Annotated in this window: 49 protein-coding genes and 2 pseudogenes (1 of these 51 running past the window's edge); 43 read left to right on the top strand and 8 right to left on the bottom strand. The window is 41.5% G+C overall.

The window, feature by feature from the left end; translation table 11 throughout:
- Window positions 1-781 carry the 3' portion of a beta-propeller domain-containing protein gene (locus DXB73_RS00250; RefSeq protein ID WP_118689772.1) on the top strand. The gene continues 206 nt to the left of window position 1, outside the view, so 781 of the gene's 987 nt are visible here — the last part of the coding sequence; its start codon lies off the left edge, out of view; its stop codon occupies window positions 779-781.
- Window positions 782-833: 52 nt separating this feature from the next.
- Here the strand turns inward: DXB73_RS00250 and DXB73_RS00245 are convergent.
- Window positions 834-1865: pseudogene (locus DXB73_RS00245) on the bottom strand (3-deoxy-7-phosphoheptulonate synthase); the annotation flags it as partial.
- 411 nt (window positions 1866-2276) lie between these two features.
- Here DXB73_RS00245 and nifJ point away from each other — a divergent pair.
- Window positions 2277-5840: a pyruvate:ferredoxin (flavodoxin) oxidoreductase gene (nifJ, locus tag DXB73_RS00240; RefSeq protein ID WP_118689770.1), complete on the top strand. Its 3564-nt coding sequence runs from the start codon at window positions 2277-2279 to the stop codon at window positions 5838-5840.
- A 179-nt stretch (window positions 5841-6019) separates the two neighbouring features.
- The gene (locus DXB73_RS00235; RefSeq protein ID WP_207665542.1) at window positions 6020-8128 is read left to right on the top strand and encodes an Ig-like domain-containing protein; all 2109 of its coding nucleotides are present in this window, start codon (window positions 6020-6022) and stop codon (window positions 8126-8128) included.
- Here the strand turns inward: DXB73_RS00235 and DXB73_RS00230 are convergent.
- Window positions 8103-9392 carry a nucleotidyltransferase family protein gene (locus DXB73_RS00230; RefSeq protein ID WP_118689769.1) on the bottom strand — a complete coding sequence of 430 codons (1290 nt, stop codon included), beginning with the start codon at window positions 9390-9392 and terminating at the stop codon, window positions 8103-8105. The two genes, DXB73_RS00235 and DXB73_RS00230, sit on opposite strands and share 26 nt — an antisense overlap.
- A gap of 181 nt (window positions 9393-9573) precedes the next feature.
- On the opposite strand from DXB73_RS00230, the gene DXB73_RS00225 reads away from it, so the two are divergent.
- Together DXB73_RS00225 and rpmF are read left to right on the top strand one after the other, a co-directional pair.
- Complete coding sequence (locus DXB73_RS00225; RefSeq protein ID WP_022024244.1) at window positions 9574-10764, top strand: acetate kinase; 1191 nt, start codon at window positions 9574-9576, stop codon at window positions 10762-10764.
- Window positions 10765-10860: 96 nt separating this feature from the next.
- On the top strand, window positions 10861-11043 hold the full coding sequence (gene rpmF / locus DXB73_RS00220) for a 50S ribosomal protein L32 (protein ID WP_022024243.1): 183 nt from the start codon (window positions 10861-10863) through the stop codon (window positions 11041-11043).
- Between the two features lie 199 nt (window positions 11044-11242).
- Here the strand turns inward: rpmF and DXB73_RS00215 are convergent, their stop codons facing one another.
- Window positions 11243-12436: a ribonuclease H-like domain-containing protein gene (locus DXB73_RS00215; RefSeq protein ID WP_182448154.1), complete on the bottom strand. Its 1194-nt coding sequence runs from the start codon at window positions 12434-12436 to the stop codon at window positions 11243-11245.
- Window positions 12437-12639: 203 nt separating this feature from the next.
- Here DXB73_RS00215 and cls point away from each other — a divergent pair, with 203 nt between their 5' ends.
- The 22 genes from cls (at window position 12640) to DXB73_RS00105 (ending at window position 36901) form a co-directional block, all read left to right on the top strand.
- Window positions 12640-14292 (top strand): cardiolipin synthase, encoded by a 1653-nt coding sequence (gene cls, locus DXB73_RS00210; RefSeq protein ID WP_118689767.1) that lies wholly within the window; start codon window positions 12640-12642, stop codon window positions 14290-14292.
- Between the two features lie 89 nt (window positions 14293-14381).
- Window positions 14382-14633, top strand: a complete 252-nt coding sequence (locus DXB73_RS00205) for a MerR family transcriptional regulator (RefSeq protein WP_022026149.1) — start codon at window positions 14382-14384, stop codon at window positions 14631-14633.
- Window positions 14634-14731: 98 nt separating this feature from the next.
- Window positions 14732-15343, top strand: coding sequence for a Holliday junction branch migration protein RuvA (gene ruvA / locus DXB73_RS00200; RefSeq protein WP_118689766.1), 612 nt, complete (start codon window positions 14732-14734; stop codon window positions 15341-15343).
- A 31-nt stretch (window positions 15344-15374) separates the two neighbouring features.
- Complete coding sequence (gene ruvB, locus DXB73_RS00195) at window positions 15375-16370, top strand: Holliday junction branch migration DNA helicase RuvB (RefSeq protein ID WP_022026151.1); 996 nt, start codon at window positions 15375-15377, stop codon at window positions 16368-16370.
- A 78-nt stretch (window positions 16371-16448) separates the two neighbouring features.
- The gene (gene dapF, locus DXB73_RS00190) at window positions 16449-17297 is read left to right on the top strand and encodes a diaminopimelate epimerase (protein WP_118507470.1); all 849 of its coding nucleotides are present in this window, start codon (window positions 16449-16451) and stop codon (window positions 17295-17297) included.
- Between the two features lie 83 nt (window positions 17298-17380).
- Window positions 17381-18850, top strand: a complete 1470-nt coding sequence (locus tag DXB73_RS00185) for a UDP-N-acetylmuramoyl-L-alanyl-D-glutamate--2,6-diaminopimelate ligase (protein WP_118689765.1) — start codon at window positions 17381-17383, stop codon at window positions 18848-18850.
- Window positions 18851-18880: 30 nt separating this feature from the next.
- The gene (gene priA / locus DXB73_RS00180; protein ID WP_118689764.1) at window positions 18881-21118 is read left to right on the top strand and encodes a primosomal protein N'; all 2238 of its coding nucleotides are present in this window, start codon (window positions 18881-18883) and stop codon (window positions 21116-21118) included.
- Window positions 21119-21134: 16 nt separating this feature from the next.
- Window positions 21135-21611 (top strand): peptide deformylase, encoded by a 477-nt coding sequence (gene def, locus DXB73_RS00175; protein ID WP_022024709.1) that lies wholly within the window; start codon window positions 21135-21137, stop codon window positions 21609-21611.
- 82 nt (window positions 21612-21693) lie between these two features.
- A complete protein-coding gene (gene fmt / locus DXB73_RS00170) occupies window positions 21694-22647 on the top strand; it encodes a methionyl-tRNA formyltransferase (RefSeq protein WP_118689763.1) in 954 nt (317 codons plus the stop codon).
- Between the two features lie 23 nt (window positions 22648-22670).
- Window positions 22671-24071 (top strand): 16S rRNA (cytosine(967)-C(5))-methyltransferase RsmB, encoded by a 1401-nt coding sequence (gene rsmB / locus DXB73_RS00165; protein WP_243103955.1) that lies wholly within the window; start codon window positions 22671-22673, stop codon window positions 24069-24071.
- Window positions 24072-24101: 30 nt separating this feature from the next.
- The gene (gene rlmN / locus DXB73_RS00160; RefSeq protein ID WP_022024712.1) at window positions 24102-25127 is read left to right on the top strand and encodes a 23S rRNA (adenine(2503)-C(2))-methyltransferase RlmN; all 1026 of its coding nucleotides are present in this window, start codon (window positions 24102-24104) and stop codon (window positions 25125-25127) included.
- 138 nt (window positions 25128-25265) lie between these two features.
- The gene (locus tag DXB73_RS00155; RefSeq protein WP_022024713.1) at window positions 25266-25985 is read left to right on the top strand and encodes a Stp1/IreP family PP2C-type Ser/Thr phosphatase; all 720 of its coding nucleotides are present in this window, start codon (window positions 25266-25268) and stop codon (window positions 25983-25985) included.
- Between the two features lie 23 nt (window positions 25986-26008).
- Window positions 26009-28096 (top strand): Stk1 family PASTA domain-containing Ser/Thr kinase, encoded by a 2088-nt coding sequence (gene pknB, locus DXB73_RS00150; RefSeq protein ID WP_118507466.1) that lies wholly within the window; start codon window positions 26009-26011, stop codon window positions 28094-28096.
- On the top strand, window positions 28096-28974 hold the full coding sequence (gene rsgA, locus DXB73_RS00145; protein WP_022024808.1) for a ribosome small subunit-dependent GTPase A: 879 nt from the start codon (window positions 28096-28098) through the stop codon (window positions 28972-28974). The genes pknB and rsgA overlap by 1 nt, the downstream gene beginning before the upstream one ends.
- A 54-nt stretch (window positions 28975-29028) precedes the next feature.
- Complete coding sequence (gene rpe, locus DXB73_RS00140; protein ID WP_182434206.1) at window positions 29029-29700, top strand: ribulose-phosphate 3-epimerase; 672 nt, start codon at window positions 29029-29031, stop codon at window positions 29698-29700.
- The gene (locus DXB73_RS00135) at window positions 29690-30406 is read left to right on the top strand and encodes a PilZ domain-containing protein (protein WP_022024810.1); all 717 of its coding nucleotides are present in this window, start codon (window positions 29690-29692) and stop codon (window positions 30404-30406) included. Before rpe ends, DXB73_RS00135 begins: the two co-directional genes overlap by 11 nt.
- 116 nt (window positions 30407-30522) lie before the next feature.
- Window positions 30523-31185 (top strand): thiamine diphosphokinase, encoded by a 663-nt coding sequence (locus tag DXB73_RS00130; protein WP_118689761.1) that lies wholly within the window; start codon window positions 30523-30525, stop codon window positions 31183-31185.
- A gap of 104 nt (window positions 31186-31289) precedes the next feature.
- Entirely contained in the window at window positions 31290-31775 is a 486-nt protein-coding gene (locus DXB73_RS00125) for an HD domain-containing protein (RefSeq protein WP_118689760.1), read from the top strand.
- Window positions 31776-31856: 81 nt separating this feature from the next.
- Entirely contained in the window at window positions 31857-32774 is a 918-nt protein-coding gene (locus tag DXB73_RS00120; RefSeq protein ID WP_118689759.1) for a hypothetical protein, read from the top strand.
- Window positions 32775-33003: 229 nt separating this feature from the next.
- On the top strand, window positions 33004-33933 hold the full coding sequence (locus DXB73_RS00115; protein WP_182448153.1) for an acyl-CoA thioester hydrolase/BAAT C-terminal domain-containing protein: 930 nt from the start codon (window positions 33004-33006) through the stop codon (window positions 33931-33933).
- A 166-nt stretch (window positions 33934-34099) separates the two neighbouring features.
- Window positions 34100-35608, top strand: coding sequence for an RNA-binding domain-containing protein (locus DXB73_RS00110; protein WP_118689758.1), 1509 nt, complete (start codon window positions 34100-34102; stop codon window positions 35606-35608).
- Between the two features lie 171 nt (window positions 35609-35779).
- A complete protein-coding gene (locus DXB73_RS00105) occupies window positions 35780-36901 on the top strand; it encodes a 5-methyltetrahydropteroyltriglutamate--homocysteine S-methyltransferase (RefSeq protein ID WP_182448152.1) in 1122 nt (373 codons plus the stop codon).
- A gap of 117 nt (window positions 36902-37018) precedes the next feature.
- Here the strand turns inward: DXB73_RS00105 and DXB73_RS00100 are convergent, their stop codons facing one another.
- Together DXB73_RS00100 and DXB73_RS00095 are read right to left on the bottom strand one after the other, a co-directional pair.
- Window positions 37019-37726 carry a DUF6198 family protein gene (locus DXB73_RS00100; protein WP_118689757.1) on the bottom strand — a complete coding sequence of 236 codons (708 nt, stop codon included), beginning with the start codon at window positions 37724-37726 and terminating at the stop codon, window positions 37019-37021.
- A complete protein-coding gene (locus DXB73_RS00095) occupies window positions 37723-38166 on the bottom strand; it encodes a MarR family transcriptional regulator (protein WP_118689756.1) in 444 nt (147 codons plus the stop codon). Before DXB73_RS00095 ends, DXB73_RS00100 begins: the two co-directional genes overlap by 4 nt.
- Window positions 38167-38412: 246 nt before the next feature.
- On the opposite strand from DXB73_RS00095, the gene DXB73_RS00090 reads away from it, so the two are divergent.
- The 10 genes from DXB73_RS00090 (at window position 38413) to DXB73_RS00045 (ending at window position 48072) form a co-directional block, all read left to right on the top strand.
- Window positions 38413-39333, top strand: a complete 921-nt coding sequence (locus tag DXB73_RS00090; protein ID WP_118690027.1) for a YafY family protein — start codon at window positions 38413-38415, stop codon at window positions 39331-39333.
- Window positions 39334-39466: 133 nt separating this feature from the next.
- The gene (locus DXB73_RS00085; RefSeq protein WP_118689755.1) at window positions 39467-40762 is read left to right on the top strand and encodes an MFS transporter; all 1296 of its coding nucleotides are present in this window, start codon (window positions 39467-39469) and stop codon (window positions 40760-40762) included.
- A gap of 321 nt (window positions 40763-41083) precedes the next feature.
- A complete protein-coding gene (locus tag DXB73_RS00080) occupies window positions 41084-43993 on the top strand; it encodes an FtsX-like permease family protein (protein ID WP_118689754.1) in 2910 nt (969 codons plus the stop codon).
- Entirely contained in the window at window positions 43990-44661 is a 672-nt protein-coding gene (locus tag DXB73_RS00075) for an ABC transporter ATP-binding protein (RefSeq protein WP_118689753.1), read from the top strand. Before DXB73_RS00080 ends, DXB73_RS00075 begins: the two co-directional genes overlap by 4 nt.
- Before the next feature lie 170 nt (window positions 44662-44831).
- Window positions 44832-45377, top strand: coding sequence for a helix-turn-helix domain-containing protein (locus DXB73_RS00070; protein WP_118689752.1), 546 nt, complete (start codon window positions 44832-44834; stop codon window positions 45375-45377).
- Window positions 45378-45562: 185 nt separating this feature from the next.
- On the top strand, window positions 45563-46138 hold the full coding sequence (locus DXB73_RS00065) for a hypothetical protein (RefSeq protein WP_118689751.1): 576 nt from the start codon (window positions 45563-45565) through the stop codon (window positions 46136-46138).
- Between the two features lie 35 nt (window positions 46139-46173).
- Window positions 46174-46650 (top strand): GNAT family N-acetyltransferase, encoded by a 477-nt coding sequence (locus DXB73_RS00060; RefSeq protein ID WP_118689750.1) that lies wholly within the window; start codon window positions 46174-46176, stop codon window positions 46648-46650.
- 32 nt (window positions 46651-46682) lie between these two features.
- On the top strand, window positions 46683-47120 hold the full coding sequence (locus DXB73_RS00055; RefSeq protein ID WP_118689749.1) for a GNAT family N-acetyltransferase: 438 nt from the start codon (window positions 46683-46685) through the stop codon (window positions 47118-47120).
- A gap of 556 nt (window positions 47121-47676) precedes the next feature.
- Complete coding sequence (locus DXB73_RS15030; RefSeq protein WP_118690026.1) at window positions 47677-47817, top strand: alpha/beta hydrolase-fold protein; 141 nt, start codon at window positions 47677-47679, stop codon at window positions 47815-47817.
- A gap of 39 nt (window positions 47818-47856) precedes the next feature.
- Entirely contained in the window at window positions 47857-48072 is a 216-nt protein-coding gene (locus DXB73_RS00045; RefSeq protein ID WP_118689748.1) for a PF20097 family protein, read from the top strand.
- A 184-nt stretch (window positions 48073-48256) separates the two neighbouring features.
- Here the strand turns inward: DXB73_RS00045 and DXB73_RS14745 are convergent.
- From DXB73_RS14745 to DXB73_RS00035, 3 genes and pseudogenes are all read right to left on the bottom strand, one after another.
- Window positions 48257-48454: pseudogene (locus DXB73_RS14745) on the bottom strand (IS256 family transposase); the annotation flags it as partial.
- A complete protein-coding gene (locus DXB73_RS14740; RefSeq protein WP_243103969.1) occupies window positions 48453-48599 on the bottom strand; it encodes a transposase in 147 nt (48 codons plus the stop codon). The gene DXB73_RS14740 and the pseudogene DXB73_RS14745, both read right to left, overlap by 2 nt.
- A 156-nt stretch (window positions 48600-48755) precedes the next feature.
- Window positions 48756-50459, bottom strand: a complete 1704-nt coding sequence (locus tag DXB73_RS00035) for a methyl-accepting chemotaxis protein (protein WP_118689747.1) — start codon at window positions 50457-50459, stop codon at window positions 48756-48758.
- 134 nt (window positions 50460-50593) lie between these two features.
- On the opposite strand from DXB73_RS00035, the gene DXB73_RS00030 reads away from it, so the two are divergent.
- From DXB73_RS00030 to DXB73_RS00005, 6 genes are all read left to right on the top strand, one after another.
- Window positions 50594-51796, top strand: coding sequence for a helix-turn-helix domain-containing protein (locus DXB73_RS00030; RefSeq protein ID WP_118689746.1), 1203 nt, complete (start codon window positions 50594-50596; stop codon window positions 51794-51796).
- A 134-nt stretch (window positions 51797-51930) separates the two neighbouring features.
- A complete protein-coding gene (locus DXB73_RS00025; RefSeq protein WP_118689745.1) occupies window positions 51931-53268 on the top strand; it encodes a potassium transporter TrkG in 1338 nt (445 codons plus the stop codon).
- An 18-nt stretch (window positions 53269-53286) separates the two neighbouring features.
- Complete coding sequence (locus DXB73_RS00020) at window positions 53287-53934, top strand: TrkA family potassium uptake protein (RefSeq protein ID WP_118689744.1); 648 nt, start codon at window positions 53287-53289, stop codon at window positions 53932-53934.
- 37 nt (window positions 53935-53971) lie between these two features.
- Window positions 53972-54313: a hypothetical protein gene (locus DXB73_RS00015; protein ID WP_118689743.1), complete on the top strand. Its 342-nt coding sequence runs from the start codon at window positions 53972-53974 to the stop codon at window positions 54311-54313.
- The gene (locus DXB73_RS00010) at window positions 54297-56270 is read left to right on the top strand and encodes a DUF4118 domain-containing protein (RefSeq protein WP_118689742.1); all 1974 of its coding nucleotides are present in this window, start codon (window positions 54297-54299) and stop codon (window positions 56268-56270) included. The genes DXB73_RS00015 and DXB73_RS00010 overlap by 17 nt, the downstream gene beginning before the upstream one ends.
- Window positions 56263-56988, top strand: coding sequence for a response regulator transcription factor (locus tag DXB73_RS00005; protein WP_022024839.1), 726 nt, complete (start codon window positions 56263-56265; stop codon window positions 56986-56988). Before DXB73_RS00010 ends, DXB73_RS00005 begins: the two co-directional genes overlap by 8 nt.
- Window positions 56989-57671: the final 683 nt, after the last annotated feature.

The raw sequence follows: 57671 nt of genomic DNA, 5'->3' as shown, positions 1-57671 counted from the left end.
TTACCGCACCGATAGCAATGGTGTTGCAAAAGTATATGAAAAGCAATTCTCACATCCGACGATTTTTTGGAAGTATGGCGCGCGAGTGTATATTATACAAGATATTCATGAGAAAAAACAGATACGGACAACGGTTTACGAGGTATCGGATCCGCAGAAACCTGTGGAAGAGCAAACCTATGAGCAGCAAGGCAGTTTGATGGGAACCAACCTGTCGGGAGAATATCTGTGGGTTGTGACTAAACAAAAGGACAAGCCGTCTGCTATAAGCCTATATTTGGGATGCAGGACAAGATATCGGTTATACGCTGCCCGGTGGCAGCTTAAAGAGCCAAAGAATTCGCCAAAGACGAAAGAGGATACCGTCAATGGAGATAAAGCATTGCAAAAAAATAAATGGTATCAACAAGTTCAAGGATCAGATCATACATTAGTTCCTTATGATAGAGATTTAAATTTGCAGGTGAATATAGACTTTGGGAAAGAAGTGACTTTGTGTATGCGATCAGATACCGGGGAGCAGCAGTCCAAAATATATCCTCAAAATCGACCGCAGGAAAATGTGATCGTGGATAACCGACGCGGTTATATTGGATTATGTGTGTGGAATCCGGAAAAATCGACGTATCGGTATGTTTTATTGAATTATAATGCCGCGATAGGGTTTAAGGAAGTGTGGCACAGTGAACAATATGAGACGCCGGTGCTTGGACAGATACGTGCCAATGAGTTGTATTTATTTGCACACGGCACAGGAAAAATACAAGAACTGCCACTCTAACGTTTTTGTCAGAGTGGCAGTTTTTGAAAGAAATCATATATTATGATAAATATTATAAGCGGTCAGCAATATTATAGATCAGCTTTTCACTTTCATCCCATCCAAGGCAAGGATCTGTGATAGATTTGCCATAAACACCATCACCGATCTTCTGGTTGCCCGGTTCAATATAGCTTTCGATCATAACACCTTTGACTAATTTCTTGATCTCATCTGAAACATTACGGTTGTGTAATACTTCATAAACGATCCTTGGCTGCTCGTAGTAGCACTTATTAGAATTTGAATGGTTAGCATCAACGATGCAGGCCGGATTCTTTAGGTTAAGTTTACTGTACATTTCTGCCAGACGGATCATATCTTCATAATGATAATTAGGCTTGCTCTGATCATGTTTATTAACGGCACCGCGCAAAATAGTATGTGCATACGGATTGCCATCTGTCTTAACTTCCCATCCGCGATACATAAATGTATGACTTCCCTGAGCAGCGATACAAGAGTTGAGCATAATGCTGTAAGTACCACTGGTTGGATTCTTCATGCCGCAAGGAATATCAATACCGCTGGCGGTCAGACGATGCTGCTGATTCTCTACAGAACGTGCACCAATGGCAACATAAGATAAGATATCAGAAAGATATGGCCAGTTTTCAGGATAGAGCATCTCATCTGCTGCAAATAAATGAGTTTCAGCGATAGAGCGAAGATGCATCTTGCGCATAGCGATCAGACCTTCAGCGAGATCGGGTGCTTTTTCCGGATCCGGCTGATGAACGATTCCTTTATAACCCTCCCCGGTAGTACGAGGCTTGTTGGTATAGATTCTTGGAATGATAAGGATCTTATCTTTAACTTTATCCTGAACCTTTGCCAAACGGCCAATATAATCACATACAGAATCTTCGTTGTCAGCAGAACAAGGACCAATGATTACTAAAAATTTGTCAGATTCACCGGTAAAGACTTTTTTAATCTCCTCATCTCTTTGTGCTTTTAACTGTTTGTGGGCTTCCGGAAGTGGATATTCGCTTAATAGCTGCTCCGGTGACATCACTTTTTTAACATAGGTTTTTCCCATATTTTTCCTCCTTCTGCTTTGACATTTGCTGCAAAGCGTATTTTATTTTGTTGTTTTTGGCAGGACAAATAGTTTGTCAAATCTGCCATACATAGTCACACAATTTTTTATTGTAAAAGAAGTCGTGTAAATCGTCAATTGAAAAATTGCGGGTTCCGTGGTTGAAAATGACAAGATTTGCTCGTCTTTCCGCCATTTTACAGGCTATTTCCTACATAAATGGTAAGAAATAAAAATTTATTGAGAAAAATGATCAAATAGCGGTTCAAATGAGAAAATATACTTATTTATATCGATCTTTTATCGTAAAAAGCGTGTAAATTCGACAAAATCTACATTGAAATTCTTTACTTTTTGGATGCTTAGTGATAAAATATCTCACAGAATTCATAAATTAAGGAGGATAATTCAAAAATGGCTAGAGCAAAACAGTCTATGGATGGAAATACCGCTGCAGCACACGTGGCGTATGCCTACACAGAAGTAGCAGGTATCTATCCTATCACACCTTCCAGCCCGATGGCAGATTCTGTTGATCAGTGGTCTGCAGCAGGACAGAAGAACATCTTTGGAAACACAGTTAAAGTGGTAGAAATGGAGTCTGAGGCAGGTGCAGCAGGTACCGTACATGGTTCCCTTGCAGCAGGTGCACTTACAACTACATTTACCGCATCTCAGGGTCTTTTACTTATGATCCCTAATATGTACAAAATCGCTGGTGAGCAGTTACCTAGTGTATTCCACGTATCTGCACGTACCGTATCTACACATTCTTTGAATATTTTCGGTGATCACAGTGATGTATATGCTTGTCGTCAGACAGGTTTCGCAATGTTAGCAGAGACAAATCCACAGGAAGTTATGGATTTAAGCCCGGTAGCACATCTTGCTGCATTAGAGGGTAAAGTACCTTTCATCAACTTCTTTGATGGTTTCCGTACATCCCATGAGATTCAGAAGATCGAGAAATGGGATTATGAAGATCTGAAAGATATGTGTCCTATGGACGCAGTTGAAGAGTTCCGTGCACATGCATTGAACCCAGAGCATCCGGCAGCTCGTGGTACTCACGAGAACGGTGATGTATTCTTCCAGCATCGTGAGGCTTGTAACAAGGCTTATGATGAACTTCCGGCAGTTGTTGAGAAGTACATGAAGAAAGTAAATGAAAAATTAGGTACAGATTATGATCTGTTCAACTACTATGGTGCAGCAGATGCAGACCGTGTTATTATCGCAATGGGATCCATCTGTGACGTAGCTGAGGAAGTTATTGATTACTTAACAGCTAAGGGCGAGAAAGTTGGTTTGATCAAAGTTCGTTTGTATCGTCCATGGTCTTCAGAGGCAATTCTTAAGGTGATTCCTAAGACTGCTAAGAAGATCGCTGTACTTGATCGTACGAAAGAGCCTGGTTCTCTTGGTGAGCCATTGTACCTCGATGTAGTTACTACTCTTCGCGAGGCAGGATTAAATGATATCGTGGTAACAGGTGGTCGTTACGGTCTTGGTTCTAAAGATACTCCTCCTTCATCTGTATTTGCAGTATACAAAGAGTTGGAGAAGGATGCTCCTAAGGCTCGTTTCACAATCGGTATTGTCGATGATGTAACAAACTTGAGCTTGCCAGAGGTTAAGCCGGCTCCTATCACATCCGCACCTGGTACAAAAGAGTGCAAGTTCTGGGGTCTTGGTGGAGATGGTACAGTAGGTGCTAATAAGAACTCTACAAAGATCATCGGTGACCATACAGACAAGTACATTCAGGCATACTTCCAGTATGACTCTAAGAAGACCGGTGGTGTTACCATTTCTCACTTACGTTTTGGTGATAACCCGATCAAGAGCCCATACTATATTAATCAGGCTGACTTCGTAGCATGCCACAATCCTGCATATGTAACACAGGGTATGAAGATGGTACAGGATGTTAAGCCGGGCGGAGTATTCATGATCAACTGCCAGTGGAGTGATGAAGAGTTAGATCATCATTTGAACGCAGAGGCTAAGAAATATATCGCTGATAACAACATTCAGCTTTACACGATCAACGCGATCGATAAGGCAATCGAGATCGGTATGGGTAAACGTACTAACACGATCTTACAGTCCGCATTCTTTAAATTAGCAGACGTTATGCCGATCGATGAAGCTGTTGAGTTCATGAAGCAGGCAGCTAAGAAGTCTTATTCTAAGAAGGGTGACGCTGTCGTAGAGATGAACTACAAGGCAATTGATGCCGGTGTTGACGCTGTACACAAAGTAGAAGTTCCGGATTCTTGGAAAAATCCTGCACCAGATGCTCCAGCTAAGGAGAAGACAGGACGTAAAGAGGTTGTTGATATGGTCAACAAGCTTCTTGAGCCGATCTCCAAGATGGATGGTGACAGCCTTCCGGTATCCGCATTTGCTGATATTGCAGATGGTCAGTTCGTAACAGGAGCTTCCGCTTATGAAAAACGTGGTACTGCAGTAACCGTTCCGGTATGGGATCCGGATACATGTATTCAGTGTAACAACTGTGCATTTGTATGTTCTCATGCAACGATCCGTCCATTCTTGCTGAGCGAGGATGAGGTGAAAGCAGCACCTTCTAATATTAAACTTTCCGATACTAAGCCAAAGGCTGGAGAATATAAGTTCACAATGAGCGTATCTCCTTTGGATTGTATGGGATGTGGTGAGTGTATTACAGTATGTCCTAAGGCAGCTGATGGTGCTATCAAGATGGTACCTCAGGAGTCTCAGGCAGATGAGCAGCCGGTATTCGACTACTTAGTAGCTAATGTTGGTAAGAAAGACAGCGGATTCGCTGATACAACACCTAAGGGTAGCCAGTTTAACCAGCCACTCCTTGAGTTCTCAGGAAGCTGTGCAGGTTGTGCAGAGACTTCATATGCTAGATTGATTACACAGCTCTTTGGTGAGCAGATGTACATCTCCAATGCAACAGGATGTTCTTCTATCTGGGGTAACCCGGCAGCAACTTCTCCTTATACTGTAAATAAGGATACGAAGAAGGGTCCGGCTTGGTCTAACTCCTTGTTCGAGGACAACGCAGAGCATGGTCTTGGTATGTATGTAGGTCAGAAGTACTTACGTGATCAGGCTATCGAGAATGTAAAGGCTTGTGCAGAGTCTGATAAGGCACCTGCAGAGTTGAAAGCTGCATTCGATGCATTCATGGAGACTAAAGAAGATACAAAGGCTAACGTAGCAGCTACAGATGCTTTGGTTGCTGAGTTAGAGAAAGCAGCAGCTGCCGGATGCGAGAACGCTAAGGCTGCACTTGCTAAGAAAGATTACCTCGGTAAGAAGTCCGTATGGATCTTCGGTGGTGATGGATGGGCATATGATATCGGTTTCGGTGGATTAGACCATGTATTAGCATCCGGTGAAAACGTAAACGTTATGGTATTCGATACAGAGATGTATTCTAATACAGGTGGACAGGCTTCTAAGGCTTCTAATATCGGTGAGGTTTGCCAGTTCGCAGCTGCCGGTAAAGAGATCGGTAAGAAGTCACTTGCTGAGATCGCGATGAGCTATGGTTATGTATATGTTGCTCAGATCGCACTTGGTGCTAACCCTGCACAGGCTGTTAAGGCAATTGCAGAGGCAGAGGCATATCCGGGACCATCATTGATCATCGGTTATGCACCATGTGAGCTTCACGGAATCGCTAAGGGTGGTATGAACCACTGCCAGGATGAGATGAAGAAAGCAGTGAAAGCTGGTTACTGGAATCTCTTCTCCTTCAATCCTTCCAATAAGGCTGAGGGCAAGAATCCGTTCACATTCACATCTGAGAAGGGTGTAAACTTTGACGATTATCAGGCATTCCTGAATAACGAGGCTCGTTATACTCGTCTGATCAAACCATTCCCAGAGCGTGCTGACAGACTCTTCAAGGAATCTGAGGAAGCTGCAAAGGCTCGTTATGAGCACTTACAGAAGTTGGTTGAATTATACAAATAATTTGTAATCATCCAAATAAAATAAAGAGGGCGTCTTCTTCGGAAGGCGCCTTTTTTGATAATAAAAGACATTGCGCTAAAGAAATTGAGAGAGTATAATGATAGTGTTAGTGCAAATTGCGGAAATTTTTTCGCAGTATTATTTGCAGAGATAACAAATATTATTTATGGAGGATCAAAATGAAAAAGATTGCAAAACAAGTAATGGCAGTTGGCATTGCGATTGCGTTGGCGGCCACTTCCGTGCCAATGAGCACACAAACAGTAAGTGCAGCCAAGAAGACAGCAGCTAAAAAAGCTGGTAAGAAATCAAGCAAGAAATCAAGCAAGAAATCGAATAAGAAATCTAAGAATACGATTTCGTTGAAAGTTGGCAGTAAGAAAACATTAAAAGTCAAGGGCATTTCTAAAAAGACCAAGATCAAATGGAAGACCAGCAAGAAAAAAGTTGCAGCCGTATCCAAGAAGGGAGTCGTAAAAGCCAAAAAGGCAGGTACGACCAAGATTACTGCAAAATATGGTAAGAAAAAGAAGGTTTGGACTGTAAAAGTTACCAAAAAGACAGCTAAGAAAGCTGGCGTTGCTTCTGTCGCTGCATTAGATGGCAAGACAGTGCGCGTAAATTTGACGGCAGCGAAAGCCTTAAAAGCATCTAACTTTGTGGTTCGCAAGAAAGCAGACGGGGCAGGACAGTTTGCATACGCCCTGCGCGTTGCAAGTGTAACAAAGCTCAGCTCTAAGGTGTATGAGGTAGGCTTAGCTACTGATGATAACACCACATACGATTTAAATTGTATTGAGGATGGTGATTATGTACAGGTAACGGTATCTGCATTACCGGGTAATAAATCAGGCCAAACACAATATTATTATACAAAAAATGCAGAAGCCAGATACTTTACGGGGGTTGTTGGAGACACGATAGAACGTTCCGTGGGATTTACACAGAGTCACACCGGTTATTTAAATAGCATGAAGATCACCGGTGTACCAAATGGTTTGACTGCCAAGGCGCAAGGCGATTATTTCAAATTGGAGGGAACCTTAAAGACTGCCAAGGCAAGTATTATGACACTTACGGCAAAAGATGAAAAAGGTAAAAAACTGGTGCAGAAATATAGTTGTTATATTGGTAGCTCCAGCGTAATGTTCAGCTATATTGAAGCTGGTGGAAGGGTGATCCTGGCCAATGACAACTCTTCTGAATATTTTGAGGTATATACCGTAGGTGGCTCCGGTGCTTATACGTATACATTACCATCTAATACCAACAAATATATTAGTTTCAATAGCGGTGACATTGTGTTTGACAGTTATCGTTATGATGACAAAGGAGATAAGAAGTTATACCTGCCGGCTCGCAATTATAGTGTAGCTTATCAGGTAAAAGACACCAAGGGACATATCAATAAGGGAACATTGGCAGTCAATGCAGTGAATGGTGTGAAAGTATCCGGGCGTGTACTTGCTGCAGATGGAACCGGAATTGATAATGTGAGTGTGGTGGCTTCTTTTAAGAATGATAATAACAAGTATTATCGAAACGCCTGCTATGGATATAGTTATTCGAATGGAGATACTGATAGTTATGGTAATGCCAAGATGAAGTCAGGCGACTATAATATGATCGTATATCCATCGGTTCTCTATAAATTTTATGCATCTAAAAATGATGTTCGGCAGACCGTAAGCAGTAAGAATGTTGGCAAGAATGGTGCAACCGTCAATTTCAAACTTGCGTTGTATAAAGTATTATTATCCTGCGGCTCAGATGATCTGACTTGTTCGTGGTATGACAGTGACAGAGATTATCTAGGATATGGAAAAACATTATTTTTGAAAAAAGGAACTTATTCGATAAACGCAACGAAGAAATTTGTAGAATATACGGCTACATTTGGTGTAGGAGGAAATCGTACTGTCAAACTTACCAAAGGTGAATCCTCAAAAGTTTATGGTTCACTCTCGCTTGACAATACTGCTTCAGTTCCGGCCAATGATTACATGAAATTTATTCCGGCGGAGACTGGAACCTATACGATTACGATGGATTCGTCAGATCAGGAATACACTTCGATCAATGTATATACAATGGATGACTTGATCACTACAGCATTTAGTAAATCCAATCAGATCTATAACAGCACTACGAACAGTTGGGTATATGAGAAAAATATAACCATGAATGTAGCGCTTACAGCCGGACGCGCATACTATATTCAAAACTATTGCAATTCCGATGATCGTACAGCAAGTCTCACGATCAGCAAAGAGGATACCGCGGAATGATCAGTGGGGCATGATAGCAGTCCGGCAGTGCACAGCCTGTTTTGTGCAGCAGGCATTGACGGTATAAGTTGTCAGCCAGTAAGTCTGTGTTCCAAAGAGAAATAGCATGCTTTGCCGATGCCTCTGTCAGTTTATGAAACTGACAGAGTGCATCGGCTTTTTTTGTAATGATCGGAAAATCATTGACCTGACGCAGTAGTCCGCTGGCAGAGCCGCGAAAACCAAGCAGATTGCCATAACTGACCGGGAGTTTGGTCTGTTCGCCGGTAGTATGAAGCAGCAGATGGAGTAAAGCGCGGCTGATGCGGCTATGAGTATACTGCTTCGTCTTGAGCAGCTCGATAAAATCAGAAGCTGTTTTGTACTTTGGCAGAAGATTGTGGATGCGGGCAGCAAGAGCGTCCGAAACATCTGCGCAGCGAGTCATGTTTTCCGGGGAACAAGTGGACAGTCTATAGTACAACATTTCCGAAAAGTCATCTAATGTAACCGGATAATGGTTTCTTGCCGCTTGCAATATATTGACTGCTTCTGCGGGAAGATAGTCGACAGGAATCTTGCCCTGAGTCAGAAAATAGTCACGAATACCGGTTGCTGAAAGATATTTATCCTTGGCGGTTGTTTCATGATAGCCGTGATCCTTTCGAGCGATCGTCACCGGTATGATCTTGCTGTGTAACTGTTTCAGTGCCAGCAAATATTCAATACCTAAAATATTATTTGGAGATTGCAGCAAATAGGACGCCGTACTGCTGTTGTCTGGCGTGCTATCCATGTCTATGTGTTGTGGATGTGCTATATCGTCTGTTGGAGCATGCATCGCATATGCCTGTGCTCTGGCAGCCGGATAGGATAACCCCTTGCCGACCAGTTCACGGATCGTAGTCTCAAAGGCTTCTCCGGGATCAGCGAGAAACTGCGCGGCGTTCCATAACGCATGAATATCACCGCATTCTGATCCAAAGCAAAGGGTATCGACAAAGCCTAATCCCTGCAAAAGGCTGACTCCGCCAAATGCAAAATCCTTCGCACTGGCAGTGGCATAGGCGGTCGGCAGTTCAAATACCATATCGGCGCCACATTCCAGTGCGATCTGTGTCCGCAAATATTTATCCGTCCAGGCAGGGGTGCCACGCTGCACAAAAGAACCGCTCATTACAACGATAACATAATCGGCGTCTGTCATGCGGCGTGCCTGCTCGATCTGGTATTTATGACCATTATGAAATGGATTATATTCTGCAATGATTCCAACTGCTTTCATATCGTGTCTGCCTTTCTGATGTTGTGATATTAAAACACACGTTTTTCTCAATAATACTAGACAAAGAAAAATGAATCAAGTATACTTTTGTATGGATTCACATTCCATTTACAAGATTTGAGCCAGAGTGCACCCGACCAAATCTTATACGAAAAACGTGTGCACAGAAATGAGGTTTAAGATGAAAATTTTAGTAGTTAATTGCGGAAGTTCCTCTCTTAAGTTTCAGTTGATCGATTCCGAGACAGAAGAAGTGGCTGCTTCAGGACTTTGTGAGAGAATTGGACTTGACGGAGCCTTGATCTACAAAGTAAACGGAGATAAGATCAAGCAGGAGATTGATCTGCCGGATCATGAAGTTGCGATCAAGAAAGTATTGGATACTTTGTTGGATAAGGAAATTGGAGTGTTGACCTCCTTAGATGAGATCGGCGCAATTGGCCATCGAATGGTACATGGTGGGGAGAAATTTTCTTCTTCCGTTATTATAAATGAAGAGATTATCAAACAGATTGAAACGTGTAATGATCTGGCTCCATTACATAACCCGGCCAATCTGCTGGGTGTTCGTGCATGTCAGGAAGTTATGCCGGGCGTGCCGAATGTTGTGGTATTTGATACAGCATTTCATCAGACAATGCCATCCAAGGCATATTTGTACGCTCTTCCAAAGGAATATTATGAGAAATACGGTGTTCGTCGCTATGGTTTCCATGGAACCAGTCATAGCTTCGTATCCAAGAGACTGGCAGAACTTGCAGGACTGGATATTAACAATTCCCGTATGATCATTTGCCATATCGGAAGTGGTGCAAGCATTTCCGCGATCAAAGATGGTAAGTCTGTAGATACCAGCATGGGTATGACACCATTAGAGGGACTGATGATGGGAACGCGTTCCGGTGATATGGATCCTGCCATCATTGAGTTTATCTGTCAGAAAGAAAATATCACGGTACAGGAAATGACAACAATCTTGAATAAGAAGTCCGGTGCTCTTGGATTGTCCGGCTTATCCAATGATTATCGTGATCTTGTAGAAGCTGCACAGGGTGGCAATCAGGATGCGATCAATGCGTTAGATGTCATGGTATATCGTGTGATCAAGTATATCGGTGCATATTATATGGCACTTGGCGGAGTAGATGCCATTGCCCTGACAGCAGGTGTTGGTGAGAACAACTTAGAGCTTCGTGCCAAGATCGTTGAAGGTTTAGCTGCGATTGGTATCAAGCTGGATGTTGAGGCAAATGCAGTACGCGGTGATGAGCGTAAGATCTCTACCGATGACAGTGCGGCTCAGGTATGGGTGGTACCAACTAATGAGGAGCTTGCTATTGCCAGAGAGACAGCTCGTCTGGTCTGCAAATAAGATTCACAAAAAAATTGTTGACAAAGCAATCGTGAGTTGATATAATCGAGAAAGTGTTGCAAAAGGAAATGGATTACAAATAGGAGGTGGAAAGAAATGTCTATTTGCCCTAAAAATAAATCTTCTAAGTCTAGAAGAGATAAGAGAAGAGCTAATTGGAAAATGTCTGCACCAAACTTGGTAAAATGCAGCAAATGTGGTGCTTTAATGATGCCACACAGAGTATGCAAGGCTTGTGGATCTTACAATAAGAAAGAGATTCTTGCAAACGCTGAATAATGGACATTCCATATAGTACATGAAATAAAAAACCGATACGGAAACGTATCGGTTTTTTTGCTATTAGAGATTAAGGTGTCAAAAGTCCTTTTGGCACTTTAAATTAAAGTAATCAAGCTGTGGGATGATATATTTGTTAACGTAATCAAGCTGTACAGTGATATATTTGTTAAAACAGCCAAGCTGTACGGCGGTCTATTTATAAAAAGCAGCCAAGCTGTGCTGCAACATAAGCAGGGAGCCATGAGGAACCATCATCTTCTGAAGCAGGTTCCGGAAGTGCTGCAAAACATAACTTGTCACGATGCTCTTGCTGAAACAGCAATAATCCGTCACAGTCTATTTTGCCGGAAACAGAGGGAATAAAATCGCCGGTCTTTCGGACATAACAGGTTGCAGCAGTTGCTGCCTTGCGATGTGCTTTGTCGACAAACTCTGCCACACTGCGGTGGATGGCAGTGTCCTCTTCCGGCAGGTAATAATAATTTTTGTAATCCGGAATAAAATATTTCAATTCTTCATGAACACAAGGTATCGTCAACAATCCCAGACAGTGCTCCAAGGTAAGTTCCAACTCTTTTTGCGGTTGGCCCCGGAATAGTTTTGGCCAAGGAATCGGTGCTGTGACATGGACTTTGCGGGGAACGGCCGCCGACAGTTCAAACGAGATCGTAGCCGCGCTGCAGCCGGGGCGGCGTTCTAATAGTGTGGCGTGTTCGATCCGGGCAGGCGATTCTTTTTTGCGTGTCAAGAGCAGTCGGTAGGTCAGAACTTTTACTAAGTGGAGCATACCGATCAGGTCATCGTGATTATGCAAGAGCAACAGATGTTCTTTGGCAGCCGCTTGTTCCGGGTGAAGCAGCAGATCTTGGCGGTAGCTGCTGTATACCTGGATGAGATCTCCGCCGGAATAAATATCTTCTCGGTCAATGCCAATAAACTGTTCCCAGTCTTTTTGTGCACCATGTGCCAAACCAAACAGCTTCTTTAACGGTCGTAACTGCAGCAGCATATCAAACGATCTTGTCTGCGTTGTATCGGATAAGATTTCCTGACAATGGGAAGAAGGTGTGATGTGATATTTGTCGCATTTATTCAAAATATAGGGGATATCAAAGGTGCGTCCATTGAAATGGCACAGGCCATCATAATGTTCTAATTGCTCCAGAAAGCATGTTAGCATTTCCTGCTCACTGGCAGATGTGTCGGCGAACCATTGTGTGATCGTATATTTGTCTGCACCGGAAGCGTGTATGGTACCGATCAAATATAGGGAAGATGCACGTGGCGACAGCCCCGTGGTTTCAATATCAAAAAATAAAATACGTTCCGGAGCCATAGGAAATGCAACAGCCGGAAGTGCTAATGTAATCGTATCTGTAATGGTTTTCATTCGATTCCTCCGTTTGTGAAACATCGTTTGAGGACATTATAGACCATTTGAGTTTTTTGAGCAATTCGAGTATACTAATATGCAGAAGTGAGTAATGATGATAATGGTCTCTGTGGTGCGGCAAAGAATGGTGATATTTGCAGTGCGGCAGAGAATGGTAATATTTGCAATTCGGCAGGAACGAATTGGAATGGAGGGTGTTTATGAAGAAAACTCCATCGGATAGCAGTTATGAAAGATGGATGCGTAAACGGAGAGAACGTGATGCAGATATGTTTCGCAGAGGAGAGGAACATTACAAGCATTTACGAGGGCTAAAAGGACGGATCCAAAATAATTTATCCGGATTTTTGCGCATCATATTGACAGCATTTATCGTTTTGATCCAGTTTGTAATGATAATAATGCTCCCATTACTGCTACAAAATCAAACAGTGTATTTCTACTTTATATTGGAGATTGTTGCGGTGATCGCCATGCTGACGCTGATCAATAGCAGTCAAAGCCCGGCGTATCGGCAGGCTTGGATCGCATTAGCGTTGATCCTGCCGATCAGTGGATTTGTAATGTATTATCTGTGGGGAAGATCCAGCCGTAACAAAAAGAAGTTGGATCAGCATATCTTGCGACAGATTTCTTATGGAAATCAGTTCTTGATACACGATGAGCAGGCATATCAGAAGTTTTTGCGGGAAAATCCTGTGGCAGGTCGTATGGTTAAGTACATGGAGACGGCAGAATTCCCATTGTCTGCGGCAAACGATGTGAAGTATTACCCGATGGGAGAAGATGCGTTTGAAGATATTTTTGCGGCGTTAGAACAGGCAGAAGACTATATTTTGATCGACTTTTTTATCGTTGCTGAAGGAGCTTTGTGGGATAAAACGTTTGAAATATTAAAACGGAAAGTAGCACAGGGCGTTGAAGTAAAGTTTTTGTATGATGACTTTGGTGCAGCGATCCGAACGGGTAAATATTTTTCGACGATGTTACAAAAAGCAGGAATTGACGTGCGTGTCTTTAATCCGATCCACAAGTATACGGGCGAGTTGTATATGAATTTCCGTTCACACCAAAAGATTGTTGTGGTAGACGGTAAAGTGGCGTTTACCGGAGGATTTAATCTGGCAGATGAATATGCAAATTTGGTAGAACGCTTTGGCGTTTGGAAAGATACGGGTGTTCGCGTGAGCGGTGAAGCGGTTTGGGGACTGACGATCGTTTTCCTGCAAATGTGGGAAGCGAGTTCGACCGATCCGGAACATGTTGGTTATTTGCGATATCGTGTTATGCCGGAAAGTACGGGCGATACGTATTGTCATGTGATCTCAGATGGCCCGGCTAACAATCCGTTTAATCCGATTGAGAGCATCTATAATCAGATGATCATGTATTCTGATGAATATTTGTATATTACGACGCCATATCTTGTTATCGAAGATTACATGAAGCAGTCATTGATCGAGGCAGCACAGAGAGGCGTTGACGTACGTATCATCACGCCAAGTATTCCGGATAAAAAACTGGTTAAAATATTGACATATTACAATTATGGCAGTCTTCTCAAAGAGGGGATCCGTATTTATGAATATACGCCGGGATTTGTGCATGCAAAGCAGATATTGACGGAGGATGCAGCAATCGTAGGAACGATTAATATGGATTATCGCAGTTATTATCTGCATTATGAAAACGGCATTTGGATGTCGGGAGAGCAGATACAGGAAGATATTCGCGAGGATTTTTATGCTACTTTTGAGGAAAGTCATGAAGTTAGCTATGAAGAATGGAAGAACAGACCGCGAAGATATAAATTTATCGAGCCGGTGTTGAATTTGTTTTCCATTTTGCTGTAATAGATTACAGTATGTGCAGTGAAGGGCGCAAAAGTACCGAGATATATGCCTTTGTGGAAGAAACTTTGGAGGAGAGGAGAGAACGTACGATGTATACAAATGTGTGCAAGCACTGTCATCAGGTGTTTCGTTCGAAGATCCGTACTTGCTGCTGCAAGGATTGTCGTGATAAGGATGAGGATCAGTTGGATGACATTGTAGAATATCTGCACCGCTTCCCAAACAGCAATGCGCTGCAGATTTCAGAGGAACTTGGTATCCATCCGTATGTGATCTTGAAATATATGGAAGAAGGTTGGTTGTCTAAGTCTCATGGGACTTTTAGTCGGATACCGGACTAGTACATAAGAAAGATAATTGACGATGTTAATACCACGCCTGTGGTAATATGTGAAAACATGCATAGATCTACAGGCAGAGAAAGGAATGTAGGATTTAGATGATCAGTTATGTTGCAGGAGAGCTGGTGGCAACGACAGCAACCAGTGTGATCATAGATCACCAGGGGATCGGACTGGAGGTATTGGTGCCGGATTCCTTGTTGTCAAAAATGCCGGTGGCAGGCAGTCAAGTGAAAATATACACGTACTTTTCGGTGCGTGAAGATGCAATGCAGTTGTTTGGGTTTGCGACACAGGCTGACAAAGACCTGTTTAAGCTATTGATCACGGTCAGCGGAATTGGACCAAAGGGAGGCTTGGCGTTGATGGGAACACTTTCCGGAGATGATATTCGGTTTGCGATCCTTTCTGAAGATGCCAAGACGATTGCAACTGCACCGGGAATTGGAGCGAAAACAGCCAAAAAACTTATTTTGGAACTGAAGGATAAGATTGATATGCAGCAGTCGATCGAGACGGCACTGGATGTCGGGGAGCAGGCGAAGACAGATATGACGCAGCATTCTTCTGCTCTGCAGGCAGATGCTGTCAGTGCACTGACAGCACTCGGGTATTCGGCAACGGATGCGCTAAGAGCAGTGCGGGCAGTTCCTGCGGCAGAGAACATGACGGTAGAAGAACTGCTTAAGCAGAGCTTAAAAAATATGTAAAACAAAGTCAGACGAAAGGAATTAATAACGGATGGCAAAGAGAAGCATTACAACGGAGTTTACGAATGAAGATGCAGGGATAGAGACCAGTCTCAGACCGCAGTATCTTCGGGAGTATATCGGACAGGAAAAAGTAAAGAGCAACCTTAAAGTGTATATAGAAGCTGCTAAGGAGCGAGGGGACTCTTTGGACCATGTACTGTTGTACGGCCCGCCGGGACTTGGTAAGACAACACTTGCCGGGATCGTGGCAAATGAGATGGGGACGAATCTAAAGATCACAGCGGGACCTGCCATTGAAAAGCCGGGTGAGATGGCTGCTATCCTCAATAATCTGCAGGATGGAGATGTGCTGTTTGTGGATGAGATCCACCGGTTGAATCGCCAGGTAGAAGAGGTATTATATCCTGCGATGGAGGATTTTGTGATCGATATCGTGATCGGGAAAGGTGCAGCGGCACGGTCGATCCGCTTAGATCTGCCAAAGTTTACATTGATCGGTGCAACGACAAGAGCCGGCATGCTGTCGGCACCGTTAAGAGATCGTTTTGGGGTTGTGAGCCGTCTGGCGTTCTATACGGTAGAAGAGCTGCAGGAGATCATTTTGCACTCTGCTAAAATATTAGAAGTAGAAATTGATAAAGATGGTGCTTTGGAGCTTGCCAGACGATCCAGAGGGACGCCACGCCTTGCTAACCGGCTGCTCAAGAGAGTGCGTGATTTTGCACAGATCAAGTACGATGGACGTATAACGAAAGAGGTGGCTGATTTTGCGCTGAATTTATTAGAGGTTGATAAGCTGGGGTTGGATCAGACGGATCGACAGATCCTCATGACGATGATCCAAAAATTTGGCGGTGGGCCTGTAGGATTAGAAACGTTAGCTGTATCGATCGGAGAAGACCCGGGTACGTTAGAAGATGTATACGAACCCTATCTTGTTCAAAATGGACTGATCCTGCGAACGCCGAGAGGCCGCGTTGCATCAGATGAGGCGTATTATCATTTCGGGATACCGAAAGAATAAAACATAGAAAGCAAGAGACACAAAGTAACTATGGTACCTACGGCTCTAAAACAAGTCGGGAAAGGAATGAATGATCGTATGAAATTTACAAAGATGCATGGGTGTGGCAATGATTATGTATATGTGAACTGCCTGGAGGAAACGGTGAAACATCCGGATAAGGTAGCACAATTTGTGAGTGACCGCCATTTTGGCATCGGATCGGATGGACTGATCTTAATTGAGCCGTCTGAGGTGGCAGACTTTTGCATGGCGATGTACAACGCTGATGGTTCCCGTGGAGAAATGTGCGGCAACGGAATACGCTGTGTTGCAAAATATGTCTATGATTACGGGCTGACCGACAAAACGAAGGTGTCGATCGAGACGTTAGCCGGTATCAAATATATTGATATGGAAGTACAGGATGGTAAGATGAAAACGGCGAAAGTGAATATGGGATCGCCGATCCTCTGCCCGTCAGAGATTCCGGTAACGATCGGAGAGAAGCAGTGTGTGAATGAGCCATTGATCGTGGAGGGGAAAGAGTATCATGTAACAGCGGTATCTATGGGAAATCCTCATGCCGTTGTTTTTGTGGAGGATACTGCATCACTTCCGTTGGAAAAGATCGGACCGGGTTTTGAGCATCATGAAGCATTTCCGAAGAGAGTAAATACAGAATTTATTCAGGTGTTAAACCGCAGTGAGATCAATATGCGTGTTTGGGAGCGAGGGGCCGGAGAGACACTTGCTTGTGGAACAGGAACGTGTGCGGCTGTTGTAGCCTGTGTATTAAATGGCAAAACGGATGAGAACGTAACTGTACATTTGCTGGGAGGCGATCTGTATATTGTCTATGATCGTGAGGCAGAGACAGTATTTATGACGGGACCGGCTACCGTTGTATTCGATGGGGAAATCGACATCACAGATATTGATGTGTAGAATGTAAGAGACAGAGAATATGATGTTGTTTGTGGTTAGGAATGTAACAGAAATATAGATAGGACAGAAAGGATGAGCAGAATATGAGATTATCACAGTTATTATTGGATATGGATTATACGGTACTGCAGGGGGAGCAGGACCGCGAGATCAGTACCTTAGTATATGATTCACGTAAGGTAGAGCAGGATTCTGTATTTGTATGCATTAGCGGGGCAGTGCGCGACGGACATGATTTTGCACCGGAAGTTGCCGCAAAAGGCGCTGCGGTGTTGATCGTGGAAAAGGAAGTTACCGTTTCCGATGAGGTTACCGTGATCCGGGTGGCAGACAGCAGGTTAGCGCTTGCACAGCTTTCAGCAGCATATTTTGACCATCCTGCCAAAGAACTGACAACGATTGGAATTACCGGAACCAAGGGGAAGACAACGGCAACGTACATGGTTCGTTCGATCTTGGAGGCGTCCGGCTTTAAGACCGGCTTGATCGGAACGATCGAGACGATCATTGGAGATACGGTGATCCCATCGGTGAACACAACTCCGGAATCGTACGTTGTGCAGGAATCCTTCCGCAAAATGGTGGACGCCGGATGCAAATGCGTGGTGATGGAAGTTTCTTCACAGGCGTTGATGTTACACCGTGTAAGCGGTTTTGTATTTGATTACGGTATTTTTACAAATTTGGAGCCGGATCATATCGGTCCGAATGAGCATAAGGATCTGGCAGACTATATTCATTGCAAGAGCCTTTTGTTTAAGCAGTGTAAACACGGTATATTCAATGCCGATGCACATCATCTGGATGAGGTATTGGAAGGCCATACGTGTGAAGTGGAGACATATGGATTTGGAGAAGATGCAGATCTTCGCGCATCTAATGTTCATTTGATGGATAAAGGCGGCACGCTTGGTGTTGCTTACCACATGAGTGGGGCATTGGATATGGACGTTGAGATTGATATTCCGGGCACATTTAGTGTGTATAATTCGATGACGGCGATTGCAATCTGCAGACATTTCGGAGTACAAAAAGAGACGATATTGAACTCTTTATCGCAGATCCGTGTGAAGGGGCGAGTGGAGATCCTTCCGGTTTCTTCTAAATTTACGCTTATGATCGACTACGCACATAATGCTATGAGTCTTGAGAGTCTCTTGTCTACGCTGCGAGAGTATCATCCAAAGCGTCTGGTGTGCCTGTTTGGATGTGGTGGTAACCGTTCCAGAGAGCGTCGCTTTGAAATGGGAGAGGTTTCTTCTAAGATGGCAGATCTGACGATCGTGACTTCGGACAATCCGCGTAATGAACAGCCGGAAGCGATCATTGCAGATATCGTCACCGGCGTGGAAAAGGCGGATGGAAAATACATCACGATCATTGACCGAGCCGAGGCGATCCGTTATGCGATCGAGCATGCACAAGAGGGTGATGTTATCGTTTTAGCCGGTAAAGGACATGAAGATTATCAGGAAATCTGTGGCAAGAAATACCATATGGATGAGAGAGAATTGGTGGCAGATGTTGTCAAAGACGGCAACTTCCTGCAGTGATGACAGGACCGAAAGGAATGTAGGGTTTATATGCTATTTGCAGATATTATCATCGATATATCGGTGAAAAGTCTAGACCGCCCGTTTCAATATCGTGTACCGGATCCGTTACAGGCGGACGCGGTGATCGGCGCATTGGTCGATATCCCATTTGGCAAAGGAAATCGAACAGTGCAGGGATATATTATCGGGTTGTCAGATCAGGCGAAGTTTGACATTCGCCGAACCAAAGATATTATAGCAGTTGTAAAGCAGGGCGTCGTAGCACAGTCGCACCTGCTTTCCCTTGCTTACTGGATAAAAACACATTACGGCGGTACGATGAATGATGCGATCAAGGCTGTCATGCCGGTGCGGCGTGAAATCCAGATAAAAGAGAAAAAGCGTGTCATACCGATCCCAACAAGGGAAGATCTTAGAAAGATACGCGAGGAACTGGCAGGCAAGCATCAGACGGCAAGAGTGCGGATCATAGATGCTTTGCTGCAGGCAGAAGACTATGCAGACGGGATGGATTATGATGTGCTTTGTAAGGCGCATAAGGCAACACTATCTGTACTTCGAGCAATGCAGGACAAAGGATGGATCCGTATAGAGGTGAGCAGATCTTACCGCAATCCCTATCACACACTTCATGCGGCAGACAAAGAAGTGATATTGAATGAGCAGCAGCAAAAGGCTGTAACGCAGATCTGCGGCAATATGGATGCGGGACAGCAGCAGGTATATCTGCTGCATGGTGTTACCGGAAGCGGTAAGACAGAAGTATATATGCAATGTATCGAGCATGTCATCCGCAGCGGCAGACAGGCCATAGTGCTGATTCCGGAGATCGCACTCACGTTTCAGACAGTACAGCGTTTTTATGCGCGTTTTGGAGACAGAGTTTCGGTTATGCATTCCAGACTATCTGCGGGAGAGCGGTATGACCAGTTTGAACGTGCGCAGATGGGAGAGATCGATATTATGATCGGGCCGCGATCTGCATTGTTTACGCCGTTTGAGCGACTGGGGATCATTGTTATGGATGAGGAACATGAGTCCAGTTATCAAAGTGAAAATGTTCCGAAATATCATGCAAGAGAAGTTGCCGTACAGCGTGCCAAGATGCTTGGGGCAAGCGTGTTACTCGGATCGGCGACACCATCGCTGGAAGCATATTATCATACGACCACAGGGGAGTATACGCGCATTGAACTAACGGAGCGCGCCGGAGGGGCTTCACTGCCTCGTGTGGAAATTGTGGATCTGCGGGAAGAACTGGCAGCAAAGAATTTCTCGATATTTAGCCGGAGTTTAACGGCTAAGATCCAAAAGAGACTGGAACGAGGCGAACAGACAATCTTATTTTTGAATCGTCGTGGATTTGCAGGCTTTGTGTCCTGCCGCAAATGTGGAGAAGTCGTTGGCTGTCCGCATTGTGCCGTGTCACTCAAACCGCACAGCAGAGCTGGCAAAGTAACGCATCTGACCTGCCATTATTGTGGCTATACGATTCCGATGCCACAGACTTGTCCCTCCTGTGGATCGAAATACATTGGCACTTTTGGACTAGGCACAGAGCAGGTAGAACAGATGGCGGCAAGCAGATTTCCGGGTGCAAGAGTACTTCGCATGGATGCGGATACGACCGGAGGCAAAGAGGGGCATGACCGGATCTTAAAGCAATTTGCGGCGGGAGAGGCAGACATTTTGGTAGGAACGCAGATGATCGTCAAGGGCCATGATTTTGCGAAGGTAACATTAGTTGGCATATTGGCGGCAGATCTGTCGCTTAATGTAGGAGATTACAGAGCGGCAGAACGCACGTATCAGTTGCTGGCGCAGGCGGCAGGACGGGCAGGACGTGGCGATCTTGCCGGAGAAGTTGTCCTGCAGACCTATCAGCCGGAGCATTACAGCATTACCTGCGCAGCAGATCAAAACTACGTGCAATTTTATAAGCAGGAAATTTTAATGCGTCAAATGTTGCAATATCCGCCCGTTTCCCATATACTAGGAGTATTGGTGCTTTCTAAGGATGAGGCGTTAGCGACGTCATTTGCAGATGAGTTAGCGGACATGCTTCGTGGCACAGAGGGGCTTGTACTTTTGGGACCGTCAGAGGCACCGATCGCCAAACTTCGGGATGTATATCGATATATGATATATGGAAAATCGGCGGAGTATGAGTGCTTGGTACGGGAAAAAGATCGATTAGAACAGTACATTCGGCAAAGAGGACTGTCAGAGCATTTAAGTGTTCAGTTTTCTTTTGATCATGAATAAAGGAAGGAAGAAAAAAATGGCATTAAGAACAATTCGAGTAATGGGAGATGAAATATTGACAAAGCAGTGTCGCCCGGTAAAGGAGATGACACCTAGGATTAAAACATTGATCGAGGATATGTTAGAGACGATGTATGACGCAGAGGGCGTAGGTCTTGCAGCACCTCAGGTTGGTATTTTGAAGCAGATCTGCGTGATTGATGTTACACCGGAATGTGATCATCCGATCGTATTGGTCAATCCGGAGATCATTGAACTTAGCGGAGAGCAGATCGGACAGGAAGGCTGCTTGAGTGTGCCTGGTAAAGTTGGTATTGTAAAACGCGCCAATTATGCGAAAGTAAAAGCATTGGATGAAAATATGAATGAGATCATTGTGGAAGGGGAAGAGCTGTTAGCGAGAGCCTTGCAGCATGAAATCGACCATCTTTCCGGTACGTTGTATGTCAGCAAGACGGAAAATGGAATTCAGGACGTAGAGCCGATCGAGTAAATGTATCTCATAGGATGACGATAGAGAGGCAGACTGCAGAAGACAGTGCCTGATTAGAGTGAGACAAAGGAGTGGACAAAGCATGCGTATTGTATTTATGGGGACACCGGACTTTGCGGTTCCGACATTGGAAACTCTGATACAGAGCGAACATGAAGTAGTTGGTGTTGTGACACAGCCGGACCGACCGAAGGGAAGAAGCGGTAAGCTGCAGTTTTCTCCGGTGAAGGAAGCCGCCGTGGAGGCGCAGATTCCGGTATTTCAGCCGGAGCGTATAAAGGACGGAACGTTTTATCCGGTCTTGCAGGAACTTAACCCGGATGTGATCATCGTTGTAGCATTTGGCCAGATATTACCCAAAGAAATATTAGAACTGCCCAAATACGGATGCATGAACGTGCATGCGTCCTTGTTGCCAAAGCTTCGTGGTGCAGCACCGATCCAGTGGTCTGTTATTGACGGAGATCCGGAAAGTGGCGTAACGATCATGCAGATGGATGAGGGACTGGATACCGGAGATATGTTGATGGTTCAGAAATATACATTGGATGCCAAAGAGACCGGGGGCAGTTTGTTTGATAAATTGTCACAACTTGGCGGTCCGATGATACTAGAGGTATTGAAACAGGCAGAAGCCGAAGAACTCCATCCTGTTCCGCAGGGAGAAGAATATACGTATGCCAAGATGCTTTCCAAGGAGACAGGAAAGCTTGATTTTACCAGACCGGCGGTTGAATTAGAGCGCTTGATCCGAGGACTTAATCCGTGGCCGAGTTGTTATACGGGCTTACAGGGTAAAATGCTAAAAATTTGGGATGCAGATATTGTCGATGCGGGGCAGCAGGCAGCAGAGCAGATCGAGAAAGGCCGGTGCGGTCAGATCGTATTGATTGATAAAAATCGCTTGTGGATCCAGACAGGAGATGGCTGCCTGAGTGTGCAAAGCTTGCAGCTCGCCGGCAAAAAACGAATGAATATTGCAGATTTCCTGCGCGGCATGCAGATTGACTGCGGAACGATACTTGCCTGTGATTAGGCAATAGAAAGGACAGTAATACCATGGAGAAACGGCAGACGTCACAACAGAATATGCGAAATGTACGTGCCATTGCGCTGGATATTCTCCTGCAGGTGATGGAAGAAGGCAAGTATTGTGACCGGACATTACACCGTACCTTAAATAGAGAGGATACGTTGTCCAAACAACAGCGTGCGTTTCTTACCAGATTAGTAGAAGGAACTGTTGAACAGGCAATCCGTTTGGATTACATCATAGATTGTTTTTCAAAAACAAAAGTGGTCAAGATGAAACCGGTGATCCGTGAAACACTGCGTATGGCAGTATATCAGTTGTTCTATATGGATCAAGTGCCTGACAGTGCAGCCTGCAACGAAGCTGTGAAACTGGTACGTAAACGTGGTTTGAAAGGTCTTAGTGGATTTGTCAATGGCGTTCTTCGAAGTGTTATCCGTGGCAAAGATCAGATTAAATATCCGGATGCGAAAGATTTTATTTCCTACGCATCCATCAAATATTCGATGCCAGGTTGGATCATTGAATATTTTTTAGAAGAATACAGTGAAGCTGAAACAGAACAGATCCTGCAGGGTTTTATGCAGAAGGAAAGTGGTGTAACCGTGCGGTGCAATCTGAATCTGCAAAATCCGAGCGGAAATCCGGATCTTGCGGTTCCTGAGATCATAGAGTCTTTGGAGCGGCAGCAGGTAACAGTACAGCCCGGAAAATGGTTCCCGTATGCCCTTCACTTATCCGGCTTTGAGCGAGTGGATTCTATGGAGGCGTTTGTGAGAGGAAGACTGCAGGTGCAGGATGAAAGTTCGATGCTTGTTGGTGCTGTTTCCGGGATCAAACCGGGACAAGAGGTATTGGACGTTTGTGCAGCACCGGGCGGCAAATCTCTGCACGCAGCGGATTTATTGGCAGGTACCGGTGTGATCTTTTCTTGTGACTTAAGCGAGACGAAAGTGCATTTGATTCAGGAAAATATGGAGCGCGCCGGGGTAGATCATTGCGAACTGTACCGTCAGAATGCCAGGATCCTTCGCAAAGATTGGATCGATTCGGTGGATGTTTTGATCGCAGATCTGCCGTGTTCCGGACTGGGAGTCATCGGTGGCAAATGTGATATTAAATATCACACGCATCGGGAAGATATTGATGAGCTGGCATCGCTGCAGCGAGAGATCTTGCGGGTTGTCAGCCAATATGTACGGCCGGGTGGTATATTGCTATATAGTACGTGTACCGTTGCAAGAGAAGAAAATAATGATAACGTTTCGTGGATCAAAGAGACACTTCCGTTTGTGCCGGTTTCGATAGAGGAAGACCTTCCGGAATCGCTGCGAGGAAAGACCGGTAAAGAGGGATATTTGCAAGTGTTGCCGGGAAATGGATCGGATGGTTTCTTTGTGGCGAAATTTCAGCGAAAAGGAATATGACAAAGTAATTAGGAAAGAAGGAGTGGACAGATGCAGAAAGTGGATCTTAAAAGCATGACATTTGCTGAGTTGCAGCAGTTTGTGGAAGATCTTGGAGAGAAGAAATTTCGCACAACGCAGTTATATCAGTGGATGCATCAAAAAATGGTCAAAGAATTTGCGAGTATGACCAATCTGTCCGCAGCGTTTCGGGATAAATTAGAGGAGCAGGCGGCATTAAATGGTTGTACCATGGTAAAGCGGCAGATTTCCGCAGATGGTACGAACAAGTTTTTGATGGAGCTTAGTGACGGCAATAAAGTAGAGTCAGTGTTGATGAAATATCATCATGGCAATAGCGTTTGTATATCCACTCAGGTGGGCTGCCGGATGGGATGTCGTTTTTGTGCGTCCACGGTAGGCGGCTTAAATCGCAGTCTGACAACCGGGGAAATGCTAGAGCAGATCTATGAGGTACAGCGGATCACCGGAGAACGTGTCTCTAATGTGATCCTTATGGGAATTGGAGAGCCTTTGGATAACTACGAGAATGTTGTACGTTTTATTCGAATGATTTCGGATGAACGGGGACTGCATATCAGTCAGCGAAATATAACATTGTCGACTTGCGGTCTTGTAGATGGGATCTATCGTCTGATGAAAGAAGATTTAACGATCACACTTGCAATCTCATTGCATGCGCCGAATGATGTACTGCGCCGGGAAATGATGCCGGTTGCCAATCGGTATTCGATCGCAGAGATCTTGAAAGCATGCCGGGAGTATGTAGATCACACCGGACGCCGAGTTACATTTGAATATAGCTTGGTGGATGGGACGAATGACAGTGCAGAACATGCAGAGGAGCTGGCGGCTTTGCTGCACGGTCTGAATTGCCATGTCAACCTGATCCCGCTGAATCCAGTGGAAGGGCGTATGGGAGAGCGATCCAAGCGTACCAAAGTATTGGAGTTTCAGAAAATATTGGAGAGCAGGCATATTACCGCAACGATCCGTAGAGAGATGGGAAGCGATATTGATGCTGCCTGTGGTCAGCTGCGCGGTAAAAATATATAATTCGTGGAAGATAAATCCCGTGTCAGTTGTGAAATAAATGGAAAAAGCGTCAGATTTTGACACTACATCACTATTATGATAAAATATGTTAGATAGTATACATGTAAGGTTGATTATAAACAAAGGAGGGGAAACTACATGAAAGCATATGCAAAGACAGATATAGGCAGCAAGAGATCTATGAATCAGGACTATATGTATTGCAATACTGAACCTGTTGGTAGTTTCCAAAATCTGTTGATCGTGGCAGATGGTATGGGCGGACATAGAGCTGGAGACTATGCATCACGTTTATGTGTAGAGACAATGGTGCAGTCGCTGGAGAAGAGTGCTCATAAGACGCCGGTTTCCTTGTTTGAGGAAGCAGTTACAGCTGCGAACAAAGCAGTCTTTGAGGAGTCTGCGTCACACGTGGAATATGAGGGCATGGGTACCACCGTGGTAGCCTGCACATTAGAGGAAAATACACTGTACATTGCCAACATTGGGGATTCCAGATTGTACTTGATACGAGATGGGATTGAGCAGATCACGGATGATCATTCTTTGGTAGAGGAAATGGTCAAACAGGGTAATATTACGGAGAGTGAGGCAAGGATACATCCGCAGAAAAATATTATTACGAGGGCCCTTGGCATCAATGAAGAAGTCCAGGCTGACTTCTTTGAGATTGATGTGGAGCAAGGGGATGTTATTATGCTCTGCAGTGATGGCTTGTCCAATATGATTGAAGATGAAGACATGGAATACATTGTAAAGAATAGTGATACTCTGCAGACAGCGGCAGAGTCGTTAGTGGCTAGAGCTAATGAGAACGGCGGTAATGATAATATTACCGTTGTGTTAGCTGAGGTTTAAGCTAAGAGGAGGTAAGGGTAGAAATGATAAGTCCAGGAATGTTATTAAGCGAGAGATATGAGATTATTGACCGCGTGGGATCCGGTGGAATGGCGGATGTATATAAAGCGAGAGATCAGAGATTAAACCGTTTCGTGGCGATCAAGATTTTAAAACCGGAATATAGTAATGATGCAAAGTTTGTCTCCAAATTTCGAGGGGAGGCGCAGTCCGTAGCGGGATTGTCACATCCGAATGTTGTAAATGTGTATGATGTTGGTGAAGATGACGATCTGTATTACATCGTTATGGAGCTTGTGGAGGGTATTACGCTCAAGCGCTTTATTGAAAAGAAAGGTCGTCTCGATGTCAAGGAGGCGATAGGGATCGGTGTGCAGATCGCACAGGGTATGCAGGCTGCACATGATAACAGCATTATTCACCGTGATATTAAACCACAGAATATCATTATTTCCAAAGAGGGCAAAGTAAAAGTTACAGACTTTGGTATCGCTAAGGCAGCAACGTCAAATACAATCACATCTAATGCAATGGGATCTGTGCATTATATCAGTCCGGAGCAGGCAAGAGGTGGTTACAGCGACGAAAAGAGTGATATCTATTCTCTTGGTGTAACAATGTATGAGATGCTGTCAGGCAAAGTACCTTTTGAAGGAGACAGCACGGTGACTGTTGCACTTGCACATATTCAGGAAGAGGCAACACCGTTAGATAAAATTGATCCGGAAATTCCGCACAGCTTATCCAAGATTGTGATGAAGTGTATGCAGAAGAAGCCGGATATGCGTTATATGACAGCTTCTGCATTGATCGCAGATCTGAAGAGAGCGTTAATAGAGCCGGATGGGGATTATGTTGTGATCTCCGATGTTGTCGACGATTCGCCGACGATCATTATGGACAAAAATGAAGTGGATCAGTTGAAAAAGAGTGCTATTTTAGCAGAAAAAGACCGTACAGTTCAGCCGGAAAATGAAGAGGAAGAATCGGACGATGATGCTATTGATCCTAAATTAGAGCGTATTTTGAAAATCTGCAGCGGTGTTGTTGCGGTGATCATTGTGTTAGTTGTTATTTTGCTGATCGGCAAAGTGGCCGGTTGGTGGGGTGGCGGTTCCAACAAGAAACCAACGCCGACTTCGACAGCAGATGCAAGTGCAGATCCACAGTCTTCTGCGGCTGCTTTAGGTAAAGTGGCAGTACCGGATCTCGTGAATCATACACTTGAAGAAGCAGAGAAGATGCTTGACGAGGCAGGATTAAAATATCAGCTTAAGCCGGTAGAGTCTGAGGAGGACGCTAATACCGTGACGGATCAAGAACCGAAATCCGGCGAAGAGGTAGAAGAAGGAACGAGAGTTACTATTTATTACAGTCAGGAATCCAGTGGAATTACGATTCCGGATGTAACAAATAAATCCTTAGAAGACGCAACATCTCAATTAGAGAGCAGCAATTTGACCGTTAAGGGAACCACAGAGAAATATAGTGATATCGTAGCCAAAGGAAAGGTATGTGGTACCGATCCTGTTGTGGGTTCCAGTGTAGCCAAAGGAACAGCAGTTACTTTGATCATCAGTAAGGGACCGGAAAATGATATGGTACGTGTTCCAAATCTCGTGAAGAAATCATTAGAGGTTGCGAGAGAACGATTAGCAGATGTAGGATTGGAAGCTCCAGATGAGCCGACTTATGTATATAGTGATACAGTACAGAAGGGATATGTGGTCAGCCAGTCTAAGAAGTCCGGTACCAAGGTTGAGGTTGGAACGGTGATTGAATTTACCGTCAGCTTAGGATCTAAGCATAAGGCAACTGAGAAACCGGCTGCGACACCGACGACAGAGCCGAAGTACAAATATACAGGTTCTTTGACGATTTCTGCCAATCCGTTTGACTACGAAGATGAAGCTCCGGCATCCATCAAATTAGTCTTAGAGCAGGATGGTAAATCTAAAACTGCCTGGTCAGGAACTTTGAGTTATTCTGATTTCCCGCGTAAGTTTTCGGTTGAGGGATACAGTGATAACAATGGTAAGATTACGTTGTATAAAGATGGCGTAGAAGTAGGTGGCCCATACAATGTAGAGTTTAAGAAGGAAAGGCAGTAATGCAGGGAAAGATCATTCGAGGTGTAGGCGGATTTTATTATGTACACGTTCCAAGCATTGGTCTGTTGGAATGCAAGGCAAAGGGTGCGTTTCGCAACCGAAGGGTCAAACCTTTGGTTGGAGACAATGTAGATGTAACAATACTGGACGAGGCGAATGCGCTGGGGAATATTGAGGAGATACTGCCTAGACATTCGGAGTTGATACGCCCGGCAGTTGCTAATGTCGATCAGGCGATTGTTATTTTTGCAGCATCCTATCCAAAACCAAATATCAATTTGCTGGATCGTTTTTTGCTGATGATGCAGTGGCAGGATGTACCTGTTAGCGTATGCTTTAATAAATTGGACACCGCAGATGATGGCTTTATAGAAGAATACACCAATGTTTATAAAGACAGTGGTGCATCGCTCTTTTTTACCAGTACCTACGATGGGAAGGGGCTAGAAGAGCTGCATCAAAGTTTGATTGGGAAGACAACAGTGCTTGCCGGACCATCCGGTGTTGGAAAATCTTCTGTAATGAATGCACTTTTTCCGGAAGCAGATATGGCAATTGGGGAGATCAGTACCAAAATTAAGCGAGGGAAACACACAACGAGACATTCGGAACTGTTTTCGCTGCCGGATCAAACGTATGTGATGGATACACCGGGATTTACTTCGCTTCTTTTGCCGGAATTGGAAAAAGAAGAATTAAGGGAATATTATCAGGAGTTTAGACCATATGCATTGCAATGCCGTTTCCTTGGCTGTGCTCACATCAACGAACCGGATTGTGGGGTCAAGGAGGCATTGGCTCAGGGGAAAATGTCGAGTAGCCGATATGAGAATTATAAACTATTTTATGAAGAACTCAAAAATCGGAAACGCTATTAGATATGATAGGAAGATGCATTCATAGACTCGTCTATGAAAGAATGGAGAAGAAATATGAAACAGTTGGCACCGTCAATCTTGTCGGCAGATTTTATCTGCCTGGGAGAGCAATTGAAACAATTGCAAAAGCTTTGCATACATTACCTCCATATTGATGTGATGGATGGAATGTTTGTACCATCTATTTCTTTTGGTATGCCGGTGATTGCGTCATTGCGGAAACATACAGACATGTTTTTTGACGTGCATCTGATGATAGAGGAACCGATCCGTTATGTCAACGCCTTGCGTCAGGCCGGAGCGGATGGGTTAACTGTGCATGCGGAAGCGTGCGCTGATTTGCCGGGGACGATTGCGGCCATTCGAGAAAGTGGTGCGAAGCCGGCAGTGTGCTTGAGTCCAAAAACACCGTTAAGCAAGTTAGATGGTATTTTGGATCAAGTTGATATGGTGCTTATAATGGGGGTAGAGCCTGGTTTTGGGGGTCAGACTCTGATTTGGGAGACCTTGGAAAAAGTGAAACAGCTGCACAAGATTCGCAAAGAACGCGGATTGTTCTTCAAAATAGAGATTGATGGCGGCGTGACAAAGGAAAATGCACGTGCTGTTGCTGCATGCGGTGTGGATATTGTCGTGGCTGGAACCGCTGTTTTTCGTGGGGATATCGAGGAGAACATTCATGTTTTGCAAGAAGAAATCAACACGGAGGGACAAAATGCTTCTTGAGAATATTCCATTAGGAAGAACATTAGAAATTTATATTGATCGTGAAGGTTATCGTTATCGGTTAGTCAGTAAAGTAGAGGAAGCCAAATCAAATCAGGTATGTGTTAGTTTGATCGCATCCAATGGAAGAGCTTTTCAGTTTCATGCGGAGGATGATATATGCATTGTATATCGCGATGCAGACAGACTGTGGGAATGGACAAAAGTGAAGGCAGGCATTGCGAAGTTGGACGGAGAGCCGGTGCATATATTTCAGATTAACGATAAGGGTCATTCATACAATCGACGCAATGCATATCGCGTCCAGATCGGCGAAGAAACATTAATTGGCTACTATGATGTGCCGGGAGCACCTCGCAGATTATCAGAACCACCAAGCCCTGCAGATGAAGAAGAAAATGCAGATGTTATCGAGGAGATAGAACCAGAGATCGTGCGTGGTGTGATCAAAGATGTCAGTGAAAGCGGAGTGGGGTTATACTCTGACTTTGAGTTTCAATTGGAGGATGGCATGTTTTTCGACATTCCATCACCTTATGGTATGCTGCATTGCAGAGCAGAGGTCGTGCGTCGTGACGAGCTACGTGCCACCAATCATAAATTTAACTTTTATTATGGATGTGAGATGACGATGACAGATCGTAAGTTAATGAAATACATCTATGATATACAGAGAGATATTTTGAAGAAAACCAGAGGGCAGTAGTATACTGCCCTTTTTTGGGGATAGCAATCTTATAAGGTGTAATGGGATAAGATGTTTGCAGTGCCGTTTTTGGGACAGCAACTACTTTCTGTAAGAGAAGAGAGGGGATAAGTATAATGCTTGGCAAAACAATATTATTTAGCGGCGGAAAGTATGATATTGCATTTATAAAACAATATTTGGCCGACATGTCTTTTGATACGGTAGCATGTGCAGATTCCGGTTTGGAAGCGGCACACGCAGTAGGAGTTAATGTGGATTATATTATGGGGGATTTTGACAGTGTATCGCAAGAGACACTGGCAGAGTATCGATCTGCGGATAAGGCTGCAAAGTTTGTACAGTATCCTAAGGCAAAAGACTATACGGACACGCAGATGGTATTGGAATGGATATTGTCGGAAGGGGCATCAGAAATCACTATTCTGGGTGCTACCGGGGGACGATTGGATCATTTTCTATCCAATCTAAATATTTTGATGAAACCACTTAAGCAGGGAATCCCGGCGTATATTGTAGATTCGCATAATCGGTTATACTTGATTGACGGAGAGACAACCTTACACAGAGAGCAGGTATTTGGTAAATATATTTCCTTGCAGCCGCTCTCCGAAGAAGTGTATCCGGTGACTTTGACAGGATTTCAATATGGACTAAAAGATTATACGCTTACCTATGGTGATGGACGTGCGATCAGCAATGAGTTTGCACCAGAAGCGCAGACGGCAACGATCTCGTTTACACACGGGGAATTGATCGTGATCGAATCTAGGGATTAGAACGCAATCAGATAGGGGTTGCTTGCATTATGTTGTGTGCTATAATGATCGCAGTAGTTGTAAACTTGATGCAGATGACTTAGATAACAGAAATAAGGGGCTGTATGAATCGAAAGGTAGAGTTATCGGAAGAAAATTATGACTTGTTAGATGAAGCGATACACCAATTGTGTGAGCAGGGACGTTTGTTGGAGGAGCAGAATGCGATGCAGCATGGAAGTACATCGGTCTATGAGCATAGTGTTAACGTTGCCTATAAGAGCCTTCTGTTGGCGGAGAATTTTCGTCTGCCAGTTGATAAACAATCATTAGTGCGAGGGGCCTTGTTGCACGATTATTTTTTATATGACTGGCATGAAAAGGATGGCGGACATCGGCTGCATGGATTTCGACATCCGGCGTTCGCACTTTATAATGCAAGCAAAGATTTTTCGCTGAATAGGAAAGAAAAAAATATTATTGCGAGACATATGTTCCCGTTGACGGTGTTACCGCCACGATGTCTAGAGGCGTGGATTGTCTGCTTTGTGGATAAATACTGTGCATTTTCTGAGACAATGGGTGATGGCAGAATACAGTGGGAACGATAGGAAGAGATAGGATACAGCGGGAGCGATAGGACGAGATAGTGAAGGGAAGAACGATAGAAAATAACGGAGGCTGGTGACAGAATGAAAGAGAACAATTTAATAAATAAGACTGCGTACTTTCATTTGCCCGGATTGTTTGAATTTTATGAATTATATCGCCTGTTTTTAGCGCTGTTTTATGAACACAGGGAGTATTTTTATAACTGGTGTGAGATCGGCTCTATTTATGGCGCACCCGCCGATTGCCTTTGGGGTGGAGGAAGAACTTCGTTTGGTGCGGAAGATCCGGAAGAAGTGCTAGCATTATTGCGTCGATATGGAATATCAGGCCGTTTAACTTTTAGTAATTCCCTACTACGAAAAGAACACCTGTCGGATGAAACATGTAATGCCCTTTGTGCATTATTTGCTGAAAATAAAGGCGTGCAAAATGGCATTATCATTCATTCAGATTTGTTGTTAGAATATTTACAAGAAAACTATCCGGAGCTTTATTTTGTATCTTCAACGACAAAGGTATTGACGGATTTCGAGCAATTTGTGAGCGAAGTAAAGCGGGATGATTTTCGCTATGTCGTGCCGGATTTTCGTTTCAATAAACAGTTTGATAAGTTACAGACATTATCCAAATCAGAGAAAGATAAAGTGGAATTTTTGTGCAACGAGTGCTGCTCGTTTGCCTGCAAAGATAGGAAGCGGTGTTATGAAGCGGTCAGCCGCAAAAATTTAGGACAAAGCGGCTGCGGGCATCGCTGCACAGCCAATGATCTGGAAGAAGGGTACCGTTTTTCGAAAGCGATGAAAAATCCGGGCTTTATTGGCGTTACTGATATACAAGAAAAGTATTTGCCGATGGGATTTACCAATTTTAAGATTGAGGGACGGGGACTCGGCAGTGCATTGATCTTAGAATTTTTGCTTTATTACCTGACAAAGCCGGAATATCAGCTAGTGGTTCGTGAAAAGATTTATTTGGACAATATGCTGGATTTATTTTAAATGTAACCATAATGCGGGAAGAGACATTATTATATTGCTAGGAATGCAGCGTAAAATTGAATGTCAGAAAGTTTATACCGTTAGGACTGTAGCGTAGGATCAAGTGGGAAGAAAGTTTGACAATCTGGTTAGTATATGCTAACTTGAATAAGGCGTAAATGATGAATGTCAGACAGGCATACATCAAAATATGGAACGAGTCTTTGCAAGTGGCATAGGAGAAATTGTGATGAAAAAGCTGTTTTTTGAAATTGAACGAGATGGTTTCTATGGAACTTATTATGAAAATCCCACAGGATCTGATTGTACGGTCATTGGTTTATTTGGAGATGATCCAAATGATTACATGGCAAAGTGTGGGGCAAAATGGTTACATAAAAATGGAGTGAATGCTTTGTGCGTATCTCCCGGTAAGAAAAATTATAGTCATGTCAATAACCCGTTAGAAAGAATCGAGACAGCGATCAAATGGCTGCAGGCTAACGGCAATCGCAAAGTTGGCATTATGGGAATGAGCACGGCGGGGATGGATTCGCTGGTCGCAGCTTCTTATTTCCCGGATATTACCTTGACCTTTGCGCTTACAGCCAGTGATTTTGTATGGCAGGGATTTGAGCAGGGAAATAAAGATGGCTGCAAAGAATGGCCGATTCCAGGGAAATCTACCATTTCATGGAAAGGAGAGCCACTGCCTTACATGCCGTTTGTGTATGAACATCCGGTGTACTGGCAGAAGATTGAAAAGGAGACAAAAGGCTCCGGTGATATCGAGCGAAGCACCTGTTTGTTTATTGACTCCGAGAAAGCAAGAGAGCATACGGAAGAGGAAATGATCAAAGTCGAGAATATTAAAGGAAAACTTTTTCTTGTGGGTGCGGAGGATGATTCTTTCTGGGAAGCAGGAAAATATATCCGCCGCATGGACCAACGATTAAAAGAGCGACCTCATACTTGTGAATATGTACCGCTTGTGTATGAGCATGGGACTCATTTTGTATTGCCGGAATCCATGCTCCGTATGGCATTGCCTGTAGGACTAAAATTTGTGCTGCGGTTTATTTTTAGAGCAGCTAAAGAATATCCGAAGGAGTGTGAGGCAACGAGAAAAGATATTGACAAAAAGCTTTCTGCGGCATTAAAAGAATGGCGGGCAGAGTAGTTTTTTGGAAGCTTGACAGAGACGTGTAGCATATATTTTATTGAATTATAGGTGATAAGGTGAATACTATGAAAGGTTGTTTTTTTGATGTATTCATTATAAAATAATTATAATGTGAGATGGAGACAGACAATTAGTTTAATAATAGAGTTTGGGGGATGATGCTATGACATTGCAGGAAATTCTTGTCGGCGAATCTAAGAATGTAGAGTTCAAAGAAAAATTGCCGGAACGAAGCATTAATTATATGAAGTCGGTCATTGCTTTTGCAAATGGAATGGGCGGAAAAATTATATTTGGGATTGCAGATAAAACCAGAGAAGTAGTGGGAGTTCCGAAAGATGAAGTGTTTGGGATGATGGATGCTATTGCAAACGCTGTGTCAGATAGCTGCGAGCCAGCGATTATTCCAGATATTACTTTACAAACAATGGAAAATAAGACGGTCATTGTAGTTGAAATTTCAGCAGGAAGACAGCGCCCTTATTACATTAAGACATTGGGAAAAGAGGGGGGAGTGTACGTTCGTGTTGCAGGAACCACCCGGCTTGCAGATGATTATATGATTAGGGAATTGATGTTTGAGGGGAGCAATCGCCATTTTGATCAAACTTTATGTATGGGATTAAGCATTACAGATGATGATATTGATTCTCTCTGTCAATCTATGAAGGAACAGGCGGTCAAAAATGCAAATAATGAAGTTCAGAAAGAATCTGTGAAAGAGGTGGGAAGACAGCAGCTGCGTTCTTGGGGAATTCTTATAGAGCGTGATGGCAAAGATTATCCAACAAATGCCTATGCAATTTTAACAGGGGCAGGTGTATTTCATACTGCAACACAGTGTGGTGTGTTTAAGGGGTCGACGAAAGAGGTTTTTGTGGATCGACGGGAGTATGATGGCCCAATTTGGGAGCAAATAGAGCAGGCTTTTCAATATGTTCTTCGAAATATTCATTTGGGAGCGAATATTGTCGGAATATATCGACAAGATGTTTATGAAATTCCGCCAGATGCTATTCGTGAGTTGATCATCAATGCGGCTGTGCATCGAAGTTATTTGGATCATGGGAATATTCAGGTCGCAATCTACGATGATCGGTTAGAAATTACTTCTCCAGGCAAGCTTCCAATGGGGCAGACTTTGGAGCGAATGAAGGAGGGATATTCACAAATAAGAAATGAGGCGCTTGCAAGTGCGTTTTCATATATGAACTTGATTGAACATTGGGGGAGTGGAATACCAAGAATTATTGGAAAGGTAAAAGCAGCAGGACTGAGAGAGCCAGTGTTTATTGGTGGAGAAGTAGATTTGCGGATCAATATTTATCGAAATAATAGTAACAGTCCAGATAATAGTAGTTATCCCGATTGTGTGAGAGATCAGTCGGTGCTATACAATGAAATATCAGAGGAATGCCGGAGAACCGCCGGAGAACCGCCGGAGAACCGCCGGGAAACCGCCGGAGAATTGCCGAGAGGTGAGCAGGAACAAAAGATTTACCGATACGTTTTGGAAAATGCATATATCACAAGGGCACAAGTTATGACACTTCTTGATTTGAAACAACGTCGGGCTAGAGAGATTTTGTTCAATATGATAGAGGATGGTTGGTTAAGAAAGGAGGGCGCTTCAAGAAGTACGATTTACGTGCTTAATACAACAGAAAAGTAACTTTAGTATTAACATAAAGGTAAGGGCAGTCGATTCAGCAATTATGTAAAATGAAAAATGAGAGTTTCCATAGAAAAAAGCTATGGGAAACTCTCTTTTTTAGTATTATGCAAAGATTCCTATGTTGCCTATAATAGCTTTGTATATGTGATGCAATGAAAGGAGAACAAGATGAGTAATTTGAAAACACCTTTTAGATACGATTATGTCGGAAGTTTTTTGAGACCTGCAAAGTTAAAGAAAGCAAGAGCAGATTATGAGGACGGAACAATCAGTGCAGAACAGTTGAAGAGCGTAGAAGATGAGTGCATTATACAACTTGTCAACAAAATAAAAGAGCTCGGATATCATGTGATCACAGATGGAGAGTTCAGAAGAGCAACATGGCATTTGGATTTTATGTGGGGATTTCAAGGGATCGAACATAAAAAAACAATAGATGGAAATACCACGTTTGATGCGGAAGCTGCCATGATTGACGATACCTATATGGTTGGAAAAATTTCCGTAAAGAATCACCCATTTGTTGAACATTTTAAATTTGTAAAGGCACTGGAAGATGAAAATACCGTTGCCAAACAGACAATACCATCTCCGGGACAGTTTTATGCTTATTTTACCGGAACACAGCTTTTGGAAGACACTTTGAAAATATACGGCACAGAGGAAGCATTTGCTGAGGATGTCATTAAGGCTTACGGTGAGTTTATCAAGGAACTTTATGAGGCTGGCTGCCGAAATCTGCAGTTTGATGACTGCGTATGGGGTGGCATGGTAAACCCAGAGTTAGCGGTTGAACTTACGGGCAGAAAAGGAGAGGCGTTAGAGAAATATAAGAGAATCATTCTAAAACTTAATAATGATGTTGTGGCAGAAGCACCACAGGATCTTACGATTAATACACATGTGTGTCGTGGTAATTATCACTCAACATTTTTTAGTTCAGGTGCATATGATGGTGTGGCGGATCTGTTATTTGGGGAAGAAAATGTCAATGCCTATTACCTCGAATTTGATGATGAGAGATCTGGTGGATTTGGGCCGCTTGCAAAAATATCAGGGGACAAAAAAGTGGTTTTGGGACTCATTACCACCAAGAAACCTGATCTGGAAAATAAAAAAGAAATCGTAGAGAGAATCAAGCAGGCTGCACAATACATTCCATTGGACCGTTTATATCTAAGTCCACAGTGCGGATTTGCATCATGTGAGATTGGAAACAAACTCACAGAGGAAGAACAGTGGGCAAAGCTTAAGCTGGTAAAAGAAATTGCAGAAGAAGTTTGGAAATAGCAAAAAGTGGGCTGTGATATCGTATCACAGCCCGTTTAAGAAGAATGGCTTATTTAAATGTCCATTTTCTTTTGAAACAGATTAGCGATTATCCGTGCAGTTTCTGACAGTCCGAAATCATGCGCAATTCCTATGAATATAATGGGATGTGGGTTCTGTGACCGGGGAAACTGTCTCTGTGGTTTTGCCGAGCAACTGATCACGCTGCTTGGCAAATGCACGATTGATAAGTCCGACCAGTGTTCCAACCAGAACGGCGGCAATGATGGTACCAATTCCCACACTTCCGAGACTATGTAAAATGGCGAGGCAGGTAAGTGCCGATACAAGAACCATTGCACAGTCAAAACTAATTTTCACTTTAGAAAATTCAATGTGTGTTACGGTGGAGACTGCCTGCATACAACCTTCTCCGGCAAGTGGGATCAGATCTGTCGGCAAATATAAAAAGATACCAAATGCAATAAATAGGGTGCTGGCAAATAACATGATAATACGAATTAGCATATTATCCGGTGATGAGAGAAAAGACACCATATAATTACAAAAAGTAGTAAAATAGCCAAATACGATACCAACCGGAATCTGAAGCAACTGAACCGGCTTAAAATTTTTTCGCAAAAGCAGGAGCTGGATCAGCACCAGTGTAATATGAAAAAGAATCGTTGCCTTTCCCATTTCCAGCCCCCAGACGCAGGTTATCGTATAGGGAATGGAACTGACTGGGGATACGCCGAGATTAGATTTTACGGAAAGCGCAATACCGACAGTCATTACGAAAAGTCCAATAAAATACATAGGAAGTCTTACGTTTAAGTGTTTCATTTGTTAGTGCCTTCTTTCTTGTTAATATTTACCATATTTTGATAGATACGACCGAGCAGATCATATAATTGCTGCTTGCTTGTTTCGCTGAATCCTTTTAATGCTTTAGACTCAATTTTGGCAAATTCAAGGTTAAGCCGGTCAGCGTATTCTCTTCCGGTTTTGGTGAGATATACGTGAAGCGAGCGACGATTGTTTTCAACAGATTTTCGCTCGATATAGCCTTTTTTCTCCATGCCATTTAGTATAGTAGTCAAAGATGCGGGCTCAATGTGACAGAACATGGCGATTTCTTTCTGGATCGCTCCATCGTGATGCAGCAGATAATCGAGTATTTTAGGATGCCCTGGTGTCAATCCGGTATCTTTCACACTTGATACAAGAGCCTTTTGTATCATAAAATGATCGGACATTAAAAGATAATGAAGTGTTTCCTGCATAGCACCCTCCTTTGTTGGAAATCTAATTATTAGAAAGCTAAATTAATATACAATATATAAAGAGGAATGTCAAATCTTGGAAGGTGAAGATATCATCTGAAAAGCGGATTGCTCAATAGTTCTTGTAGAAGGATAATAGTTCATTTGGTATAATTTTGATGTAGTCATCAAGAAGTTGTTCTTTGTAAATCAGTATGTAGATATGATACTGAAAGGACAACAACATTTATAATGGGAGAAATAGAAATGAAAATTGATAGAATACTTGGAATTATTATTTATCTTTTCAATCATGATAAGGTTTCAGCGAAAACCCTAGCTGAAAAATATGATGTATCGGTTCGGACGATTCAGCGCGATATGGTGAATATTGCGTCTTGTGGCATACCTATTTATTCGGATAATGGAAAAAATGGTGGTTATTCTATTTTATCAACATATAAACTGAAAAATACGAATATTAAAAATGATGAACAACAGATGATTATTAAGGCACTGGAAACTTTATCAACTTCCTATACGAATCATACATTGGACTCAATCATTGAAAAATACAATTCCATCATCGGAAAAGAAGGTGGGCAAAGGATTTTTTGGGATTTTGGTGTTACAAAAGAGAATCAACAGGTTCAAAATGTTAATAAAACATTGGAACAAGCGATAACAGAGAAGAAATATATTTCTTTTCATTATAGAAATGCCAGTGGAAAAGAATCTGATCTGACAGTTGAATCTTTAGCAATACATTATAAATGGTATGCATGGTATCTTTTTGCGTATCGTGATGAAAAGGAGAAATATTATACTTTTAAGGTTGCGCGAATGAAAGATGTTGAAATATTAAATAAAAAATCTATGACAGATCATGGAGATATCGAAGAGCGTATGAAAGAAAGTGAACAAAATTATTACAAAACTTGTATAAATATTGAAGTACACTTTCAAGAGCAGGAAAGTGGTTTAATACAAGAATATTTTCCGGATTGTCAAATAGAGAAAATGATGAATGGAGTGTGTAGAACTTTTATTGGTGTGCCAGCAAAGGAACGATTATGGAAAGCACTTTTATTAAGTTTTGGAGATCGTGTAAAAGTAGTAGCACCAGAGGAATATAAAAAGGAATTGATTGATACGGCAAGAAATTTTTTGTCTAATTACGACAGCTAGTTGTCGTAATTAAATGCTATAATTGGTGCAAAGGCAAGTGAACATAGTGACTGCCCAATACTGATGTATGCGTCTGATAACCGGTTGATCACTATGATAACGAAGTCGTAGAAGATCAAAGGGGAAATTACTTATGAAAAGAACAAAAAATAAGATGTATCATTTTATGATTTTTTTTATTAGCCAGATGGTGTCAGAATTAGGAACTTCCATGACTGGATTTGCAACTGTTATTTGGATGTATTCTAATAGTGGACAGGTGATGTCGGCGTCTTTACTGGCAATATGCAGTACAGTGCCATATCTCGTTGTAAGTCTTTTCGGTGGAGCGGTTGCTGATAAAATGAATAAGAAAAAAATCATGCTTATTTGCGATTCGATTGCAGCAACAGGTTCTGTCATTCTCTTGAGTTGTTATATTTTGGGATGTTTACAGTTATGGGTATTGTGTCTGGTAAATGTGATCAATGGATTTATGAATGCATTTCAAAATCCCGCTTCTCAAGTTACGGTAACCTTATTGGTGGATCAAAAAGATTATGCAAGAATTGGTGGGATTCAATCAACAATGGGCGCATTAGTTGGTATATTTCAGCCAGTTCTGGCAACCACCATTCTTAATACATTGGGCTTGCAATGGATTTTGATAATTGATTTGAGCACCTTCCTAGTTGCTTTTTTAGTATTACTATTTGTTGTGGAGATACCTGATGGAATTTCTTCGGGTAAACAGACATTGATTTCAGAAATATGGGATGGGTTGAAAGAAGGCATTAATTTTGTAGCTGGTAATCGATCAATTTTGATGCTTTTAGTGATGTATTGCATTTTGGAATTTACAGGCGCAATTTCCTTTGATGGTATGTGCACACCACTTCTTTTAGCGAGAACAAACAATAATGAAACGATCGTGGGAATTGTTTCCTCGTTTATGGCAATAGGTTGTATCGTGGCAAGCGTCCTATTGTCTATCTTAAAGCAGCCTCATAAAAAATTGCCGGTCATGTATTTTGGCAGTTATCTATGTTTGCTTGGAATTACATTGTTTGGAATGGGAAGAAATCTCGTGTGGTGGTGTATCGTGGTATTTATTGGATGCTTTGGAAGTCCAATATATCATACATATCAGACAATTATTATAAGAGAAAAAGTTGATACAACGATGCAAGGTCGTGTTTTTTCTTTGCAAGGCATGATTACACAGGCATTAACACCATTAGGATTTTTAATGGGAGGTATGCTGGCTGATTATATTTTTGAACCATTTATGAAAAAGATGTCTTTGCATCAAAATATGATAACATTTCTTGTTGGACGGCAGAGTGGTTCCGGAATAGGCTTAATATTTGTTATTGCAGGAGTAATAGGAATTGTCACATTAACGATTATGAAGTGCAATCCTGCCATCAAACAGTTGGATCAATTGTAGACATGACGGTCATACACAGCTTACAGATGCAACAAAATAATATATTGACAACTGGATTCCCGGAAGGTTACTTTGTGAAAGAGATTTCTTTGATGCAGTGTTGCAGTTTATTAGTATTATGAAAAAACTTTGAGTATAAATGGTATATCAGACATGTAGATAGTCATAATAGTATTTAACTTGACAGGGCATACTTTATCGGGGAAAATTTTGAGCAAATCTTAAACAAATCTTAAACAAAAATCACATTGAATCTTAAACAATAGTTATTTAAACTAAATCTATAAGTTATTACAATAAAATTTTTGGGGGAGGAATTTTATGAAGCTATTTTGGAGATTTATTAGAACAGATATAAAAAAGTCGAAAAGAAATTTTGCATTGTTTGGTTGCACGATTTTTTTAGGGGTTATTGCAATTGTAATCTCCCTGTTATTAACGAGGACAGGAAAGCTGCTATATGCAGATACACTTTTATCGGATTATGGCAATTATGATGTTGCTTTCTGTCAAGTTAGTGATAAATTAAAGGATGTTATTGAAAAAGACAATCGTTTTTCGGAGTTGGGGTATGTTTTTGATCAGGGAAAGTATCGCTTTTTGGAAACCGGAAATAGTATTGAAGTTGGTGCGGTTAAGGATCAAAAAACAGAGGATATGTATTATGTTAATCCGGTGAAAGGAAGGTACCCGAATAAAAAAGGGGAAATATGCATAGATCGTATCACGTTAAAATCGAATGGTTTGGCGGAAAAGTTAGGACAAAAGATTCAATTGACATGCGATGATGCGTCAGAAAATGTAACATATACATTGGTTGGAATTATAGAGGTTCAAAAACAGGATACCGGTGAAACATATGATACAAGATTTTATCCGGAAGAAATGTTTTCTACCAGTAATATGAACAATGTAAATTTCCCATATGCATATATTTATCCGGAAGAAGTAAAGAATCCAAAAGGAATACATATTTTGGCGGATGTAGTAAAAAAGGAAAATTCTGCCAATGTAGTACAGTCCTATTTAGATGATTCTGATTTATTATCAGACTTACATATTACTACTGACAGGTCTTTTGGCAGAGAATGGACCATAGCGAATATACTGGGAGCAGATACGAATGGAGATAGTTTGGCAAATGTTGTTTCAAGCAGTATGGAAAATGGAAATATATCAGTCGATGGATATACAAAGTATCTTATGCCGGTATTATTGCTGTTAATTTTTATACTGGTTTTGGTGGGGATATTTGACTCGATTCGTATGGATATCCGTAGAAAGTATGATTACTATGGGACTCTGCTTCGGCTGGGAATGAATAGCAAAAAGATTGCACTGTTTTATAGTATGGAAATGTTGATTGTATTGGCAGTGACCATATTAGCAGGAATTTTTTGTGGAAAATGGGGATATGAATTTCTTATCAGCCTCGCAAATGATTTATTAAATATACATTTACTATCTGTGGTTGATTTTGATTCATTTTATATTACGTATATTAACAAGGTGACATGGAACCCATATACCACTGCTGCTTTTGTTGTTGGTGTTAGTGTTGTCGTTGCTACAATCATCAACCTTGTGCAGTTAATTCGTATGAAACCAATACAATATGAAATGAAGAAAGTCACAAAGAAGAAAAGAAAATTTGAGTGTAAAAATCTCTATTATCTTTTAAATCATTACATGGGAATTGACAAAATCAGGTATCGTATACTGCCTAATATTATAATATGCCTTGTGCTTGTTTCGGCAGTGTTTGGATATCAATTTTTTCAATGTAAGATTGCTGACGATACAGGCAACTATGATGCTCAATTAAAAGAGGCAAGAATAAAGGGGTTTGATTACTATATGAAACAGTCACCAGTAGATGTGTATTCCGGTTATTTACAATATATGCATAATAGCGGAGTAACTACGGAGATGTTTCAAGAGTTAAAATCAAACGAGAATGTTAAAAGTGCAAAGGGGGCAATTGTAGATTATTCTACCGCTCTTGTGGTTAATAAGACGGATATGTTGTCAAATAAGCTGATGCAACAGTCAGAAGTTTCAGAAGCAATAAGTGATTCTGTGAATGATCAGATTGATGCGCTGGCAAGTGTTGAGTATTTGAAGTATCTGGGTGTAGATCTGAAAAAGAAGCAGGTGTTTCATACGCCAACCATCGGACTCTCCACTGAGGAAGTGATGTCTTTTGCAAAAAATAATCTTATTGCGGGAGAGATAGACAGAAAGAAGATAGAAACAGGAGAGGAAGTTCTATTGATGGTCACGGATCAGGATCTGGCAAGTTACTTTAAGGTGGGGGACAAGTTACCATTGGTAGACTTTATAAGAGATAAGGCGTTAGATGAGAGCACAGAATGCATGTTAGGACAGATTCCAAAAGGATACGAGAATCAAAAAAGCAGTTATAAGGTTACCGTGCAAAATGTGACAAAAGAATTTTTGTGCTTTGAAAAAATGATTCCATTGGATGTAAGGATAGGTGGAATTGTACTGGTTGATGCTGATTTGGATTCGTTTTATTTTGAGGACGATAATGGCGTGAACACTGTTAATGTTCTAACATCAACAGATGCATTTACAAAATGGAAACTTCCTAATAAAAATTATACCAGAGTAGGAGTTACACTGAAAAAATACAACGATACTGCATTAAAATCCTTTGATAAGACATGGTCAAAATATGTCAGCGAGGCTAAGTATATGGCGCAAATAGATGTGTTTAGTATACTTCGGGAAAAACAGATGATCAGCAAAAGAGTGATGGCTATTTTTTACCTGTTGCTTGCTGTGTTAATTTTGTTAAGCATTCTCAGTGCGGGCAATACGATATCCATGAATATTTTTTCCATGAAAAAAGAAAGAATGTTATTAAATGATTTGGGAATGACAAAAAGGAAAATACGACTTCTTCTTTGGATGAGATTTGGAAAAATAGGTCTTTTTGGAGGATGCATCAGTATACTGCCTGTGTGGGTGTATTCCAGAATTGCAGCATATGCAAACGACTTGATGCGGAATGCGTATGAGAATGATACATATGATGCACTCATACTTAGCAAGCCGTGGGTGGAAGCCATTCCAAAGTATGATTTATGGAATGGTAATCTTCTACAGACAGTATTGGTAAGTGTAGCAGTTTCATTACTTATTATTGGTACAATTGTTATTATCTGCACATGCGGACAAAAGGAAAGGAGGAATAAATGCGAATGAGTGCTATGATTAAAATTGAAAATGTAAGTAAGGTATATGGAAAAGGCAAAAAGAATCAGGTCCAGGCATTAAAGTCGATTGATTTAGAACTTGAACAGGGACATAATTACGCTATTATTGGGAAAAGCGGTTCAGGAAAGTCGACTTTGATGAATATGATCGGGTTACTTGATCTGCCAACAGAGGGGAAGATCTTCTTTAAGGGATCTGATATTAGCCATTATAATGCGGGGCAACAGGCGAAATATCGCAATATGGAGGTCGGGTTTGTATATCAGGATTTTAGACTGATTGACGAACTCACGGCGAAGGAAAATATTTTGCTTCCACGATTAATTGCAAAGAAAAAAATAGATATGGAATATTATCACTCTCTTATTTCCATGTTAGGATTGGAAGAAAGAGAGAAGCATTTGCCAACAGAACTTTCAGGTGGACAAAAACAGCGTGTCGCAATCGCAAGAGCATTAATCAATGATCCGGATCTGATACTTGCAGATGAGCCAACCGGTAATGTTGATCAGGAAACTGCCGGAGAGATTATGGATATTTTTGTCCAGATGCATCAATTGAAAAAAACAGTTGTGATTGTAACGCATGATATGGATGTTGCAATGAAATGTGAAAATGTTATTAAACTATCGGATGGAATGATTTGTGAGTCATGACCAGTGATAATGGAAGCACCAGAGACGCAGGGGAAAGATTACCAGTAAATAACTAACTGGCTTTCATCTGCGTCTTTTCTGTAGTGATAATAAATACAAAAAAAATAACACTTGACATTATCAAAAATGAGAATATAATCAAAATAGAGAATAAAAGGAGAAGAAACTTAATGAAAACAGAAATTGCAGAAGTTTTTATGAATCCTGTTCGTCAGAGAATTATTCAATATTTACTGGTGCACGAAAAAGGAACTGTAAAGGAAATAAAAAAAGCATTGCCGGATGTTCCCAGTGCCAGTTTATATCGTCACATTAAAATATTGAATGATAATGCATTTATTATTGTTATCGGGGAAAATAAGATTCGCGGAACAGTGGAAAATGTGTATCAATTGAACAGGGAGGCATTAGAGGTTGACGATGAGAATGGGACTGCTGTTCAGATGTCGTTGTTAAGTCTCTGTGCGGCATTTGCAAAGTATTTCTCCAGCGGTAATGCAAATCCGAAAAAGGATTTATTGATGCTTACCAGTTGTACGCTCACATTGACGGATGAGGAATTTATAAAATTTCTGACAGAACTGAATGAAGTTGCAACAAAATACATGTCAAAACCAGTTGCGAAAACAAGTGTATCAAGACAGATTACATTAGTTTCATCACCTGTTGATAAAACACAAATCGTAAATGAGCCAGACGCTGAGACGCAGAGCTGATCCGAAAAGAAAAATGGATTGGTTCTGCGTTTTGTTTATGACGATGAGAAGGGAGAATAGGAAATTGTTGAATTATTATGCATCTTGGTATCAGTTTTATGTATGTTAGTTGTCTGTACATCGACAATGGAATTAAATTGCGGTAGAGTAACCCTGTAACTGTAGTAACCTGGAAGGAGGCTAAGTTGGAAAATCAATCAAATAATTATAAGATAGTACGCAAGATTGCAAAAATAGGAAAAATACTTAGCAAGGTGGCTTTTGTGTTTTCAATCATAGGTATTTGTGGATGCCTTGTGGGACTGCTTAGCAATCTATTTGGAAGTGGGAAGGTTCTTAAAATCGGAGGTGTTACCATTTACGGTTTGCTGGCAGACTTTACTGCTTATAATGTGAACAGTATCAGTGCGACTTTGGTGACATGGCTGATTGTATGTATTGGTCAGGCTGTACTTGCAAAGTTCGCAGAGCTTTATTTTTGTAATGCCCTGATGGCAGGAACACCATTTACTGAGACAGGAGCAAGAGAATTGAGAAGACTTGGAATCATGGCGATAGCTATCCCAACAGGATGCGTGGTTTTAGCGGAAATCGTACAGGGAATCATGAACGGCTTTATGAATGTGACGGCAGATGAATGGACAGACTTAAGCTTTGATAATGAGGCCTCTATCATTGTGGGCGTTATGTTTATTGTCTGCTCATTTCTATGCGGTTATGGTGCTGAAGTGTTAGAGGGCAAGAATAAAGTACCGGAATAGAGGGTATTGCTCGTTAAGAGCGGAATGGAGATAGCATGAAAATAAAGGTAAATACACTAACAACAGATGTGTTTCTTGAACTATATACATCAGTTGGCTGGGAGCCACCTTGCAGAGAACAGGTGGAATGTGCCTTGAAAAATATAGCAGCTTCGTTTGTGGCATACGAAGAAGAAAAGGCAATCGGTATGGTTAGGGTTATCGGAGATGGCGGCATGTCATTTTACATAAAAGATTTTGCTGTCTTGCCCGAATATCAGGGAAAAGGTGTTGGGCAAATGTTGCTTATGGAGTTGCAGAAGTATTTATTGGAGCACAAGCCGGAGGATTGGGCGGTCAGTCTGGAACTGATCAGTACGAAAGAAGCAGTTGGATTTTATAAAAAGCATGGGTTTGAGGAAAGAGCATGTGAGTGGGATGTCGCACAAGATCCGGGTGACCTTGGTTTGCGAGAGCCAAAACGGAGCGTAGAACCAGGAATGTTCAAAATGATACGGAATAATGCAATTTAAAAATTGAGTAATATTAGAAAGGGACAGAAAACATGAAGATTAGAAAAATGGTAATAGAAGATTATGAAAAAGTGTATCAGTTATGGATGTCATGTGCTGGTATGGGACTCAATAACCTGGATGATTCCAAAGAAGGCATTGAGAAGTTCCTGAGAAGAAATCCGGACACCTGTTTTGTGGCAGAAGATCAAGAAATTGTTGGTGTAATCTTAGCGGGAAATGATGGCAGGCGAGGATATATCTATCATACGGCGGTACACCCGGATTATAGAAAACAGGGGATTGCTGCAAGTTTAGTAGAGCATGTAGAAAAGGCAATGGTCGAACTTGAAATTCACAAGGTGGCTTTGGTAGTGTTTGATCGAAATGATACAGGCAATATGTTTTGGAAAAAGCAGGGATTTACGGTAAGAGAAGACTTGATTTACCGTAATAAAGCGTTGGCGGAAATCGTCAGAATTGATACATGAGTATAAAGAAGTAGAGGGAGGAGCAGTAATGACGAGATTATATATTGTAGAGGGGCTTCCATGCTCCGGAATATCATAAATGTCGGCTTGGTTTCGTGCCGGATCTGAAGGACATGGATATGTGCGAGGCGGAGAAATATGATGGATCCGATGATTACAGGCTGTTTTATTTCGGGGAGCAACTAAAAAGTATCGAGAAGGAAAAACTTTATTTTCCGAAATTTTCACATGCATAAAGAAGGGAGAAAAAGATAAAACTCTTGACAAATAAACGACCGTTTACTACTATTGAGATGTGAACAGTCGTTTATTCTTTGCTTGGAGGAGAATAGTGTTAAAAATACGGCTGATGCAGAATTTTTATACACGGCTATTTGTGCCGCAGACGTCACAAAATGGCCCTGATCGCAGAGCATAATCTGATATTTTGCTCACGATTCCTTCGGCTGCTTCCTGGAGCATTGCAAGGCAGAGCGGGCGGAAAGAGGATTTTGAAGCCTATTTTAAAAGAGATCTGGATGCATATACAAAGGAGCGGAGTGCATCAAAGGGTAAAATGAAAAAAATACATTATTATTCTAGGGTAATTGGGGAGAAGAGGGAGGTATATGTATACACTCCTCCCCAATATTCTAAGGATAAAAAATATCCTGTGCTTTATCTGCTTCATGGAATTGGCTGTGTATATCACAATTAGAAAGAGCAAAAGAAAGCACAGGCACAGGAGGATTAAAAGATGAAATGTTCAAAATGTGGTAAGGAAATGAGAAAAGGATATTTCTTTAGCAGTAAGGACGGAGCTTTCAGCTTTGCAAATGAAGTACCGGGCGTTTTCGAAAACGCAAAAAACGCAGATGGTTTTGTAGAGATAACAAAACTCAAGCCAGGTCACAGGACAAGAGTGGAAGCAAACTGCTGCCAAGAATGTAGAAAGATAGTGATTAATTACTGAGAGTGACAAGACGCTAAAACCTAGAGCAGGAGACCGTTTCAAGGAGACCGTTTCAAGTTTTGTGTAAACTCAAAAAACTGACATAAGATTTTATTGATAGTTATACTAAGAGCAGAGACCAGATTTTGGCTCTCTGCTCTATCTGCATTATACAGGTATAAATGCTCATGTCAAATAGATTTCCCTAGAATTCTGCTTTTTCCAGCCGTTCTTCAAAATAGATCTCCAGCTGGGCTCGTATCTGGGACCAGTCCCTGCGGCGTCCGGTCCATTTTTTAGTGATGTCCATGGTAGCCAGATAGAGCATTTTTAAGAGGCTGTCACCACTTGGAAATACAGTCCTGCTTTTGGTGACCTTACGCAGCTGCCGGTTGAATCCTTCACTGCGGACGTGATAGTGGATCGCATCCATTTGCATACATAGATATGATCTTTTCTTCCATGTCCTGAGTGACTGTATTCTGATATTTTGGTATCAGCTGCGGTTCATACTCCCCTTTGCGGTCCCTGGGTATTGCAATGTCCATATCCTCATAACTGGTGCGCATTGCTGCTTTTTGTGGTGAATCACTTTTTCTTCTTGTCATAATAAAAAACCTCCAAACTGAGTAATGTTATCTTACATCAGTTTGAAGGTTTACACAAACTAGAAACGGTCTCGCGAAATGAATCATTTCGTTCTTCTATTCAAATTTGGCCACTTTGATTTCGCGTATCATATCACGTAAATGTTCTGCTTCGTTATTCATTTCCTGGCTTGCTGCAGCACACTCTTCAGAAGTTGCCGAATTGCTTTGTACAACATCATTAATCTGTTCGATTCCTACATTTATCTGCTGGATTTCCTCTGTCTGGGTTGCAAGTGTATCTGCAATTCCTGATACTTCTTCGGTAATCATTTTCGAACTTTTTGCGATTTCTTCAAGCTGTTGGGCAGTCTCTTCTGCAAGCAAGACTCCTTTTCCGACAGCATTGACAGATGTTTTAATTAAAGCAGCCGATTCTTTTACTGCCTGTGCACTTTGATCTGCCAGCTGATTCACCTGATTAGCTACAACTGCAAATCCTCTTCCTGCTTCTCCGGCTCTTGCTGCTTCAATGGAAGCATTTAATGCAAGAAGATTCGTCTGCGATGCAATATCATTAATTGTTTCAATAATCTTATCTATCTGCATAGATGAATCCTTGATTTCAAGCATGGATTGAACCATCTCATGCATCTTAGAATCATTTTCTAAAATATGATCTCCTAGTTCCACTACCTTTGTACTTATTTCGCTGGCTGTCTCTGAATTATGTCTTACCTGTTCTGAAACATTCTCAACTGTTGCCGTCAATTCTTCTACGGATGCTGCCTGATTCGTAGCTCCATCCGCCAACTCTGTTGACCCTGCTGACACCTGTCCTGCGCCACCTGACACCTGATTGGAAGCTTGTTGTATCCCTTTTACCATCTTCGCCATACTTTTTTCAAAATCCATAAAAGAGTGTAAAATTCCAATAAAGTCGCCCTTCCATTCTACATTAGGCTGCACATCAAAATTTCCTTCTGAAAACAGTTTCATCGCACGATCAATATCATCTACATATGAACCAAGAATCCGAATAGATTTACGCATACTATGTGCCAATCGTCCAATTTCATCTTCTGAACGATAATCTAACGTACTATGCAAGTTTCCCTCTGTTAATTCTTTTGCAACATCCTCAATGGCATGTAAAGGCTCTAAAATACTGTAAAGAACTTTCTTGCTCGTTTTTCTTGAACTGATCCATGCCAAAGTTAAAAAGAAAATAATACAAATAATGCCTACAACAGCATAAAGTATGGTGTTTCTTACTGCCTCGTTGCTGACGTTATCAGTAAAATCATCTAGTTCTAGAGCAAGATTTACCAATTTATTTAATGCAGGAGTACATTTTGTAAGAATATCCTCAATCCCTTTCTCTTTCTGTCCCGATTTGATCTCATTCAAAATAGATGAACATATAGTTTCCCAATCAGATAAGGCTGTTGCATATTCCTCATACTTCTTCTTTGAAACAATGCCCGAGCTTTTTATTATTTTCAGCTGTGAATCAATATCGTCAAGTAAGTTTGCTATGGTCTGTTCATAACTAGTATAAGATGATGTGTCATCCTTTAGTGCCATTTCTCTCACATTTCTTGCTGCAGCATTTACATCCACTCTGCACATCTTAACAGCTATATCAGAAGTATTAATTTTATTAACATAATGTACAAGACTTGCAAGCAACATGCCTATCGCTGCAATAGAAAGTATTCCAGAAATAAGCATCATTATAATTACTTTTTTATATCCGTAGCCTATTCTTTCTCGTAACTGCATATTTTCGATTTTTGTCTTAAAAAATTTAGTGTACATTATTCTCTAGTTCCTTTCTTATAGTTTGTATTCTTAATTCTGCAAGATTTTATCATTCTCATATATATATTTCTTGCAGAATTGTGTTTACAAATGATATAATTGTGTCGAAAATGCATTAGGAGGCATCTAATATGAAATTTGCTGATTACAATTATATCGCCACAATGATAGGTGATTTTTCCGGAGTTCCAGTACATATTTATAAAAACAATGAACTTATTTTTTATTATTCTATAACTCATTTTATAAAAGATCCCATTTCCATACATCAGTCAGATATTCTTAAAATCTCTGATCACATCGGTTATTTGCTGACAGATAATTTCAGTTGCTATGGCATTGTCAATTCTAATGAATATAAATTTGTGATCGGACCAACAAAACAAGTTTCCAGCACTGCTTCAAATCTGCTGGAACTAGCAATTCAATTAGATATTCCAAAAGAAGATATTGATGAATTTATAATTGCCATGCAGGAAATTAAACACATACCTTTTGAAAATCTTATGCAGATCATGTGCTTTTTAAATTATATACTAAACAATGAAAAATGTTCTCTTGAAGATATTTTTATTGATGATTCCTTACAGGAGCATTTTGCAAAAAAAACAAGCCGTCATGGAACAGACCATTCTCTCTCGGATAAGCTTTCTGAGCAGGATATAATATTCCACAGTACGTATGATCTGGAAGAAAATTTTATGAATATGATTCGAAAAGGAGATTACATTTCTATATCGAATCTACTTGAAAATTCACCGATATTCAAGAAAGATGTAATGGAAAGTAACCATCTGCGCTTTTTTAAAAATTCATTTGTTGCCATTGCAACACTTGCTTCACGTGCAGCAATCCAGGGTGGTATGAATCCTGACGATGCTTTTACACTAATTGATAACTACATTCTTATGTGTGAATTACTAGATGATTGCAATCGGATCAATAATCTTGGTCGTCTTATGGTCATAGACTTTGCAAAACGAGTAAATCAACTATACAAAGGAACACAAGCATCGCACCTTATTTTAGATGTATCGAATTACATTAACCGTCATATGTCAGAGGCAATTACCGTAGAAGCAATGTCAAAAGAATTTTTTATGAGCCGGTCTTATCTTTCGAAACGTTTTAAGGCTGAAAGCAATGTTACTTTAACAGATTTTATTCTTACTAAAAAAATAGATGAAGCCAAACATCTGCTCCGTTACACGAAACAATCTCTAACTGCTATCAGTCTTCATCTTGGTTTTTCTTCGCCCGGACATTTTTCGCGTGTCTTCCGGAAATATGCTTCTATTTCACCTAAGGAATACCGTGAGAAAAACACGAACTGACATATGTTAAATCTTTATACAATCTTAATACCGAATTAGAGACTTTTATACCATCTTTGAAAGCAACTATATATAATAAAATCAGCACAAAGATAGCAGTATTTAGAATCAATAAGAAGGAGTGCTGATTATTTATGTTAGAAAAAACATATAAGAAAAAACATCTGACATCCTTTCAGTTAATTATTCTGGGGTTTGCAGGAGTGATCCTTTTGGGAACCGTTCTGCTGATGCTTCCATTTTCTACTTTAGATAAAGTATCAACTCCATTTCATGAGGCCCTTTTTACAGCTACTTCCGCAGTATGTGTGACAGGCCTTGTTGTGAAGGATACTGGAAGCTACTGGTCCGTGGCAGGACAGACGATTATTCTTGTACTCATACAAATTGGCGGACTTGGCGTGGTAACGGTGGCAGCATCTGTTTCCCTTCTTTCTGGGAAAAAAATATCTCTTATGCAAAGAAGCACCATGCAGGATGCGATATCAGCACCTAAAGTGGGCGGAATTGTCAGACTGACAAGATTTATCTTAAAGGGAACATTTCTGATAGAGGCTGCAGGAGCGCTGTTGTTACTGCCGGCTTTTTTCTCTGATTATGGCGGAAAGGGAATCTGGATGTCAGTGTTTCATTCAATCTCTGCTTTTTGTAATGCCGGGTTTGATATTCTGGGGACGGCTGACAATCCCTTTCCTTCGTTGACCGGGTATTCTGGAAATGTCCATGTAAATGTGGGAATTATGCTGTTGATCATTGTAGGAGGGATTGGTTTTCTCACCTGGGATGATATTTATACGAATAAACTGAACATTAAACGTTACCGTATGCAAAGCAAGATTATTCTGATGACTACTGCAGGCCTGATCTTAATACCTACAGTTTTTTTCTTTGTCTGTGATCTAAAAAATTTATCCGCAGGAAAACGCCTGTTAGCTGCGGTGTTCCAATCGGTAACGACAAGGACAGCTGGATTTAACACGATAAATATTTCAAAGATGAGTGAGGCTTCAAAAGCTGTTATGATCCTGTTGATGTTAGTAGGTGGTTCACCGGGTTCTACAGCAGGTGGAATGAAAACGACAACCTTCACGGTGCTTATTTTAAATGCGATTGCGACATTTAGAAGCCAGGAAAACGTAGAGGCTTTTGGAAGAAGATTGGAACATTATGTGATAAAAAATGCAGCAACGATAGCTATGCTTTATTTTACCATGTTTTTTTGCGGTGGAATCGCAATCAGTGTATACGAAGGTCTTCCACTTTTAGATTGTCTGTATGAAGCTGCTTCAGCTGTAGGCACGGTAGGACTGACACTGGGGATTACACCGGGACTGCATGTTTTTTCGCAAACCGTGCTGGTTATACTTATGTATCTGGGACGTGTGGGCGGTCTGACTTTGATATATGCGGTGTTTTCCGGAAGAAGCAAGGGGAATGCAAAACTGCCCATGGAGAAGATTACAGTTGGATAGAAGGAGAGAGATAGAATTATGAAGAATGTATTGCTTGTTGGACTTGGAAGATTTGGAAAGCATATTGCTATGCAGTTAAGCCAGCTGGGACATGAAATTATGGCGGTTGACTGGAATGAAGAAAGGGTGGGCGAGGTACTGCCGTTTGTGACCAATGCACAAATCGGTGACAGCACTAATGCGGAATTTTTGCGCTCTCTTGGGATTGGAAACTATGATATTTGTTTTGTGGCCATTGGGGGAAGCTTCCAAAATTCCCTTGAAACAACGTCACTTCTTAAAGAATTGGGAGCCAAACTGGTAATCTCCAGGGCTGAACGTGATGTTCAGGAAAAATTTCTTTTACGTAATGGTGCCGATAAAGTGGTTTATCCCGAAAAACAGGTTGCAAAATGGGCCTCTATCCGTTACACAGATGACCATATCCTTGACTATATGGAGGTAGATGCGTCCAATGCGATCTTTGAGGTAGAAGTGCCAGAAGGATGGGCTGGAAAGACAGTGGGTGAGCTGGATGTCAGGAAACGTTATAACATTAATATCCTGGCAGTAAAGGATGAAGGGGAATTTAGTATTGCAATTTCCCCGGATACGTATTTAGCAGAGAATAATAAAATACTGGTGTTAGGAGAATACAGGGCACTTCAGAAATGCTTCCGTATATAATTAAGTTGCCGGATAGACTGGTAAAGAGGTGATGGTAATGGTACAGGGAATGTTAGCGGTTGCTGTGTTTTGTATGTTTGGTTTTTGCTTTTATATTGCCAATAAAATAGATCAGTTTTTTGATGCCATCCAGGAAACGGTCAAAGATAAACCGGAAAGAAAGCAGACAGGATTAAAGATACTGTTTTTGAACACTCTTTCAGATAATGAATTGCTAAAAGAGGTTCACGAGTGTAAAAGGCAATATAAAGAAGCGAAAATTATCATTTTTGATGGACAGGCTGAAGAGGCAGAAAAGATTTTGACTATAACGCAGTCGAATGATATAATTTCCAAAACGTTAGAAAAAGGGGATTGGAAGGATGAATCAGAAAATTGAAGATGATACTCAAAAGGCAGATGACCATATTCTTGTTTGTCTGTCCGCAGCACCCTCGAATCTAAAAATAATAGATACAGCAGCAAAGATGGCAAATGCACTGCAGGCGCATTTTACGGCTCTGTATGTGCAGACTGGTACAAAAGCAGAAGCCATGGATAAAGAAAAGCTGGGAGAACATATCCGGTATGCGGAAACACTTGGGGCAGAAATAGTAATGACCCATGGGGAAAATGTGCCCGTGCAGATTGCAGAATATGCCAGACTTTCCGGTGTTACAATAATTGTTATAGGACAAAGCAATGCCAGACGAAATCACTTTTTCAGCAAATCAACTTTGACGGAAAAGCTAATTGAAATTATACCGGACATTGATATTCATATAGTTCAGGATGCGGTGAAAAATAGAACCTATTCGAAACGATCATTTACAGAACTTGCGGAAAAACCATCTGTAAAAGACTATGTCTTAACAGCTTTTATATTTGTAGTATGTACTTTAATCGGTCTATTATTTCAAAAGCTGAATTTCACGGATACAAATATTGTAACTATATACATTTTTGGGGTTTTGATTACTTCAATCGTGACAGATGGATATTTTTGCAGCATAGCCGGGTCTTTTTTAAGTGTATTTTTATTTTGTTTTTTTCTTACAGAGCCGAGAATGTCTTTTCAGACGTATGCGGTGGGATATCCGGTAACATTTCTTATCATGCTTATTTCGTCTGTGCTTACAGGAACACTTGCGGCAAAGCTGAAAACACATGCAAAACTGTCCGCGCAGCTTGCCTTTCGTACACAGATTCTGTTTGACACAGATCGCCTGCTGCAAAGGGAAAAAGGAGAAACGGAGATTCTTGGAGTTACCTGTACACAGTTGATTCGCTTATTAAACCGCAATATTACAGCGTATATTGTGAAAAATGGAACTTTATCAGAGGGGAAACTTTTCTCTGGGGAAAAAGAAAATTCGGATGATTTTTTGACGCAAGAAGAGCAGGATGTAGCCAGATGGACCTATGAAAACAGACAGCGTGCCGGTGTATCCACACATCATTTTCCCCAGGCCAAATGTTTATATCTGGCAATTCGAAGTGGGAATAATGTTTATGGCGTAATTGGGATACCGATGCAAAAAGAAACACTGGATTCTTATGAATACAGTATTCTGCTTTCTGTGATAAATGGATGTGCACTTGCTATGGAGAACGCACAAAACGCTATGGAAAAAGAGAAAAATGCGATTTTAGCCAAAAATGAGCAGCTCCGTGCAGATCTTCTCCGTGCAATCTCTCATGATCTTCGGACCCCGCTCTGTTCCATTTCCGGCAATGCAGATATGCTCCTTGGCAACAGCGAACGCTTGGACGAAGCTACTAGGCATCAGATTTACACCGACATCTATGATGATTCCGAATGGCTGATCGGAGTTGTGGAGAATCTTCTTTCCATTACCAGGTTGAATGATGGAAGATTGAAATTTAAATTTACGGATCAGCTTTTGGATGAAGTGATTGCGGAGTCACTTCGGCATATAAGCCGGAAACATGATGATTATAAAATTATGACAGACTGTGAAGAACTTGTTCTTGTACGTATGGATGTACAGCTTATTATACAGGTTCTGGTAAATTTAATTGATAATGCAATAAAATATACGCTGCCAGGTTCCGTAATCTGCATTCGGGGAATCAAAACAGAGGGGAAAGCACAGATAAGTGTAGAAGATAATGGACCTGGAATTCCGGAAGAAATGAAGTCACATATTTTTGAGATGTTTTATACAGGAAAAACAACAGTTGCAGATAGTCATCGGAGTCTGGGACTTGGTTTGGCACTTTGCCATTCTATCATAGAAGCACATAACGGAACTCTGATCCTTACGGATCATGCTCCCCATGGGTGCAATTTTATTTTTACATTACCATTAAGTGAGGTGACATTAAATGAATAAAGCATTAATACTTGTGGTTGAGGATGACAGGCCCATACGTAACCTGATCATTACTACATTAAAAACACATGATTATAAATATCTGGCAGCAGAAAACGGATCTTCAGCTATTCTGGAAGCTTCGTCTCATAATCCGGATATTGTTCTTCTGGATCTGGGTCTCCCGGATCTAGAAGGAGTAGAGGTAATAAAGAAAATTCGGACATGGTCGAATATGCCGATTATTGTGATCAGTGCCAGAAGTGAGGATACGGATAAAATAGAAGCATTGGATGCAGGGGCTGATGATTACATTACAAAACCATTTTCAGTAGAGGAATTACTTGCACGTATCCGTGTCACTCAAAGGAGGCTTGCTATAACACAGACAGGGGATCAGCTGGAAACCTCTATTTTTGAAAATGGGGAATTAAAGATAGATTATACTGCCGGCTGCACATATCTGAAGGGAGAAGAACTACATTTGACGCCCATAGAGTATAAGCTGCTCTGCCTTTTATCTCGCAATGTGGGCAGGGTACTGACACATACCTATATTACCCAGCGGATTTGGGGACGATGTTTGGAAAATGATGTCGCTTCTCTTAGGGTTTTTATGGCAACACTGCGGAAAAAACTAGAACCTGAGAAAAACGGGGAAAAATATATCCAGACGCATATTGGTATTGGATATCGTATGCTTAGAATTGAGAAAACAGAGCATGAGACAAACAGCTAAGAAGTAGTTTCTTGTTCGAGTATATGCTCAAATTTTTACTTCTATTAGTTGCGTGGCACAATATCTGAGATGATGTTGTCATATCCAGTATGAGGATTAAGTCATATGCTTTTGGTATGAGCAGAAATGTTCAAGCAAACTGCCAGTGGTTATTCAGAGGGAAGCGTTTTCGCTTCCCTTTTTTTGGGGGTGCGCCTAGCGGAGAACGTTTCTAATGGGAGAAAGTCCCTGATCCACCCTGGTAGTGGGAAAAATTCTTCCGGTAAGACTTCCAAAAGTTTATGAATGAGAATGTTGCAGGTAATGATTTTATTAAAGCACACAAGTTCCGTTTTATTGCACTGGCTTTGCACATAGAGAATGGATGCAGGTTGAATATATAATGTTTTTTATTTCGTGCCTATTATAATGTATAAAAGAGAAAAAATGCAAGAAAATTTTTGTTTGACTTTTTCGAAAAAGAAAAATATAATACTGGTAAACGAGTAGCAGACTAGCGTAAATCCAGTTTTACTACTCTTTTTTTTGTGCACCTGCTGTCGCACATTATGAAAATATATCATGCAGTTAAAAGTGTGTAGCTTATCAGCGTAAGTCCAGCTTATGAGGTAAGTATACACTTTTTTTTATGCAGAAAAGGAGCTTCCTGTATAATAAAAAATGTGGATGTTGAAAATTGAAAA

This window comes from Clostridium sp. OM05-6BH (genome assembly GCF_003481635.1).
GTDB lineage: Bacteria > Bacillota > Clostridia > Lachnospirales > Lachnospiraceae > Butyribacter.
This window is presented reverse-complemented; position numbering and strand designations above follow the sequence as displayed.

Excerpts from the sequence above, each read along its gene's own strand:
- nifJ (WP_118689770.1), top strand. The coding sequence starts at position 2,277 with ATGGCTAGAGCAAAACAGTCTATGGATGGAAATACCGCTGCAGCACAC.
- DXB73_RS00235 (WP_207665542.1), top strand. The coding sequence starts at position 6,020 with ATGAAAAAGATTGCAAAACAAGTAATGGCAGTTGGCATTGCGATTGCG.
- DXB73_RS00230 (WP_118689769.1), bottom strand. The coding sequence starts at position 9,392 with ATGAAAGCAGTTGGAATCATTGCAGAATATAATCCATTTCATAATGGT.
- DXB73_RS00225 (WP_022024244.1), top strand. The coding sequence starts at position 9,574 with ATGAAAATTTTAGTAGTTAATTGCGGAAGTTCCTCTCTTAAGTTTCAG.
- rpmF (WP_022024243.1), top strand. The coding sequence starts at position 10,861 with ATGTCTATTTGCCCTAAAAATAAATCTTCTAAGTCTAGAAGAGATAAG.
- DXB73_RS00215 (WP_182448154.1), bottom strand. The coding sequence starts at position 12,436 with ATGAAAACCATTACAGATACGATTACATTAGCACTTCCGGCTGTTGCA.
- cls (WP_118689767.1), top strand. The coding sequence starts at position 12,640 with ATGAAGAAAACTCCATCGGATAGCAGTTATGAAAGATGGATGCGTAAA.
- DXB73_RS00205 (WP_022026149.1), top strand. The coding sequence starts at position 14,382 with ATGTATACAAATGTGTGCAAGCACTGTCATCAGGTGTTTCGTTCGAAG.
- ruvA (WP_118689766.1), top strand. The coding sequence starts at position 14,732 with ATGATCAGTTATGTTGCAGGAGAGCTGGTGGCAACGACAGCAACCAGT.
- ruvB (WP_022026151.1), top strand. The coding sequence starts at position 15,375 with ATGGCAAAGAGAAGCATTACAACGGAGTTTACGAATGAAGATGCAGGG.
- dapF (WP_118507470.1), top strand. The coding sequence starts at position 16,449 with ATGAAATTTACAAAGATGCATGGGTGTGGCAATGATTATGTATATGTG.
- DXB73_RS00185 (WP_118689765.1), top strand. The coding sequence starts at position 17,381 with ATGAGATTATCACAGTTATTATTGGATATGGATTATACGGTACTGCAG.
- priA (WP_118689764.1), top strand. The coding sequence starts at position 18,881 with ATGCTATTTGCAGATATTATCATCGATATATCGGTGAAAAGTCTAGAC.
- def (WP_022024709.1), top strand. The coding sequence starts at position 21,135 with ATGGCATTAAGAACAATTCGAGTAATGGGAGATGAAATATTGACAAAG.
- fmt (WP_118689763.1), top strand. The coding sequence starts at position 21,694 with ATGCGTATTGTATTTATGGGGACACCGGACTTTGCGGTTCCGACATTG.
- rsmB (WP_243103955.1), top strand. The coding sequence starts at position 22,671 with ATGGAGAAACGGCAGACGTCACAACAGAATATGCGAAATGTACGTGCC.
- rlmN (WP_022024712.1), top strand. The coding sequence starts at position 24,102 with ATGCAGAAAGTGGATCTTAAAAGCATGACATTTGCTGAGTTGCAGCAG.
- DXB73_RS00155 (WP_022024713.1), top strand. The coding sequence starts at position 25,266 with ATGAAAGCATATGCAAAGACAGATATAGGCAGCAAGAGATCTATGAAT.
- pknB (WP_118507466.1), top strand. The coding sequence starts at position 26,009 with ATGATAAGTCCAGGAATGTTATTAAGCGAGAGATATGAGATTATTGAC.
- rsgA (WP_022024808.1), top strand. The coding sequence starts at position 28,096 with ATGCAGGGAAAGATCATTCGAGGTGTAGGCGGATTTTATTATGTACAC.
- rpe (WP_182434206.1), top strand. The coding sequence starts at position 29,029 with ATGAAACAGTTGGCACCGTCAATCTTGTCGGCAGATTTTATCTGCCTG.
- DXB73_RS00135 (WP_022024810.1), top strand. The coding sequence starts at position 29,690 with ATGCTTCTTGAGAATATTCCATTAGGAAGAACATTAGAAATTTATATT.
- DXB73_RS00130 (WP_118689761.1), top strand. The coding sequence starts at position 30,523 with ATGCTTGGCAAAACAATATTATTTAGCGGCGGAAAGTATGATATTGCA.
- DXB73_RS00125 (WP_118689760.1), top strand. The coding sequence starts at position 31,290 with ATGAATCGAAAGGTAGAGTTATCGGAAGAAAATTATGACTTGTTAGAT.
- DXB73_RS00120 (WP_118689759.1), top strand. The coding sequence starts at position 31,857 with ATGAAAGAGAACAATTTAATAAATAAGACTGCGTACTTTCATTTGCCC.
- DXB73_RS00115 (WP_182448153.1), top strand. The coding sequence starts at position 33,004 with ATGAAAAAGCTGTTTTTTGAAATTGAACGAGATGGTTTCTATGGAACT.
- DXB73_RS00110 (WP_118689758.1), top strand. The coding sequence starts at position 34,100 with ATGACATTGCAGGAAATTCTTGTCGGCGAATCTAAGAATGTAGAGTTC.
- DXB73_RS00105 (WP_182448152.1), top strand. The coding sequence starts at position 35,780 with ATGAGTAATTTGAAAACACCTTTTAGATACGATTATGTCGGAAGTTTT.
- DXB73_RS00100 (WP_118689757.1), bottom strand. The coding sequence starts at position 37,726 with ATGAAACACTTAAACGTAAGACTTCCTATGTATTTTATTGGACTTTTC.
- DXB73_RS00095 (WP_118689756.1), bottom strand. The coding sequence starts at position 38,166 with ATGCAGGAAACACTTCATTATCTTTTAATGTCCGATCATTTTATGATA.
- DXB73_RS00090 (WP_118690027.1), top strand. The coding sequence starts at position 38,413 with ATGAAAATTGATAGAATACTTGGAATTATTATTTATCTTTTCAATCAT.
- DXB73_RS00085 (WP_118689755.1), top strand. The coding sequence starts at position 39,467 with ATGAAAAGAACAAAAAATAAGATGTATCATTTTATGATTTTTTTTATT.
- DXB73_RS00080 (WP_118689754.1), top strand. The coding sequence starts at position 41,084 with ATGAAGCTATTTTGGAGATTTATTAGAACAGATATAAAAAAGTCGAAA.
- DXB73_RS00075 (WP_118689753.1), top strand. The coding sequence starts at position 43,990 with ATGAGTGCTATGATTAAAATTGAAAATGTAAGTAAGGTATATGGAAAA.
- DXB73_RS00070 (WP_118689752.1), top strand. The coding sequence starts at position 44,832 with ATGAAAACAGAAATTGCAGAAGTTTTTATGAATCCTGTTCGTCAGAGA.
- DXB73_RS00060 (WP_118689750.1), top strand. The coding sequence starts at position 46,174 with ATGAAAATAAAGGTAAATACACTAACAACAGATGTGTTTCTTGAACTA.
- DXB73_RS00055 (WP_118689749.1), top strand. The coding sequence starts at position 46,683 with ATGAAGATTAGAAAAATGGTAATAGAAGATTATGAAAAAGTGTATCAG.
- DXB73_RS15030 (WP_118690026.1), top strand. The coding sequence starts at position 47,677 with ATGAAAAAAATACATTATTATTCTAGGGTAATTGGGGAGAAGAGGGAG.
- DXB73_RS00045 (WP_118689748.1), top strand. The coding sequence starts at position 47,857 with ATGAAATGTTCAAAATGTGGTAAGGAAATGAGAAAAGGATATTTCTTT.
- DXB73_RS14740 (WP_243103969.1), bottom strand. The coding sequence starts at position 48,599 with ATGGACATTGCAATACCCAGGGACCGCAAAGGGGAGTATGAACCGCAG.
- DXB73_RS00035 (WP_118689747.1), bottom strand. The coding sequence starts at position 50,459 with ATGTACACTAAATTTTTTAAGACAAAAATCGAAAATATGCAGTTACGA.
- DXB73_RS00030 (WP_118689746.1), top strand. The coding sequence starts at position 50,594 with ATGAAATTTGCTGATTACAATTATATCGCCACAATGATAGGTGATTTT.
- DXB73_RS00025 (WP_118689745.1), top strand. The coding sequence starts at position 51,931 with ATGTTAGAAAAAACATATAAGAAAAAACATCTGACATCCTTTCAGTTA.
- DXB73_RS00020 (WP_118689744.1), top strand. The coding sequence starts at position 53,287 with ATGAAGAATGTATTGCTTGTTGGACTTGGAAGATTTGGAAAGCATATT.
- DXB73_RS00015 (WP_118689743.1), top strand. The coding sequence starts at position 53,972 with ATGGTACAGGGAATGTTAGCGGTTGCTGTGTTTTGTATGTTTGGTTTT.
- DXB73_RS00010 (WP_118689742.1), top strand. The coding sequence starts at position 54,297 with ATGAATCAGAAAATTGAAGATGATACTCAAAAGGCAGATGACCATATT.
- DXB73_RS00005 (WP_022024839.1), top strand. The coding sequence starts at position 56,263 with ATGAATAAAGCATTAATACTTGTGGTTGAGGATGACAGGCCCATACGT.